The following is a 55787-nucleotide window of genomic DNA, read 5'->3' as shown; positions in this document are numbered from 1 at the left end:
ACCTCCGGCGCGGCTCGTCGCCGGTCTCCTCGGTGTACGCGACCATGAGGCCCCGCGCGCCGTTCTCGGCGAGCAGGTAGAGCGCGGTCTGGTCGATCGCCTGCTCGAGCACGTGCTCCTTGAGCCGGCGCTCGATCTCGATCACCTGGTCGTGGCGGAAGCGCGCGCGGCGGATCTCGTAGAGCAGGTTGTCGAGCTCCTCCTTGGCCACCTCGAGGAGCGTCCGGCCGCCGGGCGAGGGCGGGCGCGCCGCGAACGACGCGCTCATGAAGCCGATCGGCTCGCCGTCCACGTCGATGACGACGCGGCACCGCAGCCCGTCGGCGCTCTCGTCCGGCTCATCGCCCATCGCGTAGTCCCCGAGCCTCGCGGCCGCCGGCCCGAACGCGAGCGTCTCGCTCTCGCCGTCGCCCCCGAGGAGCCGCACCGCGAGCCCGTCGGCGCCGATCGCGTCCAGGATCCACGGCGCCACGCGCTCGAGCGTCCGCTGCGCCGAGTCGCCGTCCTGCTGGCACGCCTCGAGCTGTCGGTCGAGCCCGTGCGCGAGCCGCCACGCGCGCTCCGCGTCCGCGCCGGAAAGGGAGAGCAGGTCGATTTCCTTCGCCGCCATGGGAGTCCTCCGATCTCGGGATCGAGCTTCTTAGGTACACCGCCTCGCGCGCCCAGGGCAAGCGACGCCTCGGGGCGTAACCGCTCGGTCGGCAACCTGTTTCAGGGTCGCTTTGACGTTAAAGTGACATAGTGACATACTGTTATCCAGAGGTGATGCCATGGAAAAGGCCCGGGCGACCGTGTACATCGACGCGCCGATCTACAAGGCGATCAGGATCAAGGCCGCCGCGACCGGCACGAACGTCTCGGCGATCGTGAACGCCGCGCTGCGCCAGTCGCTCTCCGAGGATCGCGACGATCTGACGGCGCTCGCGGATCGCGTCGCCGAGCCGACGCGGCCGTTCGAGGACTTCTTGAAAGAGCTCACCGATGACGGGCTCCTATGAGGTCCTGATCCGCCGCAGCGCGGAAAAGGAGATCCGCGATCTGCAGCGCGACGTTCGAGTCCGTGTCGTCGCGCGCATCCGCAACCTGGCCTCGACCCCCCGGCCCGCGGGGTGCGAGAAGCTCGCCGGCCGCGACGCCTACAGGATCCGCGTCGGGCTCTACCGCATCATCTACACCATCGAGGATCGCCGGCTCGTCATCGAGGTCGTCCGCGTCGCGCACCGGCGGGAGGTGTACAGGTAGACGTGGAGACCGATTCCGTGTCTCAGCGCGGGCGCCGCTCGAACGTCAGGCATGGCCGCGCGCCCCGAGCGCGGCAACGAACGCCGAAGGCTCCAGGATCCGGACGCCCACTCGGCGGTCGCGCGTCTTGAAGTGGCGGGCATTGCCCGTGACGAGCGCGTCCGCTCCTCCCGCGATCGCAACCTCGAGGAACGGCGCGTCGTCGGGGTCCGGGAGCTCGACCGCGATGTCCGATGCGTCGACGTGATCCGCGCCCTCGGCGAGCAGCTCGACGAGCTGCAGAGCGACCTCCCGATCGAACCCGAAGCGCGGGCGAGTCAGCACCTCGGCGTACTCGCGCAGGATCCTGTCGTCGACGAGCAACCCGACCGCGCCGGAGACGACCGAGTCGAGAGCCCTTCCGGGCGGGCCGTGCGGGCTGAGGAGTCCGGACACGAGCACGTTCGTGTCGAGCACGATCCTCATGCGTCGGGGCGCGCCTTCCGCGCCGCTCGAATCTCGTCGTCGATCTCCCCCACGTCCATCGACGCCGCGCCGGACGCGAACGCCTCGGCGCGCAGCCTGGCCACGGCCATCTGGGCGCGGACGCGCTTGACGAGCGCCGCGGTCGCGTCGAGCTCGCCGTCGCCCACGCCCAAGAGGATGCCGACCGGCTTGCCGTTGGCCGTGAGCACGAGGTCGTCGTCCTCGAGGAGCTCGCGCACCTTGCCCGGCGTGTTGCGCAGCTCGCGCGTGCTGACGAACTTCATCTCACCCTCCCCGAGCGCCGAAGCCGGTGCTCATATGGCTACAATATGGCTACGATTGTGCGACGTCAAGAGGAGGGGTCACCGAGAATTCTGCACGAACGTCAGCTCGAGGCCGTTCAGATCCACGTGGGCCCAATCCGACCGATCCGGCGGATCCGACCGATCGGTCGGATCGCCGCCTCACCCGGCCGGAGGAACCTCTCCCTCGAGCTTCCGCACCCACCGCTCGCAGGCGCCGCCCCAGTAGGCGATCGTCGCGCCGTTCTCCTTCACCTCGACGATGTCGCAGCGGCTCTCGCAGTGCTCGCACCCGAAGCTCGCCGTCTCGTAGGTCGCCGCGCCGATCGCGGCGATCCCCTTGAACGCGGTCGCGCCCGCGATCTCGGACGCGAAGATCGCCATCCCCACCGCGCCCATGACGTCGTTGTGCTCGGGCACGATCACCTTCATGCCGAGCTCCTCCTCGAACGCCCGCACGATCCCCGCGTTGTTCGACACGCCGCCCTGGAACAGCACCTCCTCGCGGATCGGCTTCCCCTTGGCGCAGTTGTTCAGGTAGTTCTTCACGAGCGAGCGGCAGAGCCCGGCGAGGATCTCGTCCTTGGCGAACCCCTGCTGCTGCCGGTGGATCATGTCGGTCTCGGCGAACACGGTGCAGCGCCCGGAGATCGGCGCGACCCTCTGCGCCGCGAGGGCGCGCGCCCCCACGTCCTTCACGTCGATCCCGAGCCGCCGCGCCTGGGAGTCGAGGAACGCGCCGGTGCCGGCCGCGCAGATCGAGTTCATGTTGAAGTCCGCGACCGCGCCGTCCCGCACGCAGACGATCTTCGAGTCCTGGCCGCCGATCTCGATGATCGTCCGGCACGCGGGGCGCACGTCGAGCGCGCCGCGGAAGTGCGCGATGATCTCGGTCCGCTTCACGTCGGCGCCGACGACCGAGCCTATCAGGTTGCGGCCCGAGCCGGTCACGCCCACGCCGCGCACGTCGAACCTCCCGCCGCCGAGCGCGTCGATCAGCATCTCCCGCGTCACGCGGATCGGATCGCCGACCGTGTACCTGTAGTCCTTGAGGAGCACGCGCCCGTCGGTCCCGCGCACCGCGAGGTTCGTCGACACGGAGCCGACGTCGAGGCCGACGGAGACCGGCTCAGGCATCTGCGTCCTCCGCCGGGAGCGGCACGATCGACGCGCGCTCCTCGCCGCACGCGGGCAGGACGACGGTGAAGATCGTGCCCTGCCCGACCTGGCTGCGCACCTCGATGTCGCCGCCCGCGTCGCGGATGATCCGCTGGCAGACGGACAGCCCGAGCCCCGCGCCCTTCGTCTTCGTCGTGAAGAACGGGATGAACACGCGCTGCAGCACCGCGGGCTCGATCCCCGGCCCGTTGTCCGAGAACCGGATCTCGACGAAGCGCTGCGGCTCGGATCCGGCGCGGACCTGGCGCAGGCGGCGCACCTTCTTGATCCGCGTCGAGATCTCGAGGCGGGCCCCCGCCTGCTCCTCCATCGCCTGGTTCGCGTTGATCACGAGGTTCAAGAAGACCTGGTGCAGCCGCTCGCCGTCGATAACGACCCCCGGCAGCTCCTCCCCGTAGTCGACGACGAACGCCGCCTTGTGCCCGCGCCCGGCCTCGAACAGCCCGAGGGTACGCTTCAGGATCTCGTTGACGTCGACCTCCTTGGGCAGGCCGGAAGAGGGCCGCGCGTACGACAGGAAGTCGGTGACCACGCGATTCAGCCGGTCGACCTCCTCGACGATGACGCTCAGGAACTCGCGATCCGGCCGCGCCGTCTTGCCGTCGTCCGCCATCTCCTCGATCACCTGCGCCGCGGCCTTGATCGCGCCCAAGGGGTTGCGAATCTCGTGGGCGAGTCCCGCCGACATCTCGCCGAGCGCGGCGAGGCGATCGCGCTCCTTCATCTGCTGGTACGCCTGCGAGTTCTCGACCGTGATCGCGATCTGGCCCGCGAGCCCGGCGAGCAGGTTGACGTCCTCGGCCGAGAACGCGTCGTGCACGCGGTCGTCCCGCACCGTCAGGAAGCCGAGCAGCTGCTGCTCCTCGCCCTCGACGAGCACGAGCGCGTCGGCGCCGAGGTTCCCGAGCAGCTCCACGACCTCGTTGAGCTGATCCGCCTCGGGCCGCCGCCCCTCGCGGCGGAGCCGGTCCCGGCGGGAGGCGAACCCGCTCGCGCTGAGCGTGCCGCCCGACGCGTACGGCTTCAGGTGGCGCCGCGCGACGGCGGCCTCGACCCGGGAGAGCACAGGCGGCGGCCCGATGTTCGAGCGCAGGTCGAAGCCGCGGCCGTGCGGATCGATGAGGTAGAGCCCGGCCTGGGTGACACGGCGCGAGTCCTCGAGGCCAGCGAGCAGGATCTCGACCATGTTCTCGACGCGGATCTCGTGGGCGAGGCTCTGCTTGAGCTCCGTCGTCTTCTGCTCGAGCACGCGCCTTTCGCCGAAGAAGAAGTCGGCGATCTTGCGCTCGACGAGATCGCGCAGGGGATCGAACAGGAGGAGGATGACGAGCGACGCGAGGAACGCGTTGAACGTGAACCCCGGCCCCGCCCAGAACACGAGCGCCGTGTAGATGCCGGCGAGCGCCACGCCCATGGCGGTCATGACCGCGAACCGGCCGAGCATCTCGTAGAAGTCGAGGATCCGGTAGCGGACGATCGCCTGCGAGATGATGTACAGGTACAGAAGCGTGATCGCGATCCCGAGCGGCGGGAGATCGAGGTCGAACACGTGCCCGAGCCGCTCGACGACCTGCAGGACGAGCACGACGAGCCCGCCGCCGAACAGGTAGCGCATGCGGGCCGCGTCGACGCGGGTCGGCGCGGAGCGCGCCTGGACGTTCAGGTCGAGGATCGCGACGAGCATGAAGCCGACGACGTACGTGAGCACCGCGGGCCCCACGGCCGGCCGGAGCCAGGTCGGGTGCAGGATGAACGCGATGAGCACCGCGCCGAGCGCGATGGCGAGCCGTCCGAGCCGAAGCCGCGTGCGCGAGACCGCGGCGAAGGCGCGGAAGAACATCAGCCCGCCGAGCGGCAGGAGCACGGCGAGCACGAGAGAGATCCGCTCGAGCCACGGCTCGCCCCACCACGCATAGAGGAAAATCGAAAAATAGTAGAGCGTGACGTTGCCGCAGAGGACGACGAACAGCTTCTGGCGTACGTCCTTGTCGCGCCGCAGGAGCACGGAGACCGTGATCGCGAGGGCGATAATCCAGCCGAGCAGCGCGCTCTGAACCCTCGAGTCGTCCATGTCGCTCCGCCATTGAATTAGTCAGGAGCGCGACCGGGAGTCAAATGGAAATGCGACCAAAGGTGCGTTTGGGTAGTATATTGCTTACATTTACTCACAAAATTTGCTTTTTCGTATAATCTAACAATAACATTGAGGTATGAGATCAAAACTCAACATTCACCTCAATATAGCCGCCGTTGTCATCGCGCTGGTGGCGATCCTTCCGAGACCCGCGGACGCCTGGACCACGACCAAGCTCGCCGAGGTCTCCGTCTCGCTCCTCGTGGCGCCCCGCGGTCCGTCACAGGTCACGACCCAGGCGCGATTCGAGGTGCTCGGCGGCTCGTTCCACGGGTTCACGGTGGCGCCGCTCGCGAGCGCCGAGCTGATCGCGTCCGAGTGCAAGGCGGTCACCGACGACGGCCGCACGCTCCCGCTCACCTACGAGCCGCTCGGCGACGGCCGCATGCGCGTGCTGTTCGACGACGCCTCCGCGCTCAAGTACGGCGCGGTCACCTACACCCTCGTCCACCACCTCGACCTCGTCGCGTCGGGCGCGCTGCGCCCGTACGGCGAGCGGGCGCGGCTCGACTGGACCCCGCTCGTCTGGGACGCAGGGACGAACGAGATGACGGTCGACGTGCTGCTCCCGGGCGAGAGCGAGGCCGCACCGCCGATCGTCGATCCGGCGGTCACGGAGGACTACGTGGTCGGGACGAGCGCCGCCGGGGTCCGCCTGACGAAGCACAGGACCGTGCGCTGGTACCCCATGCAGGTCGTCGTCGATTTCGACGCCCGGCTCGTCCCCGCGCTGCGCGGCGTCGCGAGCGGCGAGAAGAAGCCGGCGGTCGAGGCGAGCGCGGCCGTCCTCGCGCCGAAGCCGGAGCTCACCCGCAGGCCGCCGCCGCCGCCCTTTGTCCTCGCGGCGCCCGCGATCGCGGTCCTCCTCGGGCTCGCCGTCCTGGCGCGCAAGGCGAGCCGCCTGCGACGCGCGCTCGGCGATCTCGGGTTCGCGGCGCGGTTCTCCGTACTGAAGAGCACCGGGCTGCCGCTTCGGCTCGTGCTCTCGGCCGCGGCTGCGGCTCTCGGGCTCGGCGTCCAGTACGCGGGATCGCTCGCCGCGGGTGTCCCCGCGCTCGTCGCGGCGGTGCTGCTCTGGGTCGTCGATCGCGAGACCGGATCCACCGCGCCGCGCCCCGGCGGCACCTGGCGCGAGATGGACGGCGAGGACGTCGTCCGCTACTCCCGCCTGTGCCGCGAGTACACGGGCCACCGCTCGAGCCTCTTCGACGTCACGCACCCCGCGGGCGCGCTCGCGTTCATCGCCGCGCTCGCGGCGCTCGGGGCGGCGTTCTGGACGGCGCGCGAGCTCTGGCCGCGCCCGGCGCTGGCGACGCTGCTCGACGCCGCGATCTGGATGGTCCCCGCCTGGTTCACGGGCGCGCGTGCCGAGCTGCCCGTCGATCCGACGCTCGAGTCGTTCCTCTCGATCCGCCGCTGGCGCCGCGCGCTGAATCGGCTCGTCGGCACGCGCCTCCACGGCGCATGCGCGTCGTTCTTCGTGCGCGAGGACGAGAAGGGGCCTATCGAGGTCCGGCTGCGCGTCTCGAACCCCCTGCCCGCGGGCGTGAGCGGCATCGAGGTCGCGAACGAGCTCGTCGCGGCAGGCGCGGCGATCCGCAGGCGCAACGCGTTCGTGCTGCGCCTCGAGCCGGGCACCGAGCTCGCGCGGCGCCTCGCCCAGTGTCCGCACGTCGCGGAGCACCACCTGACCCCCGACCTCAAGGAAGAGATCCTCGTGCTGCGCGACCGCCGCGGCAAGAAGTCCGAGGGGCTCGCGCCGCTGCGCGCCGCCCTGGCCCGGATCGCCGGATAAAAAAAAAGGCGCGCCGAAGACTCGACGCGCCTGACGAACAGAGCTCTATCGAAAACCGACTACTGCTTCATCGGTGTCGGGCCTCACTTGCCCATGAAATCCTTCAGCGCCTGCGCCGGGCGGAAGCCGACCGTCGTCTGCGCCTTGATCTTGATCTTCTCGCCGGTCTGCGGGTTGCGGCCGCTGCGGGCGGCGCGCTTCTTCTTGTTGAACGTTCCGAAGCCCGGGAACGAGAAGCGCTCGTCCTTGCGGATCGCCTTCTTGAGCTGCTCGAAGGTCTCGTCGATCACGGCCGTGACCGCCTTCTTCGACACGTCGCTGAGCGCCTTGTTCTGGGAAACCGCGTTGATCAAATCAGCCTTCGTCATTTTATCACTCCCTTGGTTGTTTTCGTGGGAACACTATGTGTTTTCCCCCACTTCTGTTTGACCGATCCTTATGTTCGGAAATCCGCATCGTCAAGGAAAAAGTGAAATACCCCATCGAGATTCTCCGCGCCAATGCTCGCCCATATGGCCTTCAAGACCGGAAAACCTTATGAATTCTAGTCCGCAGCGATCAACCTGAAGATTTCCTTTTGTTTAAAAGGGCGAGCATCGTTCGCCATCTTTGACAATCGAAATGGGCCTTGTTTTTAAACGGTTTCCGCGATCGCCCTTCGGATATCTCTCTTGAATTCTGCGTTTGCGGGCCTCCAATCGCTGAAGATCAACCAGGGCGCGGCGTTATCCGATGCCATCTCGGGAAACGCTCAATTTGCAAGGGTTCTAGCCGCGGCAAGCCCTTCGAAACCGTACCGCCTTCCCTGAAATATTCCGCGATGAAAAGCGGACCCCGCATTCATCGTCCCAATGCGATAATATATATATCAGTTCCAATTGGATCCCGATCGCAGGCGCGGCCCGACGGCGATACCCGTTGAAAACGCGCCCCACTTCGCTATGCTGCTCTGCGGACGCCATGCGAGCGAAGGGGGTTTGCACGCCATGTCGATGAAGCGCACCAAACAGCGCGGCGCTGCCGCCGGACGCCGATCGGGCGATTACGCCGGGTTCGGCGGCTCCAAGGACAAGGAGCCGGACAAGAGCTGGAAAGAGGACGTGGCGGAGCAGCCGGACAGCTCGTTCGTTCCGTACGCACTCACCAACCACTACGCGAAGGGCACCCTGCTCGCGCACTCCACGTTCGGGAAGGGGCTCGTCGTCAACGTGGACGGCGCCCGCGTCGAGGTGCTCTTCGAGGCCGGCACGAAGAAGCTCGGGCACGCCCTGGGTTGAGGGGCGCGTCGCCTTGGTGAACAAGATCCCAGGGCCGCTCGGCCCGCCCGAGACCGCGGCCGTCGAGAGCGCTGCGGCCGCCGGCGCGGAACAGCTCGCCGCCATCGACTCCCCGTCCCGCGCGGCCGAAGCCGCGGCCACGGACGCGGTGACGCGCATCGCCGAGGAGGTCACCCAGGGGCGCATCTCCCGCGAGGAGGCGGTGCAGCGGATCGTCGGCGAGGCGCTCGACTCCGAGGTCGTGCGCGCGGCGCCCGCCGAGCTGCGCGCGGAGATCTCCGCGGCGCTCGAGGCGCTCGTCGCGACCGATCCCACCCTACAGTCGCTCGTCCGCGGCCTCGGCTCCGCGCGATCCCGAGAGGGAGCCTGACGCCCGCCTCAATTCACGTCGAGTAGGCGGTCGTAGTCGGCCGGCGCGCACCCGATCGCGCCGTACCGCGCCGCGCGCTCCCGGAGGTAGTCCTCGACGATCTGCAGCGCCTCGTGCCGCGCGGCGAACGTGAAGAACTCGTCCTCCGGAATCGGCGGCGCGGCCGCGAGCCGCTCGTGGACCACCGCCGTGAGCTCGGGTGCGGTGACGAGCGCGCCGGACCAGTCCTCGAACGGTTCGCCGAAGAGCGCCTCCGCGGCGACGCCCGCCGGGTTGAAGCGCAGGAAGATCTCCTCGAACTCGAGCGCCCAGCGGTGCGCGTCCCCGGAGGTGAAGCGCCAGCGACACGGGAAGGCACGGCGGATCGTCTCGCCGAAGTAGGCGCCGATGGTCGGCGCGAGCAGGTGCATCGCGGCCGAGCGCCGCGAGTGGCCCGGCGGCGGCAGCTCGCCCTCCCCCTCCTCCGTGAGCACGGAAGACACGAAGAGATCGAGCACCGAGATCGTGTCGACCGAGTAGTCCAGCTCGAACCCGAGCCTGTGCCGCACGTGCAGCACGCACCTCTCGGCGAGCCCGCGGATCTCCTCCGGCGCCTCCTCGATCCGGTCCCGGTCGTCCGCCATCGCGATCCCTCCCGCGCGCTTCCTTGGCCCGGCGCCCCGCCGAAGGGGGCGTTGCCCGCGCGTGAACAAGCGAGATACACTAGCGGCCGTTCACGGACAAGGAGGGAACGACGTGAAGCGCTCGATCATCATGCTCCTCACCGCGTCGATCGCGGCGCTCCCGTCGTGCGGCAATGAGACGCCGCCGTCACTCGCGCCCGGAGATCCGTCGGGCGAGGACGCGGGCGACGAATGCCCGGATCCCGGAACCGACGCGGACACCGACGCCGATTCGGACTCCGACGCCGATTCGGACACCGACACCGGCGCCGACGCCGGCGCGGACGCGGGTCCGGACACCGACACCGCGATGGAGGGCAATTGCCCTTGGTTCTGCGCGGACTTCGTGGACGAGTACTCGTGCTCCGGCACGCTGAACCCGCCCTCGGCCGTGTACAACCCGAACTTCGCGTGCGCGACCGAGGATCGCGTTTGCTGCCAGCCCGTCGGCGCGCCCGGCGGGATTACGTACTGCGGCGATCAGGCGGGGTACTCGTGCGAGGTCGACTGCACCGGCGAGTGGCAGGAGCCCACGACCGCGTACTTCTGCAACTCGGCCACGGCGACGTGTTGCCAGGACACGCAGCCCGGGTGCACGGAGATAGGCGGCGTGTGCGTCAACATCTGGAGCTCCTGCCCGACCGACTACGCCGAGGTGGATCTGAGCTGCGGCCTCCTGCAGACCTGCTGCGCGCCGCCACAGTGCCCGTGGGCGTGCGAGGTGTTCACCGACGAGTACACCTGCTCCGAGTCGCTCGACCCGCCGACCGCGATCCACAACTACGAGTGGACGTGCCTCGATGCGGACGAGATCTGCTGCCAGCCCGTCGGCGCGGCGGACGGCCTCACCGAGGCGTGCGGCGATCAGGCGGACATGGAGTGCCGCGACGGCTGCCTGAGCTACGAGGCGCAGCGCACCGAGTACTTCTGCAACCTGGCGACGCGCATGTGCTGCGAGGATCTGCGGGTGCCGTGCGCCGACCTCGGCGGCTCGTGCGAGTCGTGGTGGACCTGCCCGGACGGCACGCAGATGAACCAGGGCGGGATCTGCGACGGGCTGTCCGAGGTGTGCTGCACCGAGATCGACCCGTCGAACACCTGCGAGCTCGGCGGCGGCGCGTGCGTCGAGTGGGGCGTGAGCTGCCCGCTGCTCATGATCCCGTCGCCGACCGTGTCGTGCGGCACGTGGACCCAGATGTGCTGCGAGTGGAGCTGGGGCTAGCGGCGCGATCGATTGTCACTCGCAGGCGGCGCCGTCCGACGCTCCGTGGTCCGACTCCTCGGCCTCGACGATCGGCGTACGGCACCCGGCGGCGGCGCCGTTCCTCGTGCAGAATGCGGCGCGGATCCCCTCGGCGGTCCGCCCCCCCAAAGGGTGCTTCTCGTTGAGCAGGAAGGTCGGGCTCGCGTCGGCGCCCGCGGCTTCGGCGGCCGCGAAGCTCGCGGCGAGGAGCGCGCGGCCCTTCTCCCCCTCGGCGCACTTCGCGATCGCCTTGGCGCTCATCCCCTGGGGCACGCAGGATCGCCAATCGTCGCGCCGTCCGGCCGCGGCGCGGCACACGGCGTACTCCATGAACCTGTACCGCTCGCCGTAGAGCTCCTGGGCGCACGCGAGCCGGAGATCCTCCGCGACCTCCTCCTCGCCGTGCATCGACCGGGGCGCGCCATCCTCCCCCGTGGTCCCGATGAACGCGATCCGCAGATCCACCTGTCTTCTGTCGCGCCCCATGTGCTCGAGGAACGCGTCGACCGCCGGCAGCAGATCCATCGCGTACGGGCACCGGCTCATGATGAACAGATCCAGCCGGCCGCGCTTCTCCTCGCGGCACGCGAGGGCGCCCGTGCACGCGTCGTCGGCGCAGTCGATCGCGCCGTCGTCGTCCTCGTCCAGCCCGTTGTCGCAGAGCTCCGCGAGCGGATCCCGGCCCTCTCCCATCGGCATGAGGTAGCCGCGCCCGAACCGGACGAGGTAGTCCTCCAGCCTGGACCTGACGAAGGTGAGCTCGTCGATCGCGCCGTCCACGATGAGCAGCGGGAGGTGCTTCGGCCCGGCGGCCACACCGATGAGCTCGTACAGCCGCCGACCCTCCGAGCTGCGGAAGTCGACCCGCGCGATCGCGAGCTGGGGCACGAGCGCCTCGAGGAACACGATCTCCCGCTCCACGTCGCACGCGTCGGGGTCGGTGCACCGGCTGTCCGCGAGCAAAGTCGCGGCGACGGGCAAAGGCGGCTCGACCGCAACGCACGCCTTGGGACGCGTCTCCTCTCTCCCGGCGCCGTAGCAGATCTGGGCGAGCAGCGCCTCGCGCGTCCTTTCGCCGAAGTACGGCCTGTCGTCGACGAAGATCATCGGCGCGGCGCGCACGCCCGCGGCGGCGCTCGCGGCGATCGACATCCCGAGCTCCTCGCGCCCCGAGCCGTCCTCGACGCACGTTTCGACCTCCGCCGCGTCGATCCCGGCGCGCTCGGCGCAGGTCCGCCACCCGCCGGGGAGCGCGTGCCACCTCGAGCCCTCGTACTCGCACTCGAGGAACTCGAACCAGGCGTCCTCGCGCGTCGCGCTGCGCCCCGCGCACAGCTCGATCGTCGCGGCGGCGACCTCGGCGTCGTCGTCCGACAGATCGGGCGCGCCGTCGGCGCCCAGCGCCCCGACGAAGCCGACCGAGATTCCGAGCGCGCCGTTCAGCTCGCGGCGCAGGGGCAAAAGGACGCGGAAGAGCTCCGCGCAGTGCGGGCAGCGCGCCATCATGAACACCACGGCGCGAGCGTGGAGCGGCGCCCGCTCGAGCTCCCCGCCTTCGATCTTCTTCCCGGGCTTCGCGATCTCGGGGCGCGGCGCGCCGCACCCGAAGAGCGCCGTTGCGGCGAGCGCGGCGGCGAGGGCGACGGACGACGCGCGCATGGGCGTCACGGCTCGTCGCTCCTTTCGCTCAGCTCCCTGGGCATCTGCTTCTTCGCCTTCACGCCGAGCTCGACGAGCTTCTTCGCCTGGCCCACGAGGTTGCCCGTGCCCGCGATCAGCTTCCCCTCGGCGTCGTCGTAGGCCGCGCGCGCGTCGTCGATCTGCTTGCCGATCCGCCGGAGATCCTCGACGAAGCCGACGAGCTTGTCGTACAGGAGCTGGCCGCGCTCCGCGATCTCGAGCGCGTGCCGGTTCTGGTGCTCGGTGCGCCAGATCGAGGCGACCATCCGCAGGGTGAGCAGCAGCGTGGACGGGCCGACGAGCGCCACCCGGCGCGCGAAGGCGTCCTCGATGAGCGCCGCGTCCTCGGCGGCGGCGGCGATGAGCGCGGGCTCGTTCGGGACGCACATGACGACGAAGTCGAGCGACGAGATCCCCGCGAGATCGTCGTAGCTCTTCTCGCTCAGGCCCTTGACGTGGGCGCGGACCGAGTCGACGTGCCGCTTGAGCGCGGCGCGCCGCTCCTCGTCGGTCTCGGCGGCCGTATACTCCGTGAACGCGACGAGCGAGACCTTGGAGTCGACGACCACGTCGCGCCCCTCGGGCAGGTGGACGATGACGTCCGGGTAGCGCGCCTGCGCGCCGCCGCACCGCTCGTGGAGCCGCACCTGCGTCTCGTACTCGCGGCCGTTCGCGAGCCCCGACTGCTCGAGCACCCGCTCGAGCACGAGCTCGCCCCAGTTGCCGCGCACCTTCGCGTCGCCCTTGAGCGCGCGCGTGAGGGCGATCGCGTCCTCCCCGATCTTCTGGTTCAGATCCTTGAGGTGGCGGATCTCCTGCAGGAGGGAGGCCCGGCCCTGCGCCTCCTTGTCGTAGACGTCCTCCACCTTCTTCTTGAACTCGCCGATCTGCAGGCGCAGCGGATCGAGCATCTCGCCGAGCCGCTCCTTGCTCTCGGCCGCGAACCGGCTGCTCCTTTCGTCGACGATCTGCGCGGCGAGGCTGCGGAACTGTTCGGCCAGGCTCTCCCGCGCCCCCGCGATGAGCGCGAGCTTCTCCTCCGTGCTCCGCTTCTCCTGATCGAGCGCCGCCCTGAGCCGCTCCGCCTCGGCCGCCGCCTCGTCGGCCCGGCGCCTTCGGCCAGAAAGCCAGAGCGCGGCGAACGCGGCGGCGACGGCCGCGAGCGCCATCAACGCGACGACGACCGGGCTCACCGCTGCGCTCCGTCGTTTCCCATGCGCGAACCGTAGCATGGCGGGCCGAATTTGCTTAGAATTCGAATCCCCAAAGCGGGGAGGAGCAAGCCATGAGCCACCAGTTCGTCTTCACCATGCAGAACGTGCGGAAGGTCTACCCGCCGGACAAGGCCGTGATCAAGGGGATGACCCTCGCCTTTTTGCCCGGCGCGAAGATCGGCGTGATCGGCTCGAACGGCGCCGGCAAGAGCACGCTGCTCAAGATCATGGCCGGCGTCGAGACCGAGTTCTTCGGCGAGACCTGGCACCCGGACGGCATCCGCATCGGCTACCTGCCGCAGGAGCCGCGGCTCGACGAGACGACCGACGTGCGAGGCAACGTGGAGAAGGCGGTCGCCGCGACGCGCGCGCTCCTGGACCAGTACAACGACCTCAACATGAAGCTGTGCGAGGAGCTCTCGCCGGACGAGATGGAGAAGGTGCTCGCCGAGGTCGCCGAGGTGCAGGACAAGATCGAGGCGGCGAACGCCTGGGAGATCGACCGCGTCGTCGACGTGGCGATGGAGGCGCTCCGGCTCCCGCCCGGGGACGCGGACGTCAAGGTGCTCTCCGGCGGCGAGAAGCGCCGCGTGGCGCTCTGCCGCCTCCTGCTCGAGCGGCCGGACATGCTGCTCCTCGACGAGCCGACGAACCATCTCGACGCCGAGACGGTCGCGTGGCTCGAGCGGCACCTGCAGGAGTACCCGGGGACCGTGATCTCGATCACGCACGATCGCTACTTCCTCGACAACGTCGCGGGCTGGATCCTCGAGATGGATCGCGTCGAGGGGATCCCGTGGAAGGGGAACTACAGCTCGTGGCTCGAGCAGAAGGAGAAGCGGCTCGGCGTCGAGGAGAAGCAGAAGACCGCGCGGCGCCGCTCGCTGGAGCGCGAGCTCGAGTGGGTGCGCATGAACCCCAAGGCGCGGCAGGCGAAGAGCAAGGCGCGCGTCGCGGCGTACGAGCGGCTCCTCAACGCGGATCAGTCGGCGGAGGAGCGGGAGCGCGCGGTGGAGATCTCGATCCCGGCGGGGCCGCGGCTCGGCGGCGAGGTCGTGGTCGCGGACAAGCTGTGCAAGGGGTACGGCGATCGGCTGCTCATCGACCGGCTCGACTTCCGGCTCCCGCCCGGCGGCATCGTCGGCATCGTCGGCGCCAACGGGACGGGCAAGACGACGCTGCTCCGCATGATCACCGGACAGGAGACGCCGGACGCGGGCAAGCTCGTGGTCGGCGAGACCGTGCAGCTCGCGTACGTCGATCAGAGCCGGGACTCGCTCGACGGCGACAAGAGCGTGTGGCAGGAGATCTCGGGCGGCGCGGACTCGCTCAAGATCGGCACCCGCGAGGTGAACAGCCGGGCGTACGTCTCGTGGTTCAACTTCAACGGCTCGGATCAGCAGAAGAAGGTCGGCGCTCTCTCGGGCGGCGAGCGCAACCGCGTGCACCTCGCCAAGCTGCTCAAGAGCGGCGGCAACCTCCTGCTCCTCGACGAACCGACGAACGATCTCGACGTGGACACGCTGCGCGCGCTCGAGGACGCGCTGCTCGGGTTCGCCGGGTGCGCGGTGGTCGTGAGCCACGATCGCTGGTTCCTCGACCGCATCGCGTCGCACATCCTCGCGTTCGAGGGCGACAGCCAGATCGTCTGGTTCGAGGGCAACTTCGACGCGTACGAGGAGGACCGCCACCGCCGCTTGGGCGCCGCGGCCGACCAGCCCCACCGCGTGAAGTACCGCCCGCTCGTGAAGGGGTAGGGGAAGGGTGCCCATGACGAAGGAGGCGCGTCCGAGCAAGGTGGGAGAGATCGTCGACACCATGATCCATTCCAGCAGGTTCGGCGACGACGTCCTCGACACGACTCGAAAACGGGACGCCTGGACCCGGTTCGCTGCCGCGCACGATGGCGAATTCGGAATCAAAACGACCGTCGACCACACCTACATGACTTTCCATTTGGCGATTCCGTTTTCCGACTCGCAAATCGTTTTCGTCGAAACCGACACTCGCCCGCTCAAGCTGAGCTTTCTCGTCCCTTCCGACGACGGCTTCCGGTTCACGATCTGGCCGCAGGACTTCGCCGACGCGTTGATGCATTTCTTCGGCGCGCAGGACGTGGTGATCGGCGACGAGGAGTTCGACAAGGCGTTCGTGATCAAGGCCAACGACGAGCGCCGCGTGAAGCGCCTGCTCGAGAGCCGGGAGATCAAATCGTTCCTGCTCGCCGGGCGCGACCTGTCCATCGGGACCGAGACATCGGAAGGGAAGACGTACTTGCGCATGACCGCGAATCGGACGACCGAGACCGAACCCGAGCTGAATTCTTTGTTCTCGTTTTTCTGCACAGTGATTCAGAGGCTCCACGAAACGGGAGCAACGCCATGATCGCCATCGGCGAGCTGCTCGTCTTCCTGCTGCTCGGCGCGCTCGTCGTGACCCCCGCGATCCTGATCCCGGTGCTGGTGAACAGGGCGAGGAGAAGAAGGAAGTAGGGAGTGGACGGAGTGGACGGAATGGACGGAGTGGACGAAATGGACAAGAAGAAAAGAACGACTGGGATGCTCGGGGTGACGGTGATCGCGCTGCTCGCGGTCGCCTGCGGCGGGGGCGAGGCGAAGCCCCACCACGGCGGCCACGGGATGACGCACGACTTCAGCGACGTCGACAAGTGGGTCGCGGCGTTCGACGACCCGGCGCGCGCCGAGTGGCAGAAGCCGGAGCACGTGATCGCGCTCATGGAGATAGCGGAGGGCATGACCGCGGCCGACATCGGCGCCGGCACGGGCTACTTCCTCCCGTACCTCTCGCGGGCGGTTGGCCCGGGCGGGAAGGTGCTCGGGCTCGACGTCGAGCCGAACCTCGTGGACCACATGACGAAGCGCGCGGCGAAGGAGGGGCTCGCCAACGTCGCGGCGCGCGCCGTCGCGCCGGATGATCCCGGGCTCGAGCCCGCGAGCGTGGACCGCGTGCTGATAGTCGACACCTGGCACCACCTCCCGGACCGCGTCGCGTACGCCAAGAAGATCGCCGCCGCGCTCACGCCGTCGGGCCGGCTCACCATCGTCGACTTCACTCTCGAGAGCGATCGCGGCCCGTCGCCTAAGCACAAGCTCTCCGAGGAGGCGCTGATCGCCGAGCTCGCCGCCGGCGGCCTCGTCGCGCGTGTTGTCGAAGAGGATCTACCGGATCAGTACGTCGTCGAAGGACGCCTGCAGGTTTCAGCGCCCTAGCCTTCCCCTGTCCACTCCGTCCACTTGGTCCGCTCTGTCCACCGTCAGATCGTCCCCTTGAGGTACGCCTGGCGCTTGGGCTCCTCGAACTTCTCGATGGCGTAGCGCAGCATGGTGCGCGGCATTCCCTTGTAGCGCTTCTTCAAGAACGCCTCTTCGGCTTCGCGGTCGCGCTGCCCGACCTCCCGCAGCATCCAGCCGACCGCCTTGTGGATGAGGTCCTCGCGATCGCCTATCAGGACGGCGGCGATCCGCAGCGCGTCGTCGAAGTCGTTGCGGCGGATGAAACGGAACGCCGCGATCATCGCGATGCGCCGGTCCCAGAGGCTCCCGGAGCGGGCGAGCGCGTACAGCGGCGCGCGGTCGCGGTCCTGGAGATAGCCGCCGACGATCTGCGCCGCGCTCGAGTCCACCAGATCCCAATTGTCGATGTGCGCGGTGCTCGCGAGGTACAGCTCGTAGATCCTCCGCCGCAGGGCGGCGTCCTCGCTCCGCTCGAACCTGTGCACGAGCAGGAGCAGCGCGAGCATCCGCTCCTCGTGCACCGAGGAGGCGAGCAGCGCCTCGGCACTCGCGAGCTCGAACCCCTTGTGCTCCCGGACGAGCGCGCGGATCCGCGGCACCTTCACGCCGATGAAGACGTCGCCCTCGCCGTACTCGCCCGGCCCGGTCTTGAAGAACCGCTGGAGAATCGCGATCTGTTTCGGATCGGCCAGCTCCCGCAACCGGGCGCGCAGCGCTGAGACCTCGGGAGTCGCACCCTTCGCCTTCGCCATGGGTTCCCCTTCCAGCGTTCGATCATAGCAAATCGCGCCGCGCGAAAAGAGAGCTAAACCGGCGCCGCCCGGCGGTACGAGATCGGCTCGGCGCCGCAATGCTCCTTGAGGAACGCCCCGACCGGCGCTAACTTCTCCCTCTCGACGTCGAGGCGCGCCGCGGGACGGCGCCACACAGGTCCGCCGGAGGAAAACACGATCATGGGCTCTCTCGAACGAACTCACCGCGCGCTCGTCGCGCTTGCGCTCGCCGGGGCGGCGGCCTTCGGGACCGCCGCGGTCGCCGCGGAGGAAACCGAGGACGTCGCGGCAAAGGAGGCCCGGGCGCACTACCAGCAGGGCGTGGAGCTCTACGAGGCCGGCAAGTTCGATCAGGCCTCGGTCGCGTTCGAGCGGGCGTACGAGATCCGCCCGCACTTCAAGATCCTGTGGAACATCGCGCAGGTCGAGAACGAGCTCGGGCACTACGCGGCCGCCCACGCGGCCTACTCCCGCTACCTGGAGGGAGGGGGTGGCGAGATCCCCGCGGAGCGCCGCGCCGAGGCCGACGCGGAGATCGCGCGGCTCGGCACCCTGGTCGGCACGGTGGCCGTGGAGTCCGGCGTCGACGGCGCCACGGTGTTCGTGGACGGCAAGAAGCGGGGGACGACGCCGCTCGCGGGCCCGATCCCTCTCGATCTGGGCGATCACGAGATCTCCGTCCGGCTCGAAGCCGAGGAGCTCCACCGCGAGGTCGTCCGGGTGGCGGGCGGCCGGCGGGTCGTCGTGACCGTGGCGGCGGGCGGGACGCGGGACGACGGCGCAGGCTCGCCCGATCGGGCGGCCGAGAACGGGCGGCGCGTCTGGACGTGGGTCGCCCTGGGGGTCGGCGCGGCGGCCGGAATCGCGGGCGGCGTCCTGGGCGGAGTCGCGCTGTCGAAGAAGAACGAAATCGACGGGAGCTGCGTCGCCGGGCAGTGCCCGCCCCGGTATGAGGACGACGCCGACCGGGTGGAACGCCTGGCCCTGGGCGCGGACATCCTGTTCGGGGTGGCGGCGGCCGGGGTGATCACGGGCGTCGTCCTGTTCTTCGTCGAGCCCAAAATGGGATCCGAGGAACGAACCGTCGTGGCCCCCGTGGTCTCCAACGATGCGGCCGGTCTCGCGGTCGTCGGGAGGTTCTAGCCGTGAAGACGATTATCATTCTCATGCTCCTCGCGCTGGTGTGCGGCTGCAGCGTCGTGGCGTCCATGGACGGATACGGCTTCGATCTGGATAGCGGCACCGCGGACACGGACGGCGATTCCGATTCGGATGCGGACACCGACACCGATTCAGATACCGATTCGGACGTGTGCCCCGCTGGGACCCACGCGTGCGTGGAGGACACGGTCGCTGGCTGGAACGGCCCGTCGGTCCTGTACCTGGGCGCCGCGGCGTCCACGCTCCCGGCGTGCGGGGGGGACTACCCGGAGGCGGGAATCGACGCGCTCACGGAGCTCACCGTGCCGTCCTCCACGTGCGACTGCGGCTGCGGGGACGCCGCGGGCGTGACGTGCGCGGGCAGCGGCACCTTGGAGTATCACGGCACGACCTCCACCTGCGACACCTCCTCCCCCTCGTTCTGGTACCTCAGCGCGGCGTGCACGAACCTCGGCGGCGAGATCTTCGGCGGTCGCTACTACAGCTTCGACTCCTCGGGCCTGATCGTGGCCGGCGGCAGCTGCCCGGTCGAGAGCGTCGAGGTGATCCCGCCCGTGGAGCTCGCCACCCGCCTCATGACCTGCGGCGGCGCGACGGACGCGGGCGGCTGCACGGGCGGCGCATTGTGCCTGCCCGTTCCCGAGCCGCCGTTCGAGGGGGAGCTGTGCATCTGGAGGTCCGGCGAGGTCCTGTGCCCGTCCGGGAGCGCCTACGATCAGCGGTCGATGCGCTATACCGACTACAGCGACACCCGCGACTGTGCGACCTGCACCTGCGGCAGCCCGGCCGGGAGCTGCGCCGGATCCTCGGTCACGCTCGTGGATCTCGCCGGCTGCGCCACGGGCTACGTCGAGCTCGCGGATCTGCCCGGCTCCGAAACGTGCGTCCTCTCCTCGAGCGCGGCGATGACCCGGGCGGCCATCCTCGACAAGGTCGCCGACACCGCGTGCACGGCGTCCGCCGCTTCCCTGGAAGGGAGCGTCGTCGAGAACACCCCTATCACCATCTGCTGCATGGCGCCGTGAGCGAGGCATGACCAACCCGTGCCGCCAGAGGCGCTTGCCGCCATCCCTCCTCGCGATCCCCGCCGCACTCGCCTTCGCCGCGTTCGTCGCGCTCGGGCCGAGCTGCTCGGACGCGCTGCGCAGGCCGCTCGCGGGCGGCGGCGCGGTGGTGTGGCGCATCGGATCGACCAAGAACCCGCCGATCACGCCGGTCAAAGGCCGCGAGGGCGACTTCGTGCTCATGAGCGCGTCGATCGCCGTGCTCGTCGCGGGAGACGAGGACGATCCGCGGCTCGAGCATCGCGAGGGATCGATTGTCGGCGTCGTGACCTCCGCGGCCGAGGGCGGCGAGCTCGACGAGCTGCGGCCCGTCGTTCGCGTGGACGGGAAGGAGGTAGCGCTCGCGGTGACCCGCGTCCGCGCCGAGAAGCGCGACGGCAGGCCGGCGGTCGTGATCCGCGCGAGCGACGAGAAGGCGGGGATCGAGGCGACGACCCGCGTGGAGCTCGCGCCCTCGGGTCCGTACGCCGTGATCGAGACGGCCGTCAGGAACACGGGCGACGCGGCGCTGCCCGCGGTGCAGGTCGGGGATCGGGTGGCCTGGCCGGACGGACACACGTTCGCGCCCGGTTTGGGCTTCGCGGCCGAGCCTGGAACGGCCGAGGCCCGGTGGATCGGCCGACGCGGTGAGGCGGCCTCGTACGCGCTCGCGTTCCCGGGAGACGCGCCCACCATAACCTTCGAGTTCGAGCCGCACGGGCCGATGGGCGCCGCGGCCGCCACCGCTCCAGCGCCGCTTCCCAAGGGCGCGTGGAGGACGTGGCGACGCACGCTCGTCGTCGTGCCGGGCGGGCTCGAGCGCGCGGCGCGCGAGGCGTGGATCGCGCTCGGAGAGCCGCTCGGGGAGATCCGCGGCGTGCTGGCGCCGGCGCCGGCGTGGGTCTCCATCGAGGTCTCCCGGCCCGAGGGAGGACCGTCCCTGGTCGCCGAAGCGGCCGCGGACGGAGCGTTCGCCGTCTGGATCCCGGCCGGGCGGTACGAGATCGTCGCGCGGACCCCTGGCGGCGAGGATCGGTTGTCCGTCGACGTGCGACCGGAAGAGGTCGCCGTGGCCGCGCTCACCCCGCCGACGCCGGGCGTGCTCCGGTTCCGCGTCACCGACGCAGGAGGGACGCCGATCCCGGCGCGCCTCGTGCTCCGCGGCGTGTCGTCGACCCCGGATCCGAAGCTCGGCCCGCGCTGGTCGGCGCGCGGGGCCGACAACATCGTCTACGCCGCTCGCGGCGAGGGCACGGTCGAGCTGCCGATCGGGAAGTACCGCGTCACGGCGATGCACGGCCTCGAGCACGCGATCGCGACCGAGACGATCGCCGTGGCCGAGGACAAGGGCGCGGTGCTCCGCGTCGCGCTCGAGCGCGCGTTCGACACGCCGGGCTGGACCGCCGCCGAGTTCCACCTCCACGCGGAGCCGAGCTTCGACTCGTCCGTGACGCTCCCGGATCGCGTCACCTCGCTGCTCGCCGAGGAGCTCGGGTTCGCGGTCGCTACCGACCACAACGTCGTCACCGACTACGGGCCGGCGATCGCACAGCTCGGCGCCTCGGCCGCCCTCGGCTCGGCCCGCGGCGTGGAGGTGACCACCGAGGATCCGCAGTGGGGCCACTTCAACGCCTGGCCGTACCCCGCGGGCGAGCCGATCCCGCCGTTCGCGGGCCAGACGCCGCGCACCCTGTTCGCCGCGATCCGCGAGGCCGCGCCGGGCGCGATCCTCCAGGCCAACCACCCGCGGATGGTGGAGTACAACATCGGCTACTTCGGCCTCGGCGGGCTCGACGCGAAGACCGGCGTCGCCTCGAACCCCGAGTACTCGCCCGACTTCGACGCCGTCGAGTTGTGGAACGGGATGGACAACAACGACATGACGGTCACGCGGCGCAACGTGACCGAGTGGTTCGACCTGCTGAACCTGGGGCGACGCTACACGGCGACCGGGGGCTCGGACTCCCACGTCCTCATCTACCAGTGGGCCGGCTTCCCGCGGAACTACGTGCGCGTCCAGGACGCCGGCGGGCCGCCTTCTCCAGAGGCGATGGCCGACGCGGTGCGCGCGGGCCGCGTTCAGGTGACCTGCGGGCCGTTCATCACGCTGTCGGCCGGCGGAGGCGCGCCCGGCGATCTCGTCGCGGCGACGGACGGGCGGATCCAGGTCGACGTGGAGGTGCGCGCCGCGTCGTGGATCGACGTGGACACGATCGAGCTCTGGGTCAACGGCGAGCTCGCGGCCGAGGGCGCGCTCGGCGCGGGGACGAAGGGCGCGGTGCGCGGACGCCTGGGCCTGCGCCTGCCCGTCGCGCGCGACTCCTGGATCGTGGCGATCGCGCGGGGCGACGATCCTATGACCGAGGTGCTCCCGTTCACGAAGCTGCAGCCGTTCGCCTTCACGAACCCCGTGCTCGTCGACGCCGACGGCGACGGCAGGTTCTCGGCGCCGAACGCCGGCGGGGAGGAGCGCGCCCCGGACGCCGGCGCAGGGCTCGAAGGCGCCCGGGACGCGGGTTTGGCGGCCGCGCGCTGAAGACAATTCCCGGGGTTCATGATAAGAGCGCAGCATGATCAACCGATTCTCGGTGCGCCTCGCCGCGCTCATCTGCAGGCACCCGTGGCTCGTGGTCGCGATCGGGCTCGCGCTCTCCGCCGCCGGCGGCTTCTTGACGACCAAGATCGGGATCCACTCGAACTTCGCCGACCTCCTCCCGGACCAGTCGCCCGCGGTGCGGGACCTCAAGTCGATCAACAAGCGGATCGGCGGACGCGGCACGCTCATGGTCCAGGTCGCGGGCAAGAACCTCCCCGCGATGGAGCGGTTCGCCGACGCCCTGGTCTCGAAGATGAGGGCCTACCCGCCGGAAGAGGTCCTCTACATCGAGTACAAGGTCGACACGCAGAAGGCCTTCTTCGACAAGAACAAGTTCCTGTACGTCGAGACCGACGAGCTGACCAAGCTCAGGGACGAGGTGCAGGCGCGCGTCGACGAGGAGATCGCCAAGGCGAACCCGTTCTTCGTCGACCTGTCGTCGGACTCGGATGAGAAGAGGGAGAAGAAGCCCGCGTTCGATTTCAAGGCGAAGCGGGCGGAGTACGAGGACAAGCTCGACAAGTTCGACAAGTACCTCGACGGCTACCTGACCAACGCGGACGGCACGATGCTCGTCATCGTGATCAAGACGCCGGGCAGCAACACGGGCGTCAAGTTCGCGGAGCGGTTCACGAAGAAGGTCGAAGCCGAGATCGCGGCGCTCGATCCGAAGAAGTTCGATCCGAGCATCGAGGCGGAGCTCGCCGGCGAGCTGAAGGACCTCCCCGAGGAGTACAAGGCGCTGACGAACGACATCCTCGTGGTCTCCAACCTCTGCACCGTCCTCATCCTGCTATCCGTGTTCCTCTACTTCCGCTCGTTCAAGCTGCTGATCATCATGACGATCAACCTGATAGGCGCCCTCCTGACGACGTTCGGGATCGTCTACCTGCGCATCGGCTACCTCACCCAGGCGACCGCGTTCCTCGCGGCGATCGTGGCCGGCAACGGGATCAACTTCGGGATATACTTCCTGGCGCGCTTCATGGAGGAGCGCACGAAAGGCGGGGAGATCACCGACCGGCTCGCGCGCACCCTAAGCGGCACGATCCTCTCGGTCTCCACGGCGGCGCTCGCGGCGGGCACGGCGTACGCGTCGCTCATGGCCACGCAGTTCAAGGGGTTCAACCAGTTCGGCTTCATAGGCGGCGTCGGCATGGTCATATGCCTCGTGTACGCCCTGACCGTGGCGCCGGCGCTCACCGTGCTCATGGAGCGCCACTTCCCGTTCAAGGCGCTGTCCAAGGAGAAGCACGAGCAAGGGCGCATCTTCTCTGCGGCCTCGGCGTGGATCGTGACGCGCCACCCGCGCAAGGTGTTCTGGACCGGGGTCGTCCTCACGATCGCGTCGATCGTGTCGCTCGTCTTCTTCCTGCGCGATCCGTTCGAGTACGACTTCCGCAAGCTGCGCAACCAGGTCGCGGCGAAGGAGGGGTCGGGGAAGCGCAGCAACGACGCGGAGCAGATCCTCGGCCAGCGCAGCTCGCCGCACATCTTCCTCGCGGACGACGTCGACCAGGTGCCGAAGATCGAGAAGGCGCTCTCCCCGTACATGAAGACCGCCCCGAAGAAGAAGGACCGCGCCATCAAGGCGATCCGCTCGGTGCACGACTTCCTCCCGGCCTCGGTCGAGGAGCAGGAGAAGCGGATCGCGCTCCTCGGCGAGATCCGCGAGCTGATCCAGAACCGCGTGTGGAAGACGCTCAACAAAGAGGACAAGGTGGAGATCGAGCAGCTCACCCCGCCCGAAGATCTCAAGCCTATCACGATCGACAACCTGCCCGAGGAGATGCTCCGGCCGTACGTGGAGCTCGACGGCACGCGCGGCACGCTCATGTACGTCGACATGACCGGCAGCGTCTGGGACGGCCCGTCGATCTTCCGCTTCTCGCGCATCATCCGCGAGGTGAAGCTCGCCGACGGGAAGATCATCCGCTCCAGCGGCAAGGTCGTGATCTTCAACGACATGATCCGCCACGTGCAGACCGAGGGGCCGTGGGCCACACTGATCGCGTTCTCGGCCGTGATGGTGCTCCTCGTCGTGGTGTACAGGAACAAGCGCGACGTCTTCGTCCTCGCGGCGGCGATGATCACGGGGGTGCTCCTGATGATGGGGGCCGCGGTGGCGCTCAATCAGAAGATCAACTTCCTCAACTATATCGCCATCCCGATCAGCTTCGGCATCGGCGTGGACTACACGGTGAACCTCTACTCGCGCTTCAAGCAGGAGGGGCCGGGTTCCATCGACAGGGTGCTCCGCTCCACGGGCGGGGCGGTGATGATCACGAGCGCCACGACGATCCTGGGCTTCGGCGCCATGTGGTTCTCGATCAACGGCGCGATCAACAGCTTCGCCACGCTCGCCGTCCTCGGCGAGGTGGCCTGCCTGTCCGTCGCGACGCTGTTCGCGCCGGCCGCGTTCGTGCTTTTCATGAAGGGGCTGCCGAAGAAGGCGGCGTGACCCTTTTCCCGGACCCCTTCGAAACCTATCCCCCCCGGCCCCTTTCGAGACCTATCCCCCCAGCCCCCTTCGAAACCTATCCCCCCAGCCCCCTTCCCGAAACGGGAAGGGGGAATGAGAATGGAACGTTCGGATGAAAAGCACGGCTCGTTCCCAATTGAGTTGTCCCCCTTCCCCCGCGGGGAAGGGGCCAGGGGATGGGTTACGAGCGGCTCGGGGACGGGTCTACTCCGGCTGATCCTACTGCTGGGAGTCCTCTTCGCGGATCGTCTTCTTCGCGCCCCACATGGCGAGCAGGAAGCAGGCGAGCGCGAGCGCGCAGAGCATGACGAGGGAGAGGATCTGGCCGTTCTCGGCGTAGAACGTCTGGAACGCGTTCTGGGGCGGCATCTCCGCGAGCCCCGCGCCCTCGAGCTTCAGGCCCAGGCCGAGGCTGATGTGCTGGATCGGCGCGCCGATGTCCGGGAGCCGGAGCACGGCCGTGATGATGCCGAAGATCGCGGCGCCGGCCATGAGCCCCGAGGCGATCAGCGTGCCCTGCTCGGCGCGCGCCTGGCGGACCCGATCCGAGCCGCCGGTCTTCGACACGATCCAGGCGGTGAACGCCCCGAACAAGACAGCCATGTTGATGCCGAACGGCAGGTACATGCCGAGCGCGAACGCGAGCATCGGCACGCCGGCCATGTACAGGATGATCGCCATGATGGCGCCGAGCCCGTACAGGAGCCACGGCTGCTTGGCCGGATCGTCGAGCAGGCCGCGGCTCACCGCGGCGATCATGTTCGCCTGCGGCGCCGGGAGCTGATCCGTGTTGGAGACGAGGTTGCCCATCTCGTCCTTCATCGGCGCGCCGGACTCGTCCTTCTTCACGAAGCCGTAGCCCTTGTCCATCACCGGGATGACGAAGGCGACCACGAGCGCCGCGACCGCGAGCCCGAGGAACTTCCACCTCTGCTGCTGGCGCGGCGTGGCGCCGATCCAGTAGCCGATCTTGAAGTCCGAGATGAGCGCGCCCGACGTCGAGAGCGCGGTGCACACCGCGGTGCCCACGATGAGCGCCACGAACATGCCGCCCGCGCCCTTGAGCCCGAACGCCACGAGGATCGCGATGGTGATGACGACCGTGATGAGCGTCATGCCGGACACCGGGTTGACGCCCACGATCGCGATCGCCTGCGCCGCGACCGGCGTGAACAGGAACGACAGGAGGAAGCCGACGACCGCGCCGACCACGGCGTAGAGCAAAGCCTCGCCCCCCGAGTACGTGATCCCCGGCTCCTTGTCGGTGATCATCGCGACGACGAAGAACAGCACCGCGAACAGGAGCGCCATGCCGAGCTGGATGAGCAGCACGTTCTTGGGGTTCATGTCGGTCTGGGTGCGCGGTTCGTCGGCCGACACGGCGCCCTTCTTGAGCCCCTTGAAGCCGAGCGACACCGAGCCGACGACGATCTTGCCCATGCGGATGATGCCGATGAGCCCGGAGATCGCGATCGCGCCGATGCCGATCGGCTTGACGAACGTCGCGAAGATCTTGCCCGCGCCCATCTGCGAGACGTCGTGGGTCGCGCCCGCGAAGTCGAACGCGGTGAGCTGCGAGCCGAACACGTAGATGAGCGGCACGATGAGCAGCATCGCGAGCACCGAGCCGGCCGCGATGATCGACGCGTACTTGAGGCCGATGATGTAGCCGAGGCCGAACAGCGCCGCGAGGCCGAAGATGGTGATCTCGAACCGCGCGCCGGCCATCGCCTCGCCCGCGCCGCCGAGCACGGCCGTCGACGAGATCGCGGACGGCCACAGGTTCAACCCCTCGACGACGAAGTCGTAGGCGCCGCCCATGAGGAACGCGATGATCAGCACCTTGCCCGCGGTCGCGCCGGCCGACTCGCCGGAGCACAGGATCTCGTTGATCGCGGTCGCCTCCGGGAACGGCAGCTCGCCGTGCAGATCCCGCACGAAGTACTTGCGCAGCGGGATGATGAGCGCCACGCCGAGCGCGCCGCCGATGAAGCACGCGAGGAAGATCTGCCACCACTCCGGCACCAGGTTGTTGATGTAGATCGCGGGCACCAGGAACGCGGCGCCGGCCGCCACCACGCCCGAGGCCTGGCCGATCGACTGCACGATCACGTTCTCGAGGATCGTGCTGCGCACCTTGCGCAGCTTGCCGAAGAAGATCGCGAGGATCGCGATCGGGATCGCCGCCTCGATCGCGTTGCCGGCGCGCAGCGCCATGTAGATGCAAGCGGCCGAGAAGATGACGACCATGATGAGGCCCAAGCTGACGGACCACTTCGTCACCTCGGCGCGCGTGTCCTCGGCCGGGACGATCGGCACGTACACCTCGCCCGGCTTGAGCTTGGTGTACGCGTTCTCGGGCAGGATCTTGGTTCGTTTGGTCGGAGCGTTCAACTCACCCATGCTTCTCTCCTTGACCTCGGGTCAGCGCCCGATGAGCATGATCTCGGTCTGCGGCTTCGATAGATACCTGACGCCGTCCTCGGTGACGACGACGATCTCCTCCATGGTGGCCACGCCGTGATCCTTCACGTTGACGCGCGGTTCGATCGTATAGCACTGCCCGGCCTCGACGATCGCGTCCGGCTTGGTGCCGTACCGCTCCCAGCGCGGGCAGAGCAGCCCGGCGCCGTCGTGCGCCGCGCGCCCGATCTGGTGGCCGAGCGCGTGCGGGTACTCCTCGAATCCCAGCCCCGTGATGTGGCCGCGCGCCACCGCGTCCACCTCCACGCCACGGACGCCCGGCTTCATGAATTCGCCCGCCTTGCGGATCGCGTCGCGAACGGCATGGAACCCCTTCTGCACGATCGCGGGCGGCGCCTTCTCGCCCGGGCGGAGGCAGTACCAGGTGCGCTGCAGGTCCGAGCAGTACCCCTCGAACCGCATGCCGAAGTCGACGTTCATGAGGTGGCCGGGCTCCATGACCCGATCCGTCGGCCCGGCGTGCGCGCCCGCCGACTCCGGGCCGGTGAACACGGCCGGGCAGTGGTCCGCGTCCCACGCGCGCTCGAGCCCCTTCTCCTCCATGATCTCGACCATGATCGCGGCGATCTGCCTCTCCGTGAGGCCGGTCTCGAGCCGCCTGTCGAGCTGCGCGAACAGGTCGACCGTCTCGGCGCAGGCGCGCTCGATGCGGGCGAGCTCGGGCGCCGTCTTGCGCGACCGGAGCCGCGAGACGATCCCGTCGGCCGACACCAGCCGCGCGCCGTACGGCGTGCCCTCGAGGATCTTCTGGAGGAGCAGGAACTGGCCGTGCGTCAGGCCGTCGGACATCTCGTCGTCGAGGGAGAAGTCGATCGCGATCTTCTTCGGATCGACGCGCTTGAGCACCTCGACGAGCGGCCCGCTCACGCCCTGCACGTACGGCACGATCTCCTTGTAGTGGCCGAGCAGCTCGTGCGCGGCCTTGTCGAGGGAGCCGAGCACCGCGATCCTGTCGCCCTTCCGCGTCAGGATGAACGCCGACGCCCAGGTCACGTTGCCGCCGACCACGAGGTCGATGCACGGGTCGTGCACGGTCGCCGACTCGCGCGCGAAGATCATCCACGCGTCGACGTCGAGCTCCTGGAGGATGCCTATCGCCTGCTCGATCTTGGCCGAGATCATGGTGCGCTCCTCTCGTCGGAAAGGACGCACTAAGGTACGGGGGAACCGCGCCCGTGTAAAGGCGTGGACAACTCCGGCCGCGGCGGTCACTCTCGTCGTGCCGCCATGACCCGCGAGATGTGCTACCGCTGTTTCTGGCCGAAGCCGCTGTGCTGGTGCGGCTCCATCCAGCCGATGGAGACGGCGACGCGCTTCGAATTCCTGATGCACCCCAAGGAGTTCAAGCGGGTGAAGGCCGGCACGGGCCGCCTCACGCACCTCTGCCTCTCGAACAGCGAGATCCGCGTCGGCGTGGGCTTCGACGAGGACGCGGCGGTGCAGGCGCTGATCCGCGATCCCCTTTACGCCGCGGTGCTGCTCTACCCGGGCCCGGGCGCGCGAAACCTCTCCCAAGGCGACCCGCCGGTGGACGATCTGGGCGGGCGGCAGCTACTGGTTTTCCTCCTCGACGCGACGTGGCCCCTTGCGCGGAAGATGCTCCGCCTGAGCCCGAGCCTGCAACAGCTGCCGCGCGCCATGCTCACGCCGTCGACCCCGAGCCGCTTCGTGATCAAGCAGCAGCCGCACCTGGGATGCCTCTCGACGCTGGAGGCGACCCACGAGCTGCTCGTCGCCCTCGCGCGCGCAGGCCTCGACCGCTACCCGAATCCGGAGCAGCTGCTCGATCTCTTCGCGCGCATGCAGGACATCCAGATCCGCTGCGCCGCCGATCCGGAGAGGAAGGGGTATCGGCGCCGCCCTTACAGCGATCCCGCCGCGCGCGTGCCACACCAAGGTCGCAGCAGCCTGCGGCGGACGAAGCACCCGATCGCGCCGGAGGAGAATGCGACACCCGAGCCCGGGAAGGGCTGAGCCCGACCCCCTCCTACCGATACGCCTCGCGCCGATGCGCGACGCGCACGACGCAGACGACGAGCTTGTCGTCCTCGATGGTGTACAGCACGCGGTAGACGCCCTGGCGCAGGCGGTACTTCTCGCCGGCGGCGAGCTTCCTCGACTGCGGCGGCCGCGGGTCCACCGAGAGCGCCTCGATCGCCGCGAGGATCCGCTTGAGATCCTTCTTCGGGATCGCCTCGAGCTCCTTGAGCGCGGACCTCTTGAAGAAGACCTTATAGGCGCCCATTCTTCCGGAGTTCCTTGAGCGCTTTCTCGAACGAGATCTCCGGCTCGGCCGCGCGTGCCTCGAACGCCGCGAGGTCGTCCGCGTCCTCGGCGAGCGCCTGCAGGATCGCGTTGTTTACGATCTCCGACACGGACTGGGACGTCTCGATCGCCTTGAGCCGGAGCGCCTTGTGCAGCTTCGGCTCGAGGTAGATCGTCGTTCGCTGGGTCGGCCCTTCCATGGCGCACCTCGCCTCACGAAAGCATTGTGACGTCACAACGTTGTGATGTCAAGATGCCCTGGCGCCGCACGGCGCCGGCCCGGTTGTACGGCCGTTCGCGTCCGTGTTAACGAATCTCCCATGAAATCCGGCACCACGAAGGTCGTGGTCGCGGCGCTCGGCGCGAACGCGGGGATCGCGGCGATCAAGTTCGCGGTCGCGTTCCTGACTTTGAGCGCGGCGATGCTCGCCGAGGCGGTCCACTCGCTCGCGGACACGACGAACCAGGTGTTCCTCCTCGTCGGCCTCAAGAGGAGCGAGCGGCCGGCGGACGACGCGCACCCGTTCGGCTACGGTCTCGAGCAGTACTTCTGGTCGTTCGTCGTGGCGCTCATGCTGTTCTTCGTCGGCGCGGTCGTGTCGATCTACGAGGGCGTCGAGAAGATCCTCGAGCCCCACCCGCTCGAGCGGACGTACCTCATCTACGCCATCCTCGGCGTCTCCCTCGCCATCGAGGCGTTCTCGTTCTCCGTGGCGTACCGCGAGTTCAAGAAGAAGAGGCCCCGGGGGCTCTCCAACTTCGGCGCGCTCCGCGCGACCAAGGACGCGACCGTCGCGGTCGTGCTGCTCGAGGACACGGCCGCGCTGTGCGGGCTCACGATCGCCCTCGTCGGCGTGGCGCTCGCCGAGATCACGGGGCTGCCGGTGTTCGACGGCGTGAGCTCGATCGGCATCGGCCTGCTGCTCGCGTGCGTCGCGTTCCTGCTCGCGCGCAAGACCAAGGGCCTGCTCATCGGCGAGGCGGCCTCCGCCGAGGATCAGCGCCGCATCCGCGAGGCGCTGTCCGGGATCCCGGGCATAGGCAAGGTGAGCCGCGTCGCGACGCTCCAGCTCGGCGCGAGCCAGATCCTCGTCGGGATCGAGGCCGACTTCGAGGACGGGCTCTCCGCCGACGAGGTGGAGCACCTGATCCTCCGGGTGGAGGAGGCGATCAAGGACGCCGTGCCCACCGTGCGCAGCTGCTTCATCGAGCCCCACGACGTGCCGAAGCGCGGCCGGAAGAAGGCGAAGGAAGGATGAACCGGACTCTCGCATCGCTCGCCATCGCGGCAGCGCTCTGCCTTTCGGCGGCGGCCATCCGGGCCGAGGCGGCGTTCGACGACGGAGACGTGCGGCTGCTGCGCGTCAAGTGCGGCCTGTGCCACGGACTCGACGAGACGTTCGACGAGTTCCCGGGACTGCCCCTCGAGGATCGCGCCGCGGTGATAGAGGACATGCGGGGCCGCAAGCCCGGATGGATATCGGAGCCGGAAGGAGCGGCGATCACGGCGCTCCTGTCCGCCCAGGATCTCGACAGCCTCGCCGCCGCGGTGGAGCGCCAGACGGCGTCGGAGGCGCAGGAGAGGGGGGGGGCCCGCTTCCTCCCGATCGCCCACGGCGCTCTCATGCTCGCCGTTTTCCTCGCGCTGGGGATCGCCATGGCGCTGTCCGGCCTGAAGCGGTTCTTCGAAAAGAGGAAGATCCTTCCGCGGTTCCCGGGATCGTTCGTCCGGCGGCGACACGTCCTCAAGGGAAAGATCTACGTGCCGTGCGCTCTCGCGGGGCTCTGCTTCGGGCTCGCCATCTGGGCGCTGGACGGCTTCTCCATCGGCGCGGCGCCGCACTTCGCTGCCGGCTGCGGCGTGGGGTTGCTGTTCGCCTTGGGTGGCTTCGCCGGGCTGCGCCTCGCCGGCGGGAAGGGGACGCCCGCCACGCGCCGGCTCCACACCGCCTGCAACCTGACCGCGACCGCCCTGTTCGCGTTCAACGTCGTGTCCGGCCTGCTCCTCGTCTGCGCGCTGATCGGTTGATCGCCCGAATCACCCCGCGATCGGGATCACGACGACGAACACGGCCCCCTGCGCCGCGCCCTCGTCGACCCAGATGCGGCCGCCGTGCTCGAGGACGATCTTCTTGCAGATGGCGAGCCCGAGCCCCGTGCCCTCGCTCTTGGTCGTGAAGTACGGATCGAAGATCGACGGGTGGTGCTCGGGCTGGATGCCGGGGCCGTTGTCCGCTACCCGGAGCTCGACCTCCGGGTGCTTCTGGCCGCCGGTACGGGCCGCGGAGATCCGGATCCGCGGCCCCGCGACCTCGGTGCCGACGAGCGCCTCGGCCGCGTTGCGCGTCAGGTTGTCGATCACGCGCCTCATCATCATGCGGTCGATCAGCACCGGAATGGGATCGGTCGGTATCTCCCACACGACGGACACGCCCTGCTCGCCCAGGTGCCTGAGCGACTGCTCGCACTCCTCGAGGAACTCGCGCAGGTCGACGAGCTGCGGCCGGACCTCGGGCAGGCGCGCGAACGCCGTGAAGTCGGAGGTCAGGCGCCTGAGCGTCGCGACCTCCTCCTCGATGATCTCGGTGGACTGCTCGAGCAGCCGCGCGAACGCCGGGTCGTCGCCCGAGTACTTCTCCCTGAGCTGCTGCGCTGCGAGGTGGATGGGCGTCAGCGGGTTCTTGATCTCGTGGGCGAGGCGGCGCGCCATCTCCTGCCACGCGGAGATCTTCTGCAGGTACTCGATGCGCGTGCGGCTCGCGCCGAGCTCGGCGACCATGCCGTTGAACGACTCCACGAGCTCGCCGACCTCGTCGCCCGAGCCCGGATCGACCCGCACCGTGAGGTCGCCGCGCGCGACCTGCGCCGTCGCGGCGCTCAGGCGGTGGATGCGGCGCGCGAGCACCCGCGTCCAGAGCACGCCCACGGCGATGCTGGCCGCGACGATCACACCGAGGATCGCGATGTAGACGAAGATGACGCGCCGGTTCAGGTAGCTGGGCGGCGCCCGGACGAGCGCCGCGTAGGTCGCCGCGTCCTTGCCCGCGGCGGTGTAGCTCTCGACGAGCGACGCGTCCACGCCGAACACCGCCTCGATCGACGTGTACGGCCCCAGCTCGACCTCGACGCTCCGCGTCACGAGCTTCTCCTCGTCCGCGTCCGGCGGCGGCAGCGCCTCGGCCTTCACCTCGTACGATCCCGGCCCGACGAGCCTAAGCTCCCGCAGCGACGCGTCCGCGGCGAGGCTCCTTTCGAGCGACGCGACCACCTGCGCGTCGTCCCGGGTGTCCACGGCGGCGCGCAGGCTCGACGAGTCCGCGAGCTGCTCCAGCCGGAGCCGCTGCTGCCCCTTGACCGCCTCGATGTACTGGCGGTGGATCTCGAGCCCGCGCTCCATCTGCCCCGAGATCGCCGGGTTCAGGCCGACTCCGAGCGACGTGTCGACCGCCTCGCCGACGAGGTAGATTGAGATCGAGAGCGGGATGAGCGTGGTGACGAGCAGCGTGAAGACGATCTTGACGTCGAGGCGCCGGATCATGGCTGCCCCAGCTTGAACCACTGGGACACGAACGCGACGACGCGCTCCGCCTGCCCGATGCTGCGATCGACGAAGTGTCCGACGAACGCGCCGAAGAAGTTCGAGCGCGCCTCGCTCTCGCCGCGCCCGCCCTTCGGCCGGGTGATCCAGCGCTGGATGTTGCGCACCATCTCCTCGGACACCGGGTTGACCTCCGCGAGCACGCGGAGCCGGTATGTCCCCGGCTTGAGGATCGCGGTGTCCGCCACCGGCGCGCGCCACAGAACGCCCGCCGCGTCTATCGCCTGTTCGATGTTCGCGACGCGCGTGTGCCTCTTGCCCTGCACGTCCGCGAGCGTGACCGCGTAGTTCTCCTCCCAGAGATCGTAGACGAGCTCCGCGGAGCGCGCCCAATAGACCGCCGGCGTGCCGCCCTTCTCCCGCTCGACCGCCACGTGGACGAGCAGCCGGGTCGGCAGGCCGGAGGTCATCTTCTTGCGCACCGCCGGGGAGAACACGTCCCGGTAGCCGACCGTCGTGTGCAAAACGTCGCGGGAGATGAGCAGCCCGACGCGCCGCGTCGCGATCGCGCCTTCGGTGCCCTCCGCGAGGAGATCGGGGGCCGCGACGAGGAGGGCCGCCGCGAGCGCCGCGACGGCGATCCAGGCCGACCGTCTGCGCCCGCGCGCGATCACTTCGCCATCTCCTCTCCGACCTTCGGGATCAGCCGGAACAGGTTGGCGACCGAGACCATGAACACGCCGATGCGCGTGTCGATCTTCACGCCGAGGTTGGCCGTGAGATCCATCGGCACGACCTCGTAGCCCTGGTACCCTTGGGGATCCGTGCGCAGATCCTCGCGGGAGGCGAGCGCGAAGACGCCGAAGTTCAAGAACCCGTTGACGCCGTAGACCATGCCCTGGCCCCGGTAGAACGGGATCGAGTACTCGAGAGTGACGGCCCCCGCGAGATCCTCGTACCGCATCTCCTGGACCGACGTGTCGAGCAGCCGCGGCTGCAGGTGCGAGAAGTTGAGCTCGAGGAGCCGCGTCGGCACGAACGACGAGAAGTCGCCGACGAAGAACTGGTTGTAGAACGGCGCGTCGCCCATGATGAACCCGGCGAAGAGGCCGAGCCGAATCGAGTGCCCCTTTCCGAGCGGGAAGTGCGTGTCGTTCGTGACGGTGAACTTCGAGAACTCGTAGTTCGAGCCGAGCACCTCGCTCGACAGCTCCACGCCGAGCTCCGAGAACGATCCCTCGGACGGGAGGAGCGGGTGATCCCGCGTGTCCCGCGCCACGCCGAACAGGATGCTGGACAGGATCGAGTTGCCCGGCACGAGGTGGCCGAACTCGATAGGGCGGCGCTCGCCGAAGGAGTAGTGCGATCCCGCGGCCGGCACGTCGGCGCGGACGAACTCGAACCTGTAGTCGAGCCAGAAGTTGAAGTCGAGGAGCAGCGTGTAGCCGGTGCCGGCCCGGAGGCCCGCGCGCTTGTAGTACAGGAGGGCGTAGTCGCGGGAGCGATCGCTCGAGTCCACGCGGATCCGCTCGTGCCCGAAGAAGTCGACGGCGTCCGCGTAGCGCCCCTCGATGTGCAGCCCGACGTCGCTGCCGAGGAAGTGGTCGTCCGCGATGGAGAGCTTGTACCCGAACTGATCGCGCGCGCCGACCACCGAGCCCGAGACCTGGATCCCGGTGCCCAGGAACGAGTTTTCGGCCACGCCGATGCTGCCGTACGGCGTGACCTCCGAGAAGCCGATCATGAGATCCTTGATGACGATGGTGTTCCGCTCCTTGACGCGGATGACGAGCACCGCCCACCCGAGGCGATCGCCGCGCTTCAGCGAGAGGCTGACCCGCTCGAAGTAGCCGGTCGCGAGCAGCCTGTACCGCGCGAGCTCGAGCCGCGGATCGTTGGCGGAGAACACCTCGCCCGGGCGCATGTCCACGTACTGCATCAACACGCGCCGCATCGTCTTCTTGTTTCCCTTGACGACGATCTTCTGCAGGAGGTAGCGCGGCGCCTTGGACTGCTGCGACTCGACGCCGGACATCTCGAGCGTCTCTTCGAGGAGCGGCGACGAGTCCTCGGCCTCCTCGATCCACGCAATCTCGGGCGCGCCCGCGTCGGCGGCCTCCTCGGCGCCGTCACCCTCCTCACCCTGGGCGAGGGCCGCGGCGGGCGCAGCGGCGCACGCCATCCAGAGCGCGATCGCGGCGAGCAGCGCCTTGGTCCTCGAAATCACGGCCCCTCCTTCCGCGAGCCGAGCTCGCCGAGCCACCCGCCGAGCGCGGCGGTGAACGCGCACGGCAGCGCGAGGATCGCCCCGGCGAGCGGCGCGTCCCGGCTCACCGACGACCCGACCCCGGTCAGGAGCCCGAGCACGACGAGCGCGGCGAGCGCGGGCTCGGCCACGGTGCGGCCGCGCGACATCCGCGACGTCGCGAGCCCGCCTATGAAGAACGCCGCGAGCACCGCGACCACGGCTATCACCGTGAGCCCGGGCGCCTTCGCGGCGATCCCGCCGAGCGAGTCGGTCGCCATCCCCTCCGAGAGCATCCCGGCCGCGGCGACGCCCACGCCGGCCGCGGCGAGCGTCGCGGTCCCCATGATCACGAGCACGCTCAACCCCACCCACCGCCAGCGGAAGCGCTGGACGAACGGCATGAACGTCCGCGGCTGGGCCCGGACCAGCGACGTCGCGACGTCGAGCACGCACCCGCACTTGTTGCAGTACTGGTTCGAGTCCGGGTTCGGCGATCCGCACTTCCGGCAGTTCCTCAACGTCGACCTCATCGGCGCCGCAAAGCCTTCACCGGCGCCGAATCACGGTATCGCGGGCGACGGGGGGATGCAACCTTCGGACAACTCGGGAACAACTCGTCCGTGGCGGTGAGCTCTACAGCTGCTGCCGACCGTTCTTGAGCCAGAACCAACCGATCCATCCGACAATCTCGGCCTCAATGTCCGGTGCAAATTTGCCTACCATGCCGTCAATTTTCGTCGAAATTTGACGACAAGCTAAATAGGCGATCTTCGGTCCGCTACACTTTTCATGCGGCCCTCGCCGACCCGCAGGCCGCGGCCCGGAGGACCGCGGTCAGGATGGCCTTCGGCCAAGCCCAACGGGCTTGCCGGAAGAGGGACCGGTTCGGGAAAGAGCGCAGGCATCCTGACCGCGGAGTTCACTCCGCGGTAGAAAGTCGGCGGAATGATCTGGACCGAGGCTCGGCAAGCTAGTCAATTTTGCAGATTCTGCAATCGGCCGGCGGGGGCGAGCCCCCGCCCTACTCGTCCACGACCATCGAGATGGCACCGTGGGGGCAGTAGACGGCGCAGAGGCCGCAGCCCTTGCAGTAGTTGAGATCGATTTGGATCGCGGACGTCGTGGTATCACGCGTGATAGCGAGATCCGGGCACATGAGCTGGCAGACGTCGCAGTAAAGGCACGGGCTCGACGCGGTGCAACGCTCGGCCTCGGCCCTCGCCTCGTCGAGCGTCATCCCCGCCGCGGCGGGCCGGAGGCGCGCGTTCCCGACGACCGTGCAGACGTTCTTCTCCATCGCCATCTACTCCTCCCCCCCGGTCCCCCACCCCTTCGGGATGTGGAGGCCCCGCGCCGCGAACACCGGGTGATGCGGCCGACACGCCTCCCAGAACCGCTGGTCGATCTCGCAGATCGCGCAGTCGTAGTTGTTCGGGCACAGCGCGCCCGGCATCAGGCCCATGAGGTTGTAGCGGCACGGCCGGTCGGTCGCCGGGCGGCTGCGGAGCCTCGCCACGCGGACGCTCTCCATCTCGATGGCGCCGGTCGGGCAAACCGCCGCGCACGCGCCGCAGCCGATGCACGCCTCCGACTCCTCGTGGAACGGCGTCGCGATCTCCTTCAGCGTGCCCCGGTTCACCGCCGCGATGGCGTGCGCGCCGACCACGGCGCAGACGCGCGTGCACCGGAAGCACATGATGCACTTGGAGCCGTCCTCGGATCGCTCGTACTCCTCGACGCCGCCGATGGCGTCGGCGAGCCTGCGGATCACGTCGGACTCCGGGCAGCGCGCCGCGAGCAGGCCGAGCACGGTCCTGCGCCGGCGGATCACGCTCGGGCTCTTGGTCTTCACCTCGAGCCCCTCCTCGACCGGGTACAGGCACGACGTCACGTGGTCCGTCGCGCCCTTCCAGCTCGGGTGCGTGATCTCGACGATGCACAGGCGGCACGCCCCCACGCCCTCGAGCAGCTTGTGGTGACACAGCGTGGGGATGTCGACGCCGTTGCGCCGCGCGACCTCGAGGATCGTCTCGCCCTTCGCCGCGCTCAACTCCTGCCCGTCCATGATGATCTTCATCGCCGCCTCGTTCCTAGACGACCCGCACGGCGTCGTACCTGCACACGACCCGGCAGGCGCCGCAGCGCGTGCACTTCCGCTCGTCGATGACGTGCGGCCTCTTTTTCTCGCCCGAGATCGCATCGGTCGGGCACGGCTTGACGCACGCCATGCACCCCGTGCACGCCGACGCGTCGATCGCGAACGTCGTGATCGCGCGGCACACGCCCGCCGGGCACCTCTTGTCGCGGATGTGGATCTCGTACTCTTCCCGGAAGCTCGCGATCGTGCTCAGCACCGGGTTCGGCGCGGACTTGCCGAGCCCGCACAGGGACGAGACCCGGACGTCCTCGGCCAGCCGCACGATCCTGTCGAGGTCGCCCTCCTCCCCCTCGCCCCTCCCGATCTTCGAAACGAGCGCGTGGAGCTGGAAGATCCCCTCGCGGCACGGCACGCACTTGCCGCACGACTCCTCGAGCAGGAACTCGAGGAAGTAGCGCGCCACGTCGACCATGCACGTGCGGTCGTCCATGACGATCATGCCGCCCGAGCCCATCATCGAGCCCGCGGACGCGAGCGCGTCGAAGTCGACCGGCAGATCGAGCTTCGCCTCGGGGATGCAGCCGCCGGACGGCCCGCCGGTCTGCACCGCCTTGAACGGCCGATCGTCGATGATGCCGCCCCCGATGCCGAAGACGACGTCGCGCAGCTTCGTCCCCATCGGCACCTCGATGAGCCCGGTGTTCTGCACCTTGCCCACGAGGCAGAACGCCTTCGTGCCGGGAGACCCGGCCGTGCCGACCTGCTTGAACGCGGCGCCGCCGTCGCGGACGATGGCCGGCACGCAGGCGAACGTCTCGACGTTGTTCAGGACGGTCGGCTTTTCGTACAAGCCGCGCTGCACCGAGCGCACGTACTTCGCGCGCGGCTCGCCGACGTTCCCCTCGATGCTGCGCATGAGCGCCGACGACTCGCCGCACACGAACGCGCCGCCGCCCCGGCTGATCGCGACGTCGAAGCGGAGGTCGCTGCCCAGGATCCTCTCGCCGAGCAGCCCCGCCTCGCGGAGCAGCCCTATCGCCGCGCCGAGCCGCTTGACGGCCCGCGGGTACTCGTTGCGCACGTAGATGAAGCCGCGCTTGGCGCCGACCGCGTGGGCGCAGATGATCATGCCCTCGAGCACGCGGAAGGGGTCGCCCTCCATGACCGCGCAGTCCATGAACGCGCCCGGATCGCCCTCGTCGCCGTTGCACACGACGAACCTCTCGTCGCCCTCGGCCGCGACGCACGAGCGCCACTTGCGCCCGGTCGCGAAGCCGCCGCCGCCCCGGCCGCGCAGCCCCGACAGCTCGACCTCGCCTATCACCGCCGACGGCGGCATCTCGAGCGCCTTGGCGAGCGCCCGGAAGCCGCCGGCCGCGACGTAGGAGTCGAGGCTCTCGGGATCGACGTGGCCGCACCCCTCCAGCGCAACGAACTTCTGTCCCCTGAAGAACGGGATCTGTGCGCGTCCCTTGAGCCGCCCGCCCTTCTTGCCCGGGGCGGGGAGGAGCAGCCTCTCGACGACCTCGCCCTTCGCGAGCGCGGCGACGATCTCCGCCGCCGCCGCGGGCTGGACGCGCGTGTACAGGACGCCGTCCGGCTCGATCCGCACGAGCGGCCCGGCCTCGCACAGCCCCTGGCAGCCGGTGACCGCGAGCAGCGTGGGCGCCCCGCTCCCCTCGAGGCACGGGGCGAGCTGCGTCTCGACGCGCAACCCGGCCCTCTCCGCCTCGGCGGCGAGCGCCGCGCGGAGCTCGAGGGCGCCGGACGCCACGCACCCGGTGCCGCCGCACACGAGCAGCCTCCGCGCGATCCTGCCGTCCGCCTCGACGAGCTTCCTTCGCAGGGCTTCCAGGTCTCTTGGAGTCGCTATTCGCATGTCCGTCTTTCTCGTGCGTCCTCGAGCCGCCTGACGATCGTCCCCGGCTTCACGTCCGCGAGGTACCTGTCGCCCGCGATGACGATCGGCGCGAGCGCGCAGGCGCCGACGCAGTTGACGATCTCGACCGTGTATTCCATGTCCGGCGTCGTCTCGCCCGGGCCGATGCCGAGCCCGCTCTTCACGTCGTCGAGGACGATCGACGCGCCGCGGATGTGGCAGCTCGTGCCCATGCACAGCTTCACGATGGTCCGGCCGCGCGGCTTCAGGCTGAACGCCTTGTAGAACGTCGCGACCGAGTACGCCTTGGCGAGCGGGACCCGGAGGTGCTCGGCCACCGCGCGGATCGCCTGGGCGGGGAGGTAGTTGTAGATCGCCTGCACGTCCTGGAGCAGCGGCACCATCGCGCCCTGGTCTCCGGCGGCGTGCTTCGCGAGCACCGCGTCCATCCTCCCGATGTCGATGGTGGTCCGGGTGGTCATCGGCTCCCTCCGCTCTTCACGCTCGAGTCGGCGACGATGCTCTCGGCGGCGCGGCGTCCGGTCGCCATCGAGTCGACGATCGTCGCGGCGCCCGTGGCCGCCTCGCCCGCCGCGTACCAGCGCGTCCGCCCGAGCCGGTACGCGCCGTCCACGGCGAAGCTCCCGATCACGCCGCGCGAGGCGCCCTCGATCTCGAGCCCGTCGTCCGGCCGCCTGTCGCCCGCGGCGACGACCACCGACGCCTCGAGGCGCTGCCTCGCGCCGCCCGCCGGGAGCGCGACGCGGCCCACGCGATCCTTTGCCCCGGGCTTCACGGCCTGGACGGACACCGCGGACACGGCGCCGCCCGCGCCCTCGAGCGCGACGGCTCGCCTCTCGGCGAGAACCGCGACCCCCTCTTCCTCGGCGCTCCCGAGCGCGTCCTCGCCGGCCGGCCACGCGGCCCGGGGAGCCGGGTGCACGACCGACGCCGAGGAGGCGCCGAGCCCGAGCGCGAGCCGCGCCGTCAGGAGCGCCGTCCTCCCGCCGCCGAGCACCACGACGTCGCCCGAGACTCGGATCTTCGCGTCGCGCCGCGCCTTCCTGCAGAAGGACACCGCGTCGACGACGCCCTCGAGCTCGCGGCCCGGGAGCGCCGGCACGACGCCGCGGCGGGCGCCGGTCGCGACGAGGATCGCGCCGAAGTCGGCCTCCAGGGACGCTATCGACACGTCCCTGCCGACCCGGGCGCCCGTGCGGATCGCGACGCCCGCGGCGACGATCGCGGCGACGTCCGCGGCGAGCGCCTCCTCGGGCATGGCGAACGCCGGCACCGTGTCGGCCAGCATGCCCCCGGCCGCCCTCTCGGCCTCGAAGATCGTGACCGAGGCGCCGAGCTCCGCGAGCCTGTGCGCCGCCGCGAGGCCCGCCGGGCCGGCGCCGACGACGGCGACCCTTGGACCGGTCTCCTTTCGCGCGCCCGGGCCGGGCGCCGGGACGGCGTCCGCCGCCGCCCTCTTGAGCCCGCGGATGTCGACGCCCTCGTCGATCGCGGCCCGCGAGCAGGCGCGCATGCAGGCCGCGAGGCAGAGCCTCCCGCACACCGACGGCAGGGCGTTGGTCGCGCGGATGATGCGGGCCGCCCCCTCGAGGTCGCCCCTCGCGATGGCGCTCACGTAGCCGGGCACGTCCTGCCCGAGCGGGCACGCCATCACGCACGGCGGCTTCTCCGCGGGCTCGCCGGGGTACGGCCGCTGCGCGTAGAGCGCGCCGCGCAGCGACCCCGCCTCGCGCCTGAGCGACGGAAGCACGGTCGCGGGACAGCGCCACGTGCACCCGCCGCACGCGCTGCATTTCAGAGGATCCAGCTCCGGCCGGTGCGTTCTCCCGTTGCCCATCAGCGCACCTCCAGCCCGGCCGCGGCGGCGAGCGCCCGGCCGAGCTCCAGCGCCTCGAGGTTCGTCGCTCGGAACCTGGGCGACTCGTCGCCGACGGCCGCGACGAGGCTCTCCCAGGTCACGGCGCCGGACGCGGCGTTGAGGAACCCGAGCACGATCTGGTTCGCCGCGGTCGCCTTGCCGAACTTCCGGATCGCCGTCTCGGTCGCCTCGATCGGGATCTGGCGCTCCGCGAAGCCCTCCTTGGGCTTCACGAAGAACGGGTCGTAGCAGACGAGCGCGCCCGCGCCGCGCTTGGGCACGAGCGCCTCGTACGTCGGCTGCGACAGCACGACGAGGACGTCCGCCGCCTCGACGTGCGGGTAGTCGATGGGCTCGTCCGAGATGACGACGTCCACCGTCGCGTCGCCGCCGCGCATCGCCGCGCCGTAGCGCGCGGACTGGGCGACCTGCCTATGGTCGTTCATGGCCGCCTGCGCGAGGATCACGCCCGCCAGGATCACGCCCTGGCCGGCCTCGCCGCCTATCCGGATCTGCATCGTCTTCCCGCCGCTCATGACACGACCTCCCCGACCACGAAGCGGCGGCGCCGCTCGTCCTCGCCGAGGCGCGCGGCCTCCTCCGCCGTGACGCACGAGGCGTCGACGGCCTCGTACAGCTTCGCGAGATCGCCGAGCGCGTTGCGACGCCCGTACTGCGTCGGGCACGGCGAGATCGCCTCCACGAAGGTGAACCCCTTGATCCGGATCGCCTTCTCGATGGCGTCGATGAGCTCGACCGGCCGCGTGACCGGGTAGCGCGCCGCGTACCGCGCGCCGGCCGCCTTCACGAGCCTGCAGACGTCGAACGGCCGGAAGACGTTGCCCGCGGGATCCGTCGCCGTGTGCGTGCCGACGGGCGTCGTGCAGGCGGTCTGGCCGCCGGTCATGCCGTAGATCTGGTTGTTCGCGCAGATGACCGTGACGTCGAGATCGCGCCGCGCCGCGTGGATGAGGTGGTTGCCGCCTATCGACGTGAGGTCGCCGTCGCCGGACGCGATGATCGTCGTGAGCTTCGGGTTCGCGAGCTTGGCGCCGGTCGCGAACGGGATCGCCCGGCCGTGCAGCGTGTGCAGCGTGTCGGTGCCGATGTTCGGGCTCGGGATCCAAGCCGCGCAGCCGATGCCGGAGACGAACAAGAGATCGTCCTGCGGGATGCCGAGCCTGTCGACCGCGCGGAGGATCGATCCGAGCAGGAGGCCGTGGCCGCAGCCCGGGCAGAACGCCGTCCCCTTGAGCCCCTTGCGCAGGTACTGCTCCATCGCCCGGGTCATGACATCTCCTCCGCGAAGCGCACGACCCGCGAAGGATCGATCGTCTTGCCGTTGGTCTGCGTGATCGAGAGGACCCGCGCCCTCGTGCAGCCGCGCACGACGCCCGCGATCATCCCCTTGTTGAGCTCCGGGACGACGATCGCGCGCACCCTCTCCCCGAGCCTCGCGATCTCGCGCTCGGGGAACGGCCAGAGCGTCTTCAGCCGCAGGAGCCCGGCCTTGACGCCCTTCGCGCGCAGCCTCTTCACCGCCGCTATCGAGGTGCGCGCCGAGATGCCGTACGCGACGATGCCGATCTCCGCGTCGTCGAGCAGGTGCGCGTCGACCTCGACGATCTCGTCCGCGTGATCCATCACCTTGCGCATCAGCCGCGTGACGAGCGCGTCGTGGACGTTCGGATCGTCCACCTTCCGAAACCCCTTCGGATCGTGGGTCGAGCCGGTGACCATGAGCGCGCGGCCGTCGCCGAACGCCGGCATCACGGGGACGCCCGCGGGATCCGCCGAGCCGAACGGATCGCCGTCGCCGAAGCGCACGCGATCGACGACCTCGTAGTCGTCGTGCAGCACCGCGTTCTCGCGCAGGTGGCCGACCGCCTCGTCCGCGGCGAGGAACACGGGCGTGCGGAACCGCTCGGCGAGGTTGAACGCGCGGATCGTGAGATCGTACATCTCCTGCACGGACCACGGCACGAGCGCGATCGGGAACAGGTCGCCGTGCGAGCCGTAGCGGAACTGCATGACGTCGCCCTGCGCGACGTGCGTCGCCTGCCCGGTCGCGGGCCCGGCGCGCTGGACGTCGATGAGCACGAGCGGCGTCTCGGTGAAGTACGCGTAGCCGAGCCCCTCCTGCATGAGGCTGAACCCCGGCCCGGAGGTGGCGGTCATCGCCTTCGCGCCGCTCCAGGACGCGCCGGCGACCGCGCAGATCGACGCGATCTCGTCCTCCATCTGCATGAACGCGCCGCCCCGCTCGCGCAGGAGCTCGGCCATGCGCACCATGATCTCGCTCGACGGCGTGATCGGGTACCCGGCGAAGAAGCGGCAGCCCGCCCGGATGGCGGCCTCCGCCGCCGCGACGTTGCCCTGGAGCAGCTGCGCCGCGGGTCGCTCTTTCCTTTTTGGCTCGGCCATTCTCCTCGTCCTCTCGCACGTCTTTCGGGCGCCATTCTGTGCCACGCCTTTTTCTCTTTGCAACCCCAATCGAGTTCCCCTACACAAAGGCGAGGCGGCGGATCGCCCCGGCCGCCGCGGAAGGAGCCTGCGTGGCGCGATCGCCCTTGTTCCCTGCGAGCAGAGAGCTGTTCCGCCTGGCCCGGGCGGTGGTCGACGCCCGCCTCCCCGCCGAGCGGGTGAGCGACGCGGACATCGGTCGCGTCATCGGCCTCGAGAGCGCGCGGACGAGCCGCTGGAAGCACGGGCAGATCGCGGTCGGCGACGCGGCGCGGCTGCTCGCCCTCTCCCAGTCGACAGGCGTCGACATCGCCGTCCTGTCGCACGTCGCCGCGGGCTACCTCTCGGCCGAGGAGGCGATCTCCCTGCTCGCGAACGAGCGCGAGTTCGTGAGGTTCCTCGGCGAGCAGCTGCTGCTCCCGCAGGACGGGAGCGCGCTCTCCATGGTCGCCTCGGACGGGACGGAGGCGCGGATCGTGCGCCACACGGCGCAGCACTACGAGCGGCCCTTCCGGCGCGGCACCTCGGCGCGGCGCGCCGCCGACGAGCGGGAGGACGACGTCGTCGTGCTGCTCGCGGACGACGACGCGGCGACGATCGAGATGTTCGGCAACCTGACCGGGCGCGGCACCGGCCTCGTCGGCGTGGTCGCGCGGTCGCTCCCCGAGGCGCTCGTCACGGCCGGCCAGATCCGGCCGCGGCTCGCGATCATCGATCTGTTCCTCGGGCAGGCCGACGGCTTCGCGGCGCTCAGGGCGCTGCGCACCCACGAGGCGACGAGCGCCACGGAGCTCGTGGCGACGAGCCTCGCGGCGACGCCCGACGTCGCGCGGGCGGCCAAGGGGAGCGGCGCTGCGGCCCTGCTCGAGCGCCCGCTGCGCGCGCGGCCCTTGGGCAAGCTCCTGCGCGACCTGCGCCGCGGGACCTGAGCCGAGGCTCGAGGCGCACGAACGAGCAGTGCGTGCCGCTTGGCGCCCAATTCTCTTCGCATAAGCCGAGTATTCGCGCCGCACAGCGGCCCGTCCTTGCGCCGCAGCGACAGCTCCTCGCGGCGCAGTGATGCGCCCTTGCGCGAAAAGAGACGCTCCCTCGCCTGCGCGTCGGGGCGCCTTTCGGCGCAGGCGCGGGTCCTTGCGTCTTTCTTCCCTTGTCCTGCTGCCTGCGGAGCCGATTTTCCGGCTCGCACCGGCTCTTCCTGCGCAGAAGTCGTGCGTCTTCTCGCGATGGTGAGGCGTCCTGCGTTTCGGACGAAGCGTTCCCGTCTTTTCGAAGCGCGTGCTCGCCGACGTGGGCCTCGCGCCTGCGGGTCAGAGACGTAAGTTACAAAAGGAAGCAACGTCCCCTATTCGATCCTATTCGATCTGGTTGCGATTGGTCGATGGCATTCAAGGAATTGTTATTTGTAATGGATTGACCCCATTTCCGCGGAACCATCTGGCCGGACGTGGAACCCGAGGACTGATCCAGCCCGCGCAGATCCTGCGCGGGTTTTCGCAGAGCCCGAGTCGTCCCGTTCCCAGCCCGCGTGGATCCCGCGCGGGTCATTCCGGTACGCTCCTTCCCGCACGTTTCGACTTGGACGAGGGAGCGCGCCTCACCGGCTCGGCAGGTGACCCTTGAGCTCCTTTGCGGCGAGCTTTCCCACGGCCGCCTCGGCCTTGTCGCGCAGCGCCGTGAACGCCGCGACCAGCGAGCGCGCCTCGTCGGTCAGCGCCGCCCCGCCGTGGTGCTCGCCGCCCGCGAACCCGCGGACGAGCGGGACGCCGAGCCGCTCCTCGGCGGAGCGCACCTTCCCCCAGAGCGCGCGGTACGACATGCCGAGCTCCCGCGCCGCGGCGCTCAGCGATCCGGTGCGCGCGATCGCCTCCAGGATCCCGAGCCGGCCGTCGCCGAGCACCGGCAGCCCGTCGTCCGTCTCCAGCCAGATCTTGGTGCGGACGCGCATGGCGGTCGGGGACTTTACTTGCAGCCCTTGAAGTAGAAGTAGCCGTTGAACGCCGTGAGCGGCTGCCCGGCGGAGTCCTCGACATCGTCGAGGCTCGTGCAGTGGAACTCGACGTAGTAGCCGAACGACTTCTCCTCGATCGGCGTCACCTCTCCGTCCGCGGCCTTGGCGAACAGCACGACGAAGCAGTTCGCGTTGTCGGCGGGGTCCGGCTGATCGAACGAGAACTGGTTGCCGCCGTTCTTGATGATCGCGTGCCCGAAGTACGTGCGCAGCGAGTCGTCGTCCTTCGGGATCTTGGCGGCGGCGTCCGAGTAGACGCCCTCGGTCGGGGGCCCCTGGATCCCGGTGAAATTGACGTACAGCTCCGTCGCGCTGTCGACGTTGACCATCTTCGCGTCGCCGACCTCGAACGCGAACCGCTCGTTCGAGCTCGAGTAGTCGCAGGATCCGTAGTACTCCGCCCCGCCCTCGGCGAGGCTGCCGTTGAAGCCGAAATCCGCGGACGAGGTCGAGAGCTGGAACTCGCCCTCGACGAAGGCCTTCTTCGCGGGTTCTTCGCACGCGAGCGCGCCCAACGCGACGAGCCCGAACGTCGCCCAGATGATCGCCGTTCTCATGATCTCTTCTCCTTACGGCCGCGCGACCGGCGCGGCACCCGACCCGATACTATTTCTCCTCGGCCGAGTTGCCAAACTATTTGGCAAACCGGGCGAGCGCCGCCCTCCCGATGCCCATGGCGGCCCGGACCTCCTCCATCGTCGCCGCGGCGATCCCCCGCGCCCGCGCCGCGCCCGAGTCGAGCGCGTCGAGCACGGCCATCGGTCGCGCCTCGAGCGCCGCCGCGCGCTCCCGGATCGGCGCGAGCGCCCTGTCTATTCCCACGGCCAGCGCCTTCTTGCAGTCGGCGCAGCCTATCCACGCCGCGCGGCACCCCGCGGCGATCTCCTCCCGCTCGATGCTGCCTGTGAAGAACCCGTGCAGGGAGAAGATGTTGCACAGCTCGGGCCTCCCCGGATCGGATCGCCGCACGCGCTGCGGATCCGTGTACGCCGGCTTCAGCTTCGCCGCGACGACGTTCGGCGGATCGAGCACGCCGATGTGGTTCCCGAGGCTCTTCGACATCTTCTGCCGGCCGTCGAGCCCGAGGATCCGCGGCGCCTCGCCGCGCACGCGCCGGACGAGCGGGAACACCTCCTTGAACCGCCTATTGAACCGCTCGGCCACCTCGCGCGCGAGCTCGAGGTGCTGCTCCTGGTCCTCCCCGACCGGCACCAGCGCCGCCTTGTAGAGCAGGATGTCGGCGGCCTGCAGCACCGGGTAGTCGAGCAGCGCGGTGGACGCCTCCGCCACGCCGACGCCGACCTGGAGGTGCTGCAGGAGGGCGCCCATGCGCTCGTTGACACGCGCCGCGCCCCCGTCGTCGTCCTCCGCGGCGTCGGGATCGAGCGCCGCGATCTCCCGCCCGAGCTCCTCGGCCATCGCCGCCGCGGCCTCGCCCGACTGCCTGAGCGCGAAGAGCGCCGACCGGCGCGCGCCGCCCTCCTTCTTCGAGAGCGCGCGCTTCAGGGCGTTGCGCGCCTTGTCCTTGAACTGGGTCATCCGGAAGAGCGAGCCCAGGGGCGTGACGGTGTTGAAGAGCCACGTCAGCTCCGCGTGCTCGGGCACGTGCGACTGCACGAAGATCGTGCACCTCGAAGGCTCGAGCCCGCACGCCATCGCGGTCCGCACCGCGCCGAACGTCAGCTCCGGGAGCCGCGCCGGGTCGTACTCGACCGTGATGGCGTGATCGTCCACGATGCAGTAGATCGCGTCGTGATCCGCGGTCAGCTCGACCCACTTCTTCACGGCGCCGAGGTAGTTGCCGAGGTGGATCTCGCCTGTCGGCTGGATGCCGCTGAAGACCCGCTCCGCCGTCATCGCCCGTTCTCGACCGCGGCGGCGATCGCCTTGTGGACGGCGGCGCCTGCGATGGAGCCGAGGAGGGACGGCATCACCGCGCCCATGTAGTAGCGGACGCGCGCGGCGGGAAGCCGCGTGCGGGGCGCCTCGACCTTCGCGAGCAGCGGATCGAGCCGCGCCGCCAGTCCGGCCGCCGCGAGCGGGGAGATCTCGCGCCGGGCGAGCAGCGCCCGCACGGGGACGCCGGGCTCGAGCGCGAGATCGGCGAGCAGCGCCGGGAGCGCGTCGGCGGTCACCTCGCCCGCGGCCGCGGCGGCGAACAGGTCGTCAAGCGCCTTCGGATCGATCGCGGTCACCGGGTTCCCGCGCCGCTCAAGCCCGCGCCACACGCGCGTGAGCAGCGCGCCGGCGACCAGCGGGCGCACGCCGCGCGCGACGGCGTGGTCGAACACCGGGAGCCTGGGCGAGATGCCGAGCACGTCGACGACGTCCGGCGGCAGGCCCAGGGAGGCGAGCCGCGCGTCCGTCTCCCAGATCGGCGGCGCCATGCGTCCCTTGATGTCGGTGAGCCACGCCTCGGGGACCGGTATCGGCGCCGAGTCCGTGTCCGGGTACATGCGGTCCGGCCCGGGCAGGATCCGCTCGAAGTCCGTGCCGCCGTCGCGCCGGACCTGCCGCGTCTCGCCCGGGATGCCGGCGAAGAGCTCGCGCACCCGGTCGACGATCTCGCGGATGGCGCACTCCACGTCGGAGACGGGACCGCGCACGAGGATCACGGCGTCCTCGGCCTTGGCCCGCAAGCGGCGGCGCACGGTGCGCCACTCCTCCCCGGACACCCCGGCGGCGGCGAGGTTGCCCTGGTGGATCAGGATCGGCGGCTCGTCGAGGCACGCGATCACGCGGACGCGGCCGCCGATCTCGTCGGCGAAGGTCCAGCTCGGGCCGACCTGGCGCGCGAGCGCCCGGCGCATCCCGTCCACGCGCACCGCCTTGACCACGTGGCCGCGGGAGAGCGCGCCGGCGATGACGGCGCAGCGCGTCTCCTTGAACAGGTGCGCCACGTCGTACACCTGGTGCCTGAGCCCCTCGGCGGTCATCCCCGCCGCCACGAGCTCGTCGCGCAGCTCCAGGAGCGCGCGCTGCCTGAGCGCCTCGTTGCCGACGAGCGCGGGGATGAAGGAGATGCTCGGCACGCCCTTGATCTCGATCCGGGTGCCGCCCGTCGCGCTGACGTTCACGTCCTCGCGGGACGCCCCGGCGCCGCGCCGCACCCGGTGCGTGGATCGCATGATCCGGCCGAGGAACTTCGTCACGGTCGCGACCTCCTCGGGCGTGACCATGTGCGGGTGCGTGACCACCTCGACGAGCGGCATCGACAGGCGATCCGTGCGGAACGTGATGTCGTGGCCGACGTCGGACACCTCGCGGCAGGAGTCCTCCTCGACGCTGAGCTGGATGATGCCGATCTTGCGGCCCCTGAACGGGATCTCGCCGTCGACGCCCAGGATCGCCGTCCGCTGGAAGCCAGTCGGGATGGAGCCGTCGAGGTACTGTTTTCGGATGACGTGGATCTCGCCGACGATCTTGCACTTGAGCGCGAGCGCGATCTCGAGGCCGATGTCGATCGCGTCGCGGTTGATCTCGAAAGGCGGCGTGTCGTCCATCTCGTACGTGCACACCGTGTTGCGATCCATGAGGTAGATGATGTTCTTCTTGGTCTTGAACTCCATCAGCGCCGTGCCGTCGTACTCGCCGAGCTCGGAGAGCGTCGGCCGCATGTGCCGGAGCACCTTGGCGTCGACCTTCTCGCTGAAGTGCCCGGCCGGGCAGCGGCAGAACAGCTTGCGGTCCGTCTTGAGCTGCTGGTGGATCTCGAGCCCGCTCTTGAGCCCGATCGCGTTCCAGTCGACCTTCTCGTGCTGCGTGAAGAGTTTGCTGTCCATTCGAACTCGCGCTCCCGTGCGGTAGTTGCGCCCGACGCCGGGCTCAGTCGTCCAGAGAGAGAAGCGAGGCCACGAGGAGCTTGTCGGAGACGTCCCGCACCTTCTCGAGCTCGCCCCGATCGAGCCAGAACCCGCGGCACGTGGGGCACCTGTCGATGACGAGCCGCTTGAACTTCCGCGGGTGCACCTTGTCGAGGCGCGGCGCGCCGTCGCACCGCGGGCAGGAGAGCTCGCGGTCGTCCTCGGCCGCCGTCGCCACGAGGAGCTCCATCTTCTCGACGTCCACGAAGAAGTTGTCGTCGATCTTCGCGAGCTCGCTGGCGTCCAGCCAGATGCCGCGGCACTTCGGGCAGAGATCGATCTCCACGACGTCGGTCCCTTCGCCCCGGGTCTGGACCTCGAGGTCGACCGATTCACACCGCAGACACTTCATGGCTCCTCCTCGCGGGCCGCAAGCTCAGAACTTGCCGCCTTCGATCGCCTTCGGGATCTCGCCGACGAAGCTCTCGCGCAGCTCCATCACCTCGTACACCATCGCCTGGCGGGTGTTGATGAAGAAGGCGTTCGGCTTCTGCACGCGGCCCTCGATGACCGTCTCCTCGAGCCGGATGATCCCGCCCGCGCTCTTCTTCGCCTGGGCCTCGGCGGGCTCGACCGCGGCCACGAGCGCGCCGAGCCCGAGAAGGAGGCCGAATACGACACCGACCGGCCGGTTCGCCATCGCCATCACCTCGCCCCCTAACCCAGGAGCTCGCAGAGCTTCCCGCTCAGCTCCTTCGCGGCCTCGGTCGAACGCGTGACGATCAGGATCGTGTCGTCGCCCGCGATCGTGCCGAGCACGTCGTCGTACTGCTTGTCGTCCAGCGCCAGCGCGACCGCGCCCGCCCCGCCCGGCGACGTGCGCACGACGACCTGGTTGAACGCGCTCTCGACCTTGATCACGAGCCGCTTCAGGGTGCCGACCGGATCGGGCGCGGGGCGCGTCCCCGAGCCCCCGGCGTCCTGCGGCCGCGTGTAGCCGCCCTTGGACTTGACGAGGTCCAGCTCGGCGATGTCCCGGGAGAGCGTCGCCTGGGTCACCGCGTAGCCGGACTTCTTGAGCTCGTCGGCGAGCGCCGCCTGGCTCGGGATCCGCTTGCGCGCCACCAGCTCGATGATCGTCTGCTGCCTCGTCCGCTTCGACATTCCCTCGACCCCTCGTCGCCCCGCCCCCCTCGGGCGGCGTCGCGGCCCCAATACTAGCCGAATCCCCGCGCTGCGCCAACGCCGGTCAGAACGAGATGCCCAGGAGCACCTGCAGCGTCTGCGGGATCGTCAGATCCTGATCGTTGAACGGCGCGGCCTCGCCCTCCTCGCCGTCCGGGTCGTACGTCCCCTTGAACCCGCCGAGCGGGAACAGCACGCCGTACTTGAGCCCGGCGTGGAAGTTGTCCGCGGAGACGTACATCACCTGCCCGTTCAGCTCCACGCCGAGGTTCGCCGACGAGTTGCTGATCGTCGAATCCGCGAACACGGCCCGGCTGTAGATGACGTCGAACCGGATGCCGAGCTTCTTTCCCATCGCGCTGCGCAGGAAGTCGTAGCTCAGCCACGGCCGGAAGTAGTAGCTCCCGGACACCGATCCGAGGACGTGGTGGTACAGGATGAAGTCGTTCGAAAACGCCGGGTTGAAGGAGAACGACGTGTACTTGCTCGAGCCCGGGGAGTTGGCCTGGTCGTACGTCGTCGGCGGCGTGAGCCCCTCGACGTCCGGATCGCCGGAGGCGAAGCCGACCTCGAGGCCGATGCGGAGCTGATCCGAGAGCAGCCCGTAGTCGGCCTGGAGCACGGCGCCCCACTGCACGAGCGTCAGCGTGTTCGCGTCGTCGAAGTTGCTCAGCTCGCGGTCCGGGTTGCCGATCTCCCCGTAGATGAGCGCCGCCTCGACCTCGAGGTGGAACGTGTCGTACAGGAGCTGGAACCAGAAGTCCGGCGTGATGTTCCACATGTCGCGGCGGAAGAAGTGGAAGTCGGCGATCGTCGTCTCGTCGGTCGGATCGCCGTCGTCGATGTAGTCGAACGAGAGGACCTGCGAGCGGTACTGGAAGTGGAGCCCGGTGTTGATCACCACGTCGCCGCGCTTGATGAGCGCGCGCTGCTCCTCCTCGTCGTGCTTGTACGCCACGATCGCCGTGAGCTGGTACGCGTCGTCCATCTGCGAGACGTCGAACGGCCTTCCGGCGGCCGAGTTCATGGACGGCCCCTCGTTCGGGAAGTCGAACGCCGGCGCCAGCAGCCAGTCGTTGATCTTCACGGCGAACATGAGGCGGTCGACGCTGTCTCCGAAGTCCTGATCGATACCGTTGCCCGCGTTGTGGAGCATGCCGAGGCCCCAGTGATCGGCCATGCGGCCGAACCGGAGCTGGCCTATCGGCGTGAGCACCTCGCCCCACGCCCGGCGCACGATGATCATGTCCCGGGTCTCGGGCGGGCCCATGTTGTACCCCTGGACGGTGTACGTATCGACGGTCGCCGCGCTGGTCGCGTCCCAGTTCCTGTAGGACGACGGCGACGAGCCGAGCATCACGTTGTCCAGGAAGTCGAGCTGGGTCTTGATCCAGACCTCCTCGGAGATGTTGAGCGTCGGCTCGACCCGCAGCCGCATGTTCGCGCCCGCGAGCGTCTCCTGGTTGCAGTTGCGGCGGCCGCCGTTGTCGTCGCGGCAGTCCTCGCCGAGGTAGTAGTCCGGATCGGTGCCCGCGTTCCTCTGCGTCTCCATGGTGCGCGGGAACAGCGCCTCGTCGTTTCGCATGTAGAACTTGTGGTACAGCTCCGGGCGGACGCGGAAGTAGCCGTGGAGCTCGAGGATCTCGAGCGCGCGCTCGGTCCAGTCCTGGACCGGCTGGGCGGCCGCGCCGTCGTCCGCCAGCACCCCGCCCTTCTTCAGGTCCTTCTCGGGGTCCATCTCGCCGAGCGCGCCCATGTCGAGCTCGATCTCGTCCCCCGCGCGGGGCGCCTTGAGATCGAGCGGCTCGGCCTCCCCCTCGTCCTCCTCGTCGAACCCGGCGTCGACCGCCTCCTCGTCTGGCGCGGCCTCCTCGTCCTCGACCGGGGGCTGGGCCGCCGGGACCGGCTTGGGTTTTGCACCCGCGCCCTTCTGGGCCGCCGCGGACAGCGCGACGAGCGCTGCGGCGGCGACGAGCGCGAGCACGATGACTCCTTGGCGAACGCTCAAGACGACTCCTCCTTCAACCGATACGGATCGATGCAATTCGAGCCAACGCACGTTAATAGATATCAAACCCGGCGCACAAGCCCATAGTTGGCGCACGGAAGTCGGCGGGCTTCACCCCTACGGCGCCGGCGCGTCCATCGCGCAGCGGAAGCCCACGGAGATCTTGTGGACCTTCGGCCGGCCGGGGCTCCTGTTCGTCGCCACGGCGAAGAACGGGACGTCGTACAGCCACGAGCCCCCGCGCATGACCCGCCTTTCGCCCGCCTTCGGGCCCTTGGGGTTCTCGCGCGGGCTCGTCCTATAGTAGTGCTTGTCGTGGAAGTCCGACACCCACTCCCAGGCGTTTCCCGCCATGTCGTAAGCGCCGTAGGGGCTCACGTTCGACGGGAACGAGCCGACCGGAGCCGTGGCCGCGAAGCCGTCCTCCAGGCCGTGCAGGTTCACCCACTCGCGGCGCCACTCGTCCCCCCACGGGAAGCGCCGCTCGTCCGTGCCGCGCGCCGCCTTCTCCCACTCGGCCTCGGTGGGCAGCCGCTTGCCCGCCCACTTGCAGTACCGGACCGCGTCGTCCCAGCCCACGGCGACCACCGGCTGGCGCGGGCCCATGACCGAGCGATCGCCCCTGTGCGCCTGCGGATCGCACCGCCGCGCGTCGATGCAGCGCTGGTACTCCTCGTTCGTGACCTCGTACGCGTCGATGTAGAAGGCGTCCAAGCGCACGACGTGCCGCGGCTCCTCGTCCCACTCGCCCCACTCGCCGCCCATGACGAACTCGCCCTCGGGGACGTACACCATGCCCGGCGCCTCGACGGGTCCGGCCGTCGGCTGCGCGGGGACGGCCTTTGCGAGCTCGAGCCGCGCTTCGGGATCGAACGCGAGGAGGCGTTCGGCGTGCTGCCGCGCGACGACGTCCCACACGGACCGCGCGCACATGCACATCCGCTCGAAGTGGCCGTGCGGGCGCGCCGAGGCGACGTCGACCTGGTGCACGACCCACTGCCAGACCGTGCCTTTGGACTGGACCTTCTTCTGCATCGAGAGCGTCTGCCGCACGACCCGGTCCGCGCCGAGCGCGCGCCCCAGCTCGACGAGGCACGCGTCGTCGCACGCCGCCGGATCCGCGACGCCCCGCGCGGCCATGGCCGCGAGCACGTCCTCCCGCGGCACGAGGACGGCGCGCGCCGCGAGCTCCCGGACGAGCTTCCCGTCGAGCCACGCGGCCTCCTCGGCGGTCGCCTCCACGAGCGGGACGTTCGGCAGGAGCGCCACCTTGAGCGGCGCGGCGAGGGCGATGGCCGCGAGGAGGGGCAACGGGATCACGATCACGCCCACTTCTTCAGCTTGAAGAACACGTAGGTGACCACGCCGATCGCGGCGAGGCCGAGGCAGAACAGCGGGTAGGCGAGGTGCCAGTTCCCTGCCCCGCCGGTCATCATCGTCCACTCGGACATGCCGCCGATCCCCGCGATCACGGAGAGCGGCATGAAGATCGTCGTGATGATCGTGAGCCTTTTCAGCACCTCGTTCAGCTTGTACGAGACGCTCGACAGGTACATCTCGAGCAGGCCGGTGACGATGTCGCGCTGCACCTCGATCTGGTCCATGACCTGCACCGTGTGATCGTAAACGTCGCGCAGGTACACCCGGGTCGTCGGCCGGATCAGCTCGTCGTCCTGGTGGCCGATCTTGTCGAGCACCTCGCGCAGCGGCCAGACCGAGCGCCGCAGGAAGATGATCTCGTTTCGCAGCTCGTGCAGCTGCTGCAGCGTGCTCTGCGACGGCGAGTCGAGCACCTCGTCCTCGAGCGCCTCGAGCCGCTCGCTCAGGCGCTCCAGGATCACGTAGTAGTGATCGACGATCGCGTCGATGACCGCGTACGCGAGGTAGTCGGCGCCGTTCTTGCGCAGCTTCTTCTTCCTCGCGCGCAGCGCGGCCCGGATCGGCTCGAAGACGTCGCGCTGCGGCTTCTCCTGAAACGAGAGCACCCAGCCCTTGCCGAGCACGAGGCTCACCTGCTCGGTGATCACCTCGTCGCCGGCGTCCGAGAGGTAGAACATCTTGAGCACGATCGACAGGTACGCGTCGAAGTCCTCGAACTTCGGCCGCTGGTTGGTCGACAGGATGTCCTCGATGATGAGGGGGTGCACGCCGTACAGGAGGCAGATCTTCTCGATCGCCGCCTGCGCGCCGAGCCCGTTCACGTTGATCCAGACCGTGCCCGGGTGGTCGCGGTACGCGGCGATCTCGTCGAGCGCGATCTCCTTCCGCTCCTCGAGCGCGTCGTCCGTGTACGCGAAGACCGAGATCTCGGGCACGCACGGCGATGCCGGCGTCTCGGCCGCCCCGGACACCACTTCGCAGCGCGGCAGCTCGGACATCCTGCGGGCCGTGTTCCTGCGGCGCTTCTTCATCGCGGGCCCCCCCTCACCAGCCCGTGATGTCGGCGTCGGCGAGCCGCTCGGCGCGGTACACGACGTGCTTGTGCGGGCACTGGAACTCGAGCATCTCCATCGCCTCGTGGTCGTTGGTGCCCGGGTCGACCTGGAGGAGCGCCAGGTGCGGCATCATCGCCGAGACGGCGAAGAAGCAGATCCCCTGGCCGGGCGGGTGGTACAGCTTGGTCCCCTTCACGACGAACCGCTCGCCGGGCGTCGTGTACGGGCACCCGCCGTCGTTCGTCGCGATCGCGATCCGCACGTCCTGCATCGTCCGCCCCTTTCCGCTTCGGCCGGTCGGTGGAGGATAGCAGCGTTCGCAGGGCTGTAGAACAGGGAGAGCGTGGAAAAACGCGGCGCGGCCGATGCCGCGAGCCATCACGTGGTGGAGGACGCCGGGAGCGTCGAGCCTGGGACCGCGGGGCATGCGGAGACGGCGCGAGGCCCGCCACCTCGCGTCAAGTTATAAAAGGAAGCAACGTCCCCTATTCCATAGAAACGCCTCCTCGTGCAGCTTCGCCCAGATCTCGGCGCTCGAGCGGAAGGTGAGCAGCCGCACCGCCTTGCGGCTGTAGCCCAGCGTCATCAGGAAGAGCCGCGTGCGCTTGTACTTGCCCGTGTC

The 55787-nt window shown here is 69.5% G+C and carries 55 protein-coding genes (1 of these 55 running past the window's edge); 17 read left to right on the top strand and 38 right to left on the bottom strand.

Annotated elements, in window-relative coordinates; genetic code table 11:
• Nucleotides 1-610, bottom strand: partial view of an adenylate/guanylate cyclase domain-containing protein gene (locus M0R80_04695; GenBank protein ID MCK9458917.1) — the beginning only. It extends 992 nt beyond the left edge of the window; the window shows 610 of its 1602 coding nt (coding positions 1-610); it begins with the start codon at nucleotides 608-610; its stop codon lies beyond the left edge, outside the window.
• A 160-nt stretch (nucleotides 611-770) separates the two neighbouring features.
• Between M0R80_04695 and M0R80_04690 the strand changes: the two genes are divergently transcribed.
• Complete coding sequence (locus M0R80_04690; GenBank protein ID MCK9458916.1) at nucleotides 771-998, top strand: CopG family transcriptional regulator; 228 nt, start codon at nucleotides 771-773, stop codon at nucleotides 996-998.
• Nucleotides 982-1242 (top strand): type II toxin-antitoxin system RelE/ParE family toxin, encoded by a 261-nt coding sequence (locus tag M0R80_04685; protein MCK9458915.1) that lies wholly within the window; start codon nucleotides 982-984, stop codon nucleotides 1240-1242. Before M0R80_04690 ends, M0R80_04685 begins: the two co-directional genes overlap by 17 nt.
• A 45-nt stretch (nucleotides 1243-1287) precedes the next feature.
• Here the strand turns inward: M0R80_04685 and M0R80_04680 are convergent, their stop codons facing one another.
• The 4 genes from M0R80_04680 to M0R80_04665 form a co-directional block, all read right to left on the bottom strand.
• A complete protein-coding gene (locus tag M0R80_04680) occupies nucleotides 1288-1707 on the bottom strand; it encodes a putative toxin-antitoxin system toxin component, PIN family (protein ID MCK9458914.1) in 420 nt (139 codons plus the stop codon).
• The gene (locus tag M0R80_04675) at nucleotides 1704-1991 is read right to left on the bottom strand and encodes a type II toxin-antitoxin system Phd/YefM family antitoxin (protein ID MCK9458913.1); all 288 of its coding nucleotides are present in this window, start codon (nucleotides 1989-1991) and stop codon (nucleotides 1704-1706) included. The genes M0R80_04680 and M0R80_04675 overlap by 4 nt, the downstream gene beginning before the upstream one ends.
• A 180-nt stretch (nucleotides 1992-2171) precedes the next feature.
• Complete coding sequence (locus M0R80_04670; GenBank protein ID MCK9458912.1) at nucleotides 2172-3146, bottom strand: acyl-CoA dehydratase activase; 975 nt, start codon at nucleotides 3144-3146, stop codon at nucleotides 2172-2174.
• Nucleotides 3139-5259 carry an ATP-binding protein gene (locus M0R80_04665; protein ID MCK9458911.1) on the bottom strand — a complete coding sequence of 707 codons (2121 nt, stop codon included), beginning with the start codon at nucleotides 5257-5259 and terminating at the stop codon, nucleotides 3139-3141. Before M0R80_04665 ends, M0R80_04670 begins: the two co-directional genes overlap by 8 nt.
• 139 nt (nucleotides 5260-5398) lie before the next feature.
• On the opposite strand from M0R80_04665, the gene M0R80_04660 reads away from it, so the two are divergent.
• Nucleotides 5399-7117: a hypothetical protein gene (locus M0R80_04660; protein ID MCK9458910.1), complete on the top strand. Its 1719-nt coding sequence runs from the start codon at nucleotides 5399-5401 to the stop codon at nucleotides 7115-7117.
• Nucleotides 7118-7200: 83 nt separating this feature from the next.
• Here the strand turns inward: M0R80_04660 and M0R80_04655 are convergent, their stop codons facing one another.
• Nucleotides 7201-7485, bottom strand: coding sequence for an HU family DNA-binding protein (locus M0R80_04655; protein MCK9458909.1), 285 nt, complete (start codon nucleotides 7483-7485; stop codon nucleotides 7201-7203).
• 624 nt (nucleotides 7486-8109) lie between these two features.
• Here M0R80_04655 and M0R80_04650 point away from each other — a divergent pair.
• Nucleotides 8110-8394 (top strand): hypothetical protein, encoded by a 285-nt coding sequence (locus M0R80_04650; GenBank protein ID MCK9458908.1) that lies wholly within the window; start codon nucleotides 8110-8112, stop codon nucleotides 8392-8394.
• A 16-nt stretch (nucleotides 8395-8410) separates the two neighbouring features.
• Complete coding sequence (locus tag M0R80_04645; protein ID MCK9458907.1) at nucleotides 8411-8764, top strand: hypothetical protein; 354 nt, start codon at nucleotides 8411-8413, stop codon at nucleotides 8762-8764.
• Between the two features lie 8 nt (nucleotides 8765-8772).
• Here M0R80_04645 and M0R80_04640 read toward each other — a convergent pair whose 3' ends face one another.
• Entirely contained in the window at nucleotides 8773-9387 is a 615-nt protein-coding gene (locus tag M0R80_04640; GenBank protein MCK9458906.1) for a hypothetical protein, read from the bottom strand.
• Nucleotides 9388-9499: 112 nt separating this feature from the next.
• Between M0R80_04640 and M0R80_04635 the strand changes: the two genes are divergently transcribed.
• On the top strand, nucleotides 9500-10648 hold the full coding sequence (locus M0R80_04635) for a hypothetical protein (GenBank protein ID MCK9458905.1): 1149 nt from the start codon (nucleotides 9500-9502) through the stop codon (nucleotides 10646-10648).
• Nucleotides 10649-10663: 15 nt separating this feature from the next.
• On the opposite strand, the gene M0R80_04630 is transcribed toward M0R80_04635, so the two are convergent.
• A complete protein-coding gene (locus tag M0R80_04630; GenBank protein MCK9458904.1) occupies nucleotides 10664-12328 on the bottom strand; it encodes a thioredoxin domain-containing protein in 1665 nt (554 codons plus the stop codon).
• Between the two features lie 5 nt (nucleotides 12329-12333).
• Entirely contained in the window at nucleotides 12334-13542 is a 1209-nt protein-coding gene (locus M0R80_04625; GenBank protein ID MCK9458903.1) for a DNA recombination protein RmuC, read from the bottom strand.
• 92 nt (nucleotides 13543-13634) lie between these two features.
• Here M0R80_04625 and ettA point away from each other — a divergent pair, with 92 nt between their 5' ends.
• From ettA to M0R80_04610, 3 genes are all read left to right on the top strand, one after another.
• Nucleotides 13635-15320, top strand: coding sequence for an energy-dependent translational throttle protein EttA (ettA, locus tag M0R80_04620; protein MCK9458902.1), 1686 nt, complete (start codon nucleotides 13635-13637; stop codon nucleotides 15318-15320).
• Between the two features lie 13 nt (nucleotides 15321-15333).
• Entirely contained in the window at nucleotides 15334-15948 is a 615-nt protein-coding gene (locus tag M0R80_04615) for a hypothetical protein (GenBank protein MCK9458901.1), read from the top strand.
• Between the two features lie 146 nt (nucleotides 15949-16094).
• Nucleotides 16095-16793 (top strand): methyltransferase domain-containing protein, encoded by a 699-nt coding sequence (locus M0R80_04610; GenBank protein ID MCK9458900.1) that lies wholly within the window; start codon nucleotides 16095-16097, stop codon nucleotides 16791-16793.
• 44 nt (nucleotides 16794-16837) lie between these two features.
• Here M0R80_04610 and M0R80_04605 read toward each other — a convergent pair whose 3' ends face one another.
• Both M0R80_04605 and M0R80_04600 read right to left on the bottom strand, forming a co-directional pair.
• Entirely contained in the window at nucleotides 16838-17569 is a 732-nt protein-coding gene (locus M0R80_04605; protein ID MCK9458899.1) for a DNA alkylation repair protein, read from the bottom strand.
• A 53-nt stretch (nucleotides 17570-17622) separates the two neighbouring features.
• Nucleotides 17623-17772 carry a hypothetical protein gene (locus tag M0R80_04600; GenBank protein MCK9458898.1) on the bottom strand — a complete coding sequence of 50 codons (150 nt, stop codon included), beginning with the start codon at nucleotides 17770-17772 and terminating at the stop codon, nucleotides 17623-17625.
• Here M0R80_04600 and M0R80_04595 point away from each other — a divergent pair.
• Genes M0R80_04595 through M0R80_04580 form a run of 4 tightly spaced genes read left to right on the top strand, consistent with a single transcriptional unit; the run spans nucleotide 17771 to nucleotide 24851 of the window.
• The gene (locus M0R80_04595; GenBank protein MCK9458897.1) at nucleotides 17771-18733 is read left to right on the top strand and encodes a PEGA domain-containing protein; all 963 of its coding nucleotides are present in this window, start codon (nucleotides 17771-17773) and stop codon (nucleotides 18731-18733) included. The genes M0R80_04600 and M0R80_04595 overlap by 2 nt on opposite strands.
• A gap of 2 nt (nucleotides 18734-18735) precedes the next feature.
• Nucleotides 18736-19776 (top strand): hypothetical protein, encoded by a 1041-nt coding sequence (locus tag M0R80_04590; GenBank protein MCK9458896.1) that lies wholly within the window; start codon nucleotides 18736-18738, stop codon nucleotides 19774-19776.
• Nucleotides 19777-19783: 7 nt separating this feature from the next.
• Complete coding sequence (locus M0R80_04585; GenBank protein ID MCK9458895.1) at nucleotides 19784-22330, top strand: CehA/McbA family metallohydrolase; 2547 nt, start codon at nucleotides 19784-19786, stop codon at nucleotides 22328-22330.
• 34 nt (nucleotides 22331-22364) lie between these two features.
• On the top strand, nucleotides 22365-24851 hold the full coding sequence (locus M0R80_04580; GenBank protein ID MCK9458894.1) for an MMPL family transporter: 2487 nt from the start codon (nucleotides 22365-22367) through the stop codon (nucleotides 24849-24851).
• 240 nt (nucleotides 24852-25091) lie between these two features.
• Here the strand turns inward: M0R80_04580 and M0R80_04575 are convergent, their stop codons facing one another.
• Nucleotides 25092-27275: an oligopeptide transporter, OPT family gene (locus tag M0R80_04575; GenBank protein ID MCK9458893.1), complete on the bottom strand. Its 2184-nt coding sequence runs from the start codon at nucleotides 27273-27275 to the stop codon at nucleotides 25092-25094.
• 21 nt (nucleotides 27276-27296) lie between these two features.
• Nucleotides 27297-28478, bottom strand: coding sequence for a M24 family metallopeptidase (locus M0R80_04570; GenBank protein MCK9458892.1), 1182 nt, complete (start codon nucleotides 28476-28478; stop codon nucleotides 27297-27299).
• A gap of 105 nt (nucleotides 28479-28583) precedes the next feature.
• On the opposite strand from M0R80_04570, the gene M0R80_04565 reads away from it, so the two are divergent.
• Complete coding sequence (locus tag M0R80_04565; GenBank protein MCK9458891.1) at nucleotides 28584-29330, top strand: DTW domain-containing protein; 747 nt, start codon at nucleotides 28584-28586, stop codon at nucleotides 29328-29330.
• 13 nt (nucleotides 29331-29343) lie between these two features.
• On the opposite strand, the gene M0R80_04560 is transcribed toward M0R80_04565, so the two are convergent.
• Nucleotides 29344-29601 carry a type II toxin-antitoxin system RelE/ParE family toxin gene (locus tag M0R80_04560; GenBank protein MCK9458890.1) on the bottom strand — a complete coding sequence of 86 codons (258 nt, stop codon included), beginning with the start codon at nucleotides 29599-29601 and terminating at the stop codon, nucleotides 29344-29346.
• Nucleotides 29588-29821 (bottom strand): ribbon-helix-helix protein, CopG family, encoded by a 234-nt coding sequence (locus M0R80_04555; protein MCK9458889.1) that lies wholly within the window; start codon nucleotides 29819-29821, stop codon nucleotides 29588-29590. The genes M0R80_04560 and M0R80_04555 overlap by 14 nt, the downstream gene beginning before the upstream one ends.
• Nucleotides 29822-29941: 120 nt before the next feature.
• Between M0R80_04555 and M0R80_04550 the strand changes: the two genes are divergently transcribed.
• Both M0R80_04550 and M0R80_04545 read left to right on the top strand, forming a co-directional pair.
• Nucleotides 29942-30880, top strand: a complete 939-nt coding sequence (locus M0R80_04550) for a cation diffusion facilitator family transporter (GenBank protein ID MCK9458888.1) — start codon at nucleotides 29942-29944, stop codon at nucleotides 30878-30880.
• Nucleotides 30877-31650 (top strand): DUF4079 family protein, encoded by a 774-nt coding sequence (locus tag M0R80_04545; GenBank protein ID MCK9458887.1) that lies wholly within the window; start codon nucleotides 30877-30879, stop codon nucleotides 31648-31650. Before M0R80_04550 ends, M0R80_04545 begins: the two co-directional genes overlap by 4 nt.
• A gap of 9 nt (nucleotides 31651-31659) precedes the next feature.
• On the opposite strand, the gene M0R80_04540 is transcribed toward M0R80_04545, so the two are convergent.
• The 12 genes from M0R80_04540 to M0R80_04485 all read right to left on the bottom strand — a co-directional run bounded on the left by M0R80_04540 (nucleotide 31660) and on the right by M0R80_04485 (nucleotide 43687).
• Complete coding sequence (locus M0R80_04540; GenBank protein MCK9458886.1) at nucleotides 31660-33159, bottom strand: ATP-binding protein; 1500 nt, start codon at nucleotides 33157-33159, stop codon at nucleotides 31660-31662.
• The gene (locus tag M0R80_04535) at nucleotides 33156-33833 is read right to left on the bottom strand and encodes a hypothetical protein (protein ID MCK9458885.1); all 678 of its coding nucleotides are present in this window, start codon (nucleotides 33831-33833) and stop codon (nucleotides 33156-33158) included. Before M0R80_04535 ends, M0R80_04540 begins: the two co-directional genes overlap by 4 nt.
• Nucleotides 33830-35386 (bottom strand): BamA/TamA family outer membrane protein, encoded by a 1557-nt coding sequence (locus tag M0R80_04530; GenBank protein MCK9458884.1) that lies wholly within the window; start codon nucleotides 35384-35386, stop codon nucleotides 33830-33832. The genes M0R80_04535 and M0R80_04530 overlap by 4 nt, the downstream gene beginning before the upstream one ends.
• Nucleotides 35383-35925 carry a zinc ribbon domain-containing protein gene (locus M0R80_04525; protein MCK9458883.1) on the bottom strand — a complete coding sequence of 181 codons (543 nt, stop codon included), beginning with the start codon at nucleotides 35923-35925 and terminating at the stop codon, nucleotides 35383-35385. The genes M0R80_04530 and M0R80_04525 overlap by 4 nt, the downstream gene beginning before the upstream one ends.
• A 503-nt stretch (nucleotides 35926-36428) precedes the next feature.
• Nucleotides 36429-36710, bottom strand: coding sequence for a 4Fe-4S binding protein (locus M0R80_04520; protein MCK9458882.1), 282 nt, complete (start codon nucleotides 36708-36710; stop codon nucleotides 36429-36431).
• Complete coding sequence (locus M0R80_04515; GenBank protein ID MCK9458881.1) at nucleotides 36711-37484, bottom strand: 2Fe-2S iron-sulfur cluster-binding protein; 774 nt, start codon at nucleotides 37482-37484, stop codon at nucleotides 36711-36713.
• A gap of 13 nt (nucleotides 37485-37497) precedes the next feature.
• Entirely contained in the window at nucleotides 37498-39384 is a 1887-nt protein-coding gene (locus tag M0R80_04510; protein MCK9458880.1) for a 4Fe-4S binding protein, read from the bottom strand.
• Entirely contained in the window at nucleotides 39375-39866 is a 492-nt protein-coding gene (locus M0R80_04505) for an NAD(P)H-dependent oxidoreductase subunit E (GenBank protein ID MCK9458879.1), read from the bottom strand. The genes M0R80_04510 and M0R80_04505 overlap by 10 nt, the downstream gene beginning before the upstream one ends.
• Complete coding sequence (locus M0R80_04500) at nucleotides 39863-41242, bottom strand: FAD-dependent oxidoreductase (GenBank protein MCK9458878.1); 1380 nt, start codon at nucleotides 41240-41242, stop codon at nucleotides 39863-39865. Before M0R80_04500 ends, M0R80_04505 begins: the two co-directional genes overlap by 4 nt.
• The gene (locus M0R80_04495; GenBank protein ID MCK9458877.1) at nucleotides 41242-41799 is read right to left on the bottom strand and encodes a 2-oxoacid:acceptor oxidoreductase family protein; all 558 of its coding nucleotides are present in this window, start codon (nucleotides 41797-41799) and stop codon (nucleotides 41242-41244) included. The genes M0R80_04500 and M0R80_04495 overlap by 1 nt, the downstream gene beginning before the upstream one ends.
• Entirely contained in the window at nucleotides 41796-42554 is a 759-nt protein-coding gene (locus tag M0R80_04490) for a thiamine pyrophosphate-dependent enzyme (GenBank protein ID MCK9458876.1), read from the bottom strand. Before M0R80_04490 ends, M0R80_04495 begins: the two co-directional genes overlap by 4 nt.
• Nucleotides 42551-43687 carry a 2-oxoacid:acceptor oxidoreductase subunit alpha gene (locus M0R80_04485; protein MCK9458875.1) on the bottom strand — a complete coding sequence of 379 codons (1137 nt, stop codon included), beginning with the start codon at nucleotides 43685-43687 and terminating at the stop codon, nucleotides 42551-42553. The genes M0R80_04490 and M0R80_04485 overlap by 4 nt, the downstream gene beginning before the upstream one ends.
• Before the next feature lie 131 nt (nucleotides 43688-43818).
• On the opposite strand from M0R80_04485, the gene M0R80_04480 reads away from it, so the two are divergent.
• A complete protein-coding gene (locus tag M0R80_04480) occupies nucleotides 43819-44655 on the top strand; it encodes a response regulator (protein ID MCK9458874.1) in 837 nt (278 codons plus the stop codon).
• Nucleotides 44656-45320: 665 nt separating this feature from the next.
• Here the strand turns inward: M0R80_04480 and M0R80_04475 are convergent.
• The 11 genes from M0R80_04475 to M0R80_04425 form a co-directional block, all read right to left on the bottom strand.
• Nucleotides 45321-45671, bottom strand: coding sequence for a LysR family transcriptional regulator (locus tag M0R80_04475; protein MCK9458873.1), 351 nt, complete (start codon nucleotides 45669-45671; stop codon nucleotides 45321-45323).
• A gap of 14 nt (nucleotides 45672-45685) precedes the next feature.
• On the bottom strand, nucleotides 45686-46291 hold the full coding sequence (locus tag M0R80_04470) for a hypothetical protein (GenBank protein MCK9458872.1): 606 nt from the start codon (nucleotides 46289-46291) through the stop codon (nucleotides 45686-45688).
• A 76-nt stretch (nucleotides 46292-46367) separates the two neighbouring features.
• Nucleotides 46368-47591 (bottom strand): tryptophan--tRNA ligase, encoded by a 1224-nt coding sequence (locus tag M0R80_04465; GenBank protein ID MCK9458871.1) that lies wholly within the window; start codon nucleotides 47589-47591, stop codon nucleotides 46368-46370.
• Nucleotides 47588-49516, bottom strand: a complete 1929-nt coding sequence (gene gatE, locus M0R80_04460) for a Glu-tRNA(Gln) amidotransferase subunit GatE (protein ID MCK9458870.1) — start codon at nucleotides 49514-49516, stop codon at nucleotides 47588-47590. The genes M0R80_04465 and gatE overlap by 4 nt, the downstream gene beginning before the upstream one ends.
• A gap of 43 nt (nucleotides 49517-49559) precedes the next feature.
• Entirely contained in the window at nucleotides 49560-49949 is a 390-nt protein-coding gene (locus M0R80_04455; protein ID MCK9458869.1) for a zf-TFIIB domain-containing protein, read from the bottom strand.
• 24 nt (nucleotides 49950-49973) lie between these two features.
• Nucleotides 49974-50243, bottom strand: a complete 270-nt coding sequence (locus tag M0R80_04450; protein MCK9458868.1) for a hypothetical protein — start codon at nucleotides 50241-50243, stop codon at nucleotides 49974-49976.
• Nucleotides 50244-50254: 11 nt separating this feature from the next.
• Nucleotides 50255-50701 (bottom strand): hypothetical protein, encoded by a 447-nt coding sequence (locus M0R80_04445; GenBank protein ID MCK9458867.1) that lies wholly within the window; start codon nucleotides 50699-50701, stop codon nucleotides 50255-50257.
• Between the two features lie 85 nt (nucleotides 50702-50786).
• Nucleotides 50787-52730, bottom strand: coding sequence for a TIGR04551 family protein (locus tag M0R80_04440; protein ID MCK9458866.1), 1944 nt, complete (start codon nucleotides 52728-52730; stop codon nucleotides 50787-50789).
• Between the two features lie 117 nt (nucleotides 52731-52847).
• Nucleotides 52848-54062: an SUMF1/EgtB/PvdO family nonheme iron enzyme gene (locus M0R80_04435; protein MCK9458865.1), complete on the bottom strand. Its 1215-nt coding sequence runs from the start codon at nucleotides 54060-54062 to the stop codon at nucleotides 52848-52850.
• Nucleotides 54053-55141, bottom strand: coding sequence for a magnesium/cobalt transporter CorA (gene corA / locus M0R80_04430; GenBank protein ID MCK9458864.1), 1089 nt, complete (start codon nucleotides 55139-55141; stop codon nucleotides 54053-54055). The genes M0R80_04435 and corA overlap by 10 nt, the downstream gene beginning before the upstream one ends.
• A 13-nt stretch (nucleotides 55142-55154) precedes the next feature.
• Nucleotides 55155-55436: a hypothetical protein gene (locus M0R80_04425; protein ID MCK9458863.1), complete on the bottom strand. Its 282-nt coding sequence runs from the start codon at nucleotides 55434-55436 to the stop codon at nucleotides 55155-55157.
• Between the last annotated feature and the right edge of the window lie 351 nt (nucleotides 55437-55787).

The organism is Pseudomonadota bacterium, from assembly GCA_023229365.1.
Lineage (GTDB): Bacteria > Myxococcota_A > Polyangia > JAAYKL01 > JAAYKL01 > JALNZK01.
This window is presented reverse-complemented; position numbering and strand designations above follow the sequence as displayed.

Bases quoted from the DNA above. Each gene is read 5' to 3' on its own strand.
- M0R80_04690 (MCK9458916.1), top strand. From the start codon at position 771: ATGGAAAAGGCCCGGGCGACCGTGTACATCGACGCGCCGATCTACAAG.
- M0R80_04685 (MCK9458915.1), top strand. From the start codon at position 982: ATGACGGGCTCCTATGAGGTCCTGATCCGCCGCAGCGCGGAAAAGGAG.
- M0R80_04680 (MCK9458914.1), bottom strand. From the start codon at position 1,707: ATGAGGATCGTGCTCGACACGAACGTGCTCGTGTCCGGACTCCTCAGC.
- M0R80_04675 (MCK9458913.1), bottom strand. From the start codon at position 1,991: ATGAAGTTCGTCAGCACGCGCGAGCTGCGCAACACGCCGGGCAAGGTG.
- M0R80_04670 (MCK9458912.1), bottom strand. From the start codon at position 3,146: ATGCCTGAGCCGGTCTCCGTCGGCCTCGACGTCGGCTCCGTGTCGACG.
- M0R80_04665 (MCK9458911.1), bottom strand. From the start codon at position 5,259: ATGGACGACTCGAGGGTTCAGAGCGCGCTGCTCGGCTGGATTATCGCC.
- M0R80_04660 (MCK9458910.1), top strand. From the start codon at position 5,399: ATGAGATCAAAACTCAACATTCACCTCAATATAGCCGCCGTTGTCATC.
- M0R80_04655 (MCK9458909.1), bottom strand. From the start codon at position 7,485: ATGACGAAGGCTGATTTGATCAACGCGGTTTCCCAGAACAAGGCGCTC.
- M0R80_04650 (MCK9458908.1), top strand. From the start codon at position 8,110: ATGAAGCGCACCAAACAGCGCGGCGCTGCCGCCGGACGCCGATCGGGC.
- M0R80_04640 (MCK9458906.1), bottom strand. From the start codon at position 9,387: ATGGCGGACGACCGGGACCGGATCGAGGAGGCGCCGGAGGAGATCCGC.
- M0R80_04630 (MCK9458904.1), bottom strand. From the start codon at position 12,328: ATGCGCGCGTCGTCCGTCGCCCTCGCCGCCGCGCTCGCCGCAACGGCG.
- ettA (MCK9458902.1), top strand. From the start codon at position 13,635: ATGAGCCACCAGTTCGTCTTCACCATGCAGAACGTGCGGAAGGTCTAC.
- M0R80_04615 (MCK9458901.1), top strand. From the start codon at position 15,334: ATGACGAAGGAGGCGCGTCCGAGCAAGGTGGGAGAGATCGTCGACACC.
- M0R80_04610 (MCK9458900.1), top strand. From the start codon at position 16,095: ATGGACAAGAAGAAAAGAACGACTGGGATGCTCGGGGTGACGGTGATC.
- M0R80_04605 (MCK9458899.1), bottom strand. From the start codon at position 17,569: ATGGCGAAGGCGAAGGGTGCGACTCCCGAGGTCTCAGCGCTGCGCGCC.
- M0R80_04595 (MCK9458897.1), top strand. From the start codon at position 17,771: ATGGGCTCTCTCGAACGAACTCACCGCGCGCTCGTCGCGCTTGCGCTC.
- M0R80_04600 (MCK9458898.1), bottom strand. From the start codon at position 17,772: ATGATCGTGTTTTCCTCCGGCGGACCTGTGTGGCGCCGTCCCGCGGCG.
- M0R80_04585 (MCK9458895.1), top strand. From the start codon at position 19,784: ATGACCAACCCGTGCCGCCAGAGGCGCTTGCCGCCATCCCTCCTCGCG.
- M0R80_04580 (MCK9458894.1), top strand. From the start codon at position 22,365: ATGATCAACCGATTCTCGGTGCGCCTCGCCGCGCTCATCTGCAGGCAC.
- M0R80_04575 (MCK9458893.1), bottom strand. From the start codon at position 27,275: ATGGGTGAGTTGAACGCTCCGACCAAACGAACCAAGATCCTGCCCGAG.
- M0R80_04570 (MCK9458892.1), bottom strand. From the start codon at position 28,478: ATGATCTCGGCCAAGATCGAGCAGGCGATAGGCATCCTCCAGGAGCTC.
- M0R80_04565 (MCK9458891.1), top strand. From the start codon at position 28,584: ATGACCCGCGAGATGTGCTACCGCTGTTTCTGGCCGAAGCCGCTGTGC.
- M0R80_04560 (MCK9458890.1), bottom strand. From the start codon at position 29,601: ATGGGCGCCTATAAGGTCTTCTTCAAGAGGTCCGCGCTCAAGGAGCTC.
- M0R80_04555 (MCK9458889.1), bottom strand. From the start codon at position 29,821: ATGGAAGGGCCGACCCAGCGAACGACGATCTACCTCGAGCCGAAGCTG.
- M0R80_04550 (MCK9458888.1), top strand. From the start codon at position 29,942: ATGAAATCCGGCACCACGAAGGTCGTGGTCGCGGCGCTCGGCGCGAAC.
- M0R80_04545 (MCK9458887.1), top strand. From the start codon at position 30,877: ATGAACCGGACTCTCGCATCGCTCGCCATCGCGGCAGCGCTCTGCCTT.
- M0R80_04540 (MCK9458886.1), bottom strand. From the start codon at position 33,159: ATGATCCGGCGCCTCGACGTCAAGATCGTCTTCACGCTGCTCGTCACC.
- M0R80_04520 (MCK9458882.1), bottom strand. From the start codon at position 36,710: ATGGCGATGGAGAAGAACGTCTGCACGGTCGTCGGGAACGCGCGCCTC.
- M0R80_04515 (MCK9458881.1), bottom strand. From the start codon at position 37,484: ATGAAGATCATCATGGACGGGCAGGAGTTGAGCGCGGCGAAGGGCGAG.
- M0R80_04510 (MCK9458880.1), bottom strand. From the start codon at position 39,384: ATGCGAATAGCGACTCCAAGAGACCTGGAAGCCCTGCGAAGGAAGCTC.
- M0R80_04505 (MCK9458879.1), bottom strand. From the start codon at position 39,866: ATGACCACCCGGACCACCATCGACATCGGGAGGATGGACGCGGTGCTC.
- M0R80_04500 (MCK9458878.1), bottom strand. From the start codon at position 41,242: ATGGGCAACGGGAGAACGCACCGGCCGGAGCTGGATCCTCTGAAATGC.
- M0R80_04495 (MCK9458877.1), bottom strand. From the start codon at position 41,799: ATGAGCGGCGGGAAGACGATGCAGATCCGGATAGGCGGCGAGGCCGGC.
- M0R80_04490 (MCK9458876.1), bottom strand. From the start codon at position 42,554: ATGACCCGGGCGATGGAGCAGTACCTGCGCAAGGGGCTCAAGGGGACG.
- M0R80_04485 (MCK9458875.1), bottom strand. From the start codon at position 43,687: ATGGCCGAGCCAAAAAGGAAAGAGCGACCCGCGGCGCAGCTGCTCCAG.
- M0R80_04475 (MCK9458873.1), bottom strand. From the start codon at position 45,671: ATGCGCGTCCGCACCAAGATCTGGCTGGAGACGGACGACGGGCTGCCG.
- M0R80_04470 (MCK9458872.1), bottom strand. From the start codon at position 46,291: ATGAGAACGGCGATCATCTGGGCGACGTTCGGGCTCGTCGCGTTGGGC.
- M0R80_04465 (MCK9458871.1), bottom strand. From the start codon at position 47,591: ATGACGGCGGAGCGGGTCTTCAGCGGCATCCAGCCGACAGGCGAGATC.
- gatE (MCK9458870.1), bottom strand. From the start codon at position 49,516: ATGGACAGCAAACTCTTCACGCAGCACGAGAAGGTCGACTGGAACGCG.
- M0R80_04455 (MCK9458869.1), bottom strand. From the start codon at position 49,949: ATGAAGTGTCTGCGGTGTGAATCGGTCGACCTCGAGGTCCAGACCCGG.
- M0R80_04450 (MCK9458868.1), bottom strand. From the start codon at position 50,243: ATGGCGATGGCGAACCGGCCGGTCGGTGTCGTATTCGGCCTCCTTCTC.
- M0R80_04445 (MCK9458867.1), bottom strand. From the start codon at position 50,701: ATGTCGAAGCGGACGAGGCAGCAGACGATCATCGAGCTGGTGGCGCGC.
- corA (MCK9458864.1), bottom strand. From the start codon at position 55,141: ATGAAGAAGCGCCGCAGGAACACGGCCCGCAGGATGTCCGAGCTGCCG.
- M0R80_04425 (MCK9458863.1), bottom strand. From the start codon at position 55,436: ATGCAGGACGTGCGGATCGCGATCGCGACGAACGACGGCGGGTGCCCG.